General features: G+C 34.6%; 32 protein-coding genes and 2 pseudogenes. 19 read left to right on the top strand and 15 right to left on the bottom strand.

Going from position 1 to position 40,852, the window contains the following annotated elements; translation table 11 throughout:
* Both VKJ25_RS08415 and VKJ25_RS08410 read right to left on the bottom strand, forming a co-directional pair.
* Nucleotides 1–2,270 (bottom strand): DNA polymerase (locus tag VKJ25_RS08415; RefSeq protein WP_324236176.1); only part of this gene is annotated, 2,270 nt, incomplete at its 3' end.
* A 173-nt stretch (nucleotides 2,271–2,443) separates the two neighbouring features.
* A pseudogene (locus VKJ25_RS08410) lies at nucleotides 2,444–2,758 on the bottom strand (MBOAT family O-acyltransferase); the annotation flags it as partial.
* Nucleotides 2,759–3,592: 834 nt separating this feature from the next.
* Between VKJ25_RS08410 and VKJ25_RS08405 the strand changes: the two are divergent.
* The 3 genes from VKJ25_RS08405 (at nucleotide 3,593) to VKJ25_RS08395 (ending at nucleotide 6,455) form a co-directional block, all read left to right on the top strand.
* Nucleotides 3,593–4,738 carry a J domain-containing protein gene (locus VKJ25_RS08405; RefSeq protein WP_324236175.1) on the top strand — a complete coding sequence of 382 codons (1,146 nt, stop codon included), beginning with the start codon at nucleotides 3,593–3,595 and terminating at the stop codon, nucleotides 4,736–4,738.
* Nucleotides 4,739–5,220: 482 nt separating this feature from the next.
* Nucleotides 5,221–5,502, top strand: coding sequence for a DUF2470 domain-containing protein (locus VKJ25_RS08400; protein ID WP_324236174.1), 282 nt, complete (start codon nucleotides 5,221–5,223; stop codon nucleotides 5,500–5,502).
* Between the two features lie 818 nt (nucleotides 5,503–6,320).
* Entirely contained in the window at nucleotides 6,321–6,455 is a 135-nt protein-coding gene (locus tag VKJ25_RS08395) for a hypothetical protein (protein ID WP_324236173.1), read from the top strand.
* 448 nt (nucleotides 6,456–6,903) lie between these two features.
* On the opposite strand, the gene VKJ25_RS08390 is transcribed toward VKJ25_RS08395, so the two are convergent.
* Nucleotides 6,904–8,505, bottom strand: a complete 1,602-nt coding sequence (locus tag VKJ25_RS08390) for an NAD(P)H-hydrate dehydratase (RefSeq protein ID WP_324236172.1) — start codon at nucleotides 8,503–8,505, stop codon at nucleotides 6,904–6,906.
* Between the two features lie 721 nt (nucleotides 8,506–9,226).
* Entirely contained in the window at nucleotides 9,227–10,075 is an 849-nt protein-coding gene (locus VKJ25_RS08385) for a hypothetical protein (protein WP_324236171.1), read from the bottom strand.
* Nucleotides 10,076–10,578: 503 nt separating this feature from the next.
* Here VKJ25_RS08385 and mnmA point away from each other — a divergent pair.
* On the top strand, nucleotides 10,579–11,655 hold the full coding sequence (gene mnmA, locus VKJ25_RS08380) for a tRNA 2-thiouridine(34) synthase MnmA (protein WP_324236170.1): 1,077 nt from the start codon (nucleotides 10,579–10,581) through the stop codon (nucleotides 11,653–11,655).
* A gap of 412 nt (nucleotides 11,656–12,067) precedes the next feature.
* On the opposite strand, the gene VKJ25_RS08375 is transcribed toward mnmA, so the two are convergent.
* The 8 genes from VKJ25_RS08375 to VKJ25_RS08340 all read right to left on the bottom strand — a co-directional run bounded on the left by VKJ25_RS08375 (nucleotide 12,068) and on the right by VKJ25_RS08340 (nucleotide 20,516).
* On the bottom strand, nucleotides 12,068–12,346 hold the full coding sequence (locus VKJ25_RS08375; RefSeq protein ID WP_324236169.1) for a hypothetical protein: 279 nt from the start codon (nucleotides 12,344–12,346) through the stop codon (nucleotides 12,068–12,070).
* Nucleotides 12,347–12,850, bottom strand: a complete 504-nt coding sequence (locus tag VKJ25_RS08370; RefSeq protein ID WP_324236168.1) for a hypothetical protein — start codon at nucleotides 12,848–12,850, stop codon at nucleotides 12,347–12,349. It abuts the gene before it with no gap.
* Nucleotides 12,851–13,046: 196 nt separating this feature from the next.
* A complete protein-coding gene (locus tag VKJ25_RS08365) occupies nucleotides 13,047–13,250 on the bottom strand; it encodes a hypothetical protein (protein WP_324236167.1) in 204 nt (67 codons plus the stop codon).
* Between the two features lie 174 nt (nucleotides 13,251–13,424).
* Nucleotides 13,425–13,574, bottom strand: coding sequence for a hypothetical protein (locus tag VKJ25_RS08360; RefSeq protein ID WP_324236166.1), 150 nt, complete (start codon nucleotides 13,572–13,574; stop codon nucleotides 13,425–13,427).
* Nucleotides 13,575–13,833: 259 nt separating this feature from the next.
* Nucleotides 13,834–15,624, bottom strand: a complete 1,791-nt coding sequence (locus tag VKJ25_RS08355) for a metallophosphoesterase family protein (RefSeq protein WP_324236165.1) — start codon at nucleotides 15,622–15,624, stop codon at nucleotides 13,834–13,836.
* 346 nt (nucleotides 15,625–15,970) lie between these two features.
* Nucleotides 15,971–17,344, bottom strand: coding sequence for a tetratricopeptide repeat protein (locus VKJ25_RS08350; RefSeq protein WP_324236164.1), 1,374 nt, complete (start codon nucleotides 17,342–17,344; stop codon nucleotides 15,971–15,973).
* A gap of 10 nt (nucleotides 17,345–17,354) precedes the next feature.
* On the bottom strand, nucleotides 17,355–18,911 hold the full coding sequence (locus tag VKJ25_RS08345; protein ID WP_324236163.1) for a tetratricopeptide repeat protein: 1,557 nt from the start codon (nucleotides 18,909–18,911) through the stop codon (nucleotides 17,355–17,357).
* 183 nt (nucleotides 18,912–19,094) lie between these two features.
* A complete protein-coding gene (locus VKJ25_RS08340) occupies nucleotides 19,095–20,516 on the bottom strand; it encodes an NB-ARC domain-containing protein (protein ID WP_324236162.1) in 1,422 nt (473 codons plus the stop codon).
* Nucleotides 20,517–20,693: 177 nt separating this feature from the next.
* Between VKJ25_RS08340 and VKJ25_RS08335 the strand changes: the two genes are divergently transcribed.
* The 3 genes from VKJ25_RS08335 to rdgB all read left to right on the top strand — a co-directional run bounded on the left by VKJ25_RS08335 (nucleotide 20,694) and on the right by rdgB (nucleotide 23,092).
* Nucleotides 20,694–20,927, top strand: a complete 234-nt coding sequence (locus VKJ25_RS08335) for a hypothetical protein (protein WP_324236161.1) — start codon at nucleotides 20,694–20,696, stop codon at nucleotides 20,925–20,927.
* 263 nt (nucleotides 20,928–21,190) lie between these two features.
* On the top strand, nucleotides 21,191–21,985 hold the full coding sequence (locus tag VKJ25_RS08330) for a DUF4058 family protein (protein ID WP_324236160.1): 795 nt from the start codon (nucleotides 21,191–21,193) through the stop codon (nucleotides 21,983–21,985).
* A 495-nt stretch (nucleotides 21,986–22,480) separates the two neighbouring features.
* A complete protein-coding gene (gene rdgB, locus VKJ25_RS08325) occupies nucleotides 22,481–23,092 on the top strand; it encodes an RdgB/HAM1 family non-canonical purine NTP pyrophosphatase (RefSeq protein WP_324236159.1) in 612 nt (203 codons plus the stop codon).
* 187 nt (nucleotides 23,093–23,279) lie between these two features.
* Here the strand turns inward: rdgB and VKJ25_RS08320 are convergent, their stop codons facing one another.
* Entirely contained in the window at nucleotides 23,280–23,555 is a 276-nt protein-coding gene (locus VKJ25_RS08320; RefSeq protein WP_324236158.1) for a hypothetical protein, read from the bottom strand.
* 96 nt (nucleotides 23,556–23,651) lie between these two features.
* Complete coding sequence (locus VKJ25_RS08315) at nucleotides 23,652–24,386, bottom strand: hypothetical protein (protein ID WP_324236157.1); 735 nt, start codon at nucleotides 24,384–24,386, stop codon at nucleotides 23,652–23,654.
* Between the two features lie 309 nt (nucleotides 24,387–24,695).
* Between VKJ25_RS08315 and hemC the strand changes: the two genes are divergently transcribed.
* From hemC to miaB, 5 genes are all read left to right on the top strand, one after another.
* Complete coding sequence (gene hemC, locus VKJ25_RS08310) at nucleotides 24,696–25,658, top strand: hydroxymethylbilane synthase (RefSeq protein ID WP_324236156.1); 963 nt, start codon at nucleotides 24,696–24,698, stop codon at nucleotides 25,656–25,658.
* A 354-nt stretch (nucleotides 25,659–26,012) separates the two neighbouring features.
* Entirely contained in the window at nucleotides 26,013–26,399 is a 387-nt protein-coding gene (locus VKJ25_RS08305; protein ID WP_324236155.1) for a hypothetical protein, read from the top strand.
* Nucleotides 26,386–26,739, top strand: a complete 354-nt coding sequence (locus tag VKJ25_RS08300) for a type II toxin-antitoxin system PemK/MazF family toxin (protein ID WP_324236154.1) — start codon at nucleotides 26,386–26,388, stop codon at nucleotides 26,737–26,739. Before VKJ25_RS08305 ends, VKJ25_RS08300 begins: the two co-directional genes overlap by 14 nt.
* 11 nt (nucleotides 26,740–26,750) lie before the next feature.
* Nucleotides 26,751–27,329 (top strand): Uma2 family endonuclease, encoded by a 579-nt coding sequence (locus tag VKJ25_RS08295; RefSeq protein WP_324236153.1) that lies wholly within the window; start codon nucleotides 26,751–26,753, stop codon nucleotides 27,327–27,329.
* A gap of 165 nt (nucleotides 27,330–27,494) precedes the next feature.
* Nucleotides 27,495–28,835 (top strand): tRNA (N6-isopentenyl adenosine(37)-C2)-methylthiotransferase MiaB, encoded by a 1,341-nt coding sequence (miaB, locus tag VKJ25_RS08290; protein ID WP_324236152.1) that lies wholly within the window; start codon nucleotides 27,495–27,497, stop codon nucleotides 28,833–28,835.
* A gap of 312 nt (nucleotides 28,836–29,147) precedes the next feature.
* On the opposite strand, the gene VKJ25_RS08285 is transcribed toward miaB, so the two are convergent.
* Nucleotides 29,148–29,906, bottom strand: coding sequence for a DUF561 domain-containing protein (locus tag VKJ25_RS08285; RefSeq protein ID WP_324236151.1), 759 nt, complete (start codon nucleotides 29,904–29,906; stop codon nucleotides 29,148–29,150).
* A gap of 345 nt (nucleotides 29,907–30,251) precedes the next feature.
* Here VKJ25_RS08285 and VKJ25_RS08280 point away from each other — a divergent pair.
* The 7 genes and pseudogenes from VKJ25_RS08280 (at nucleotide 30,252) to VKJ25_RS08250 (ending at nucleotide 40,417) form a co-directional block, all read left to right on the top strand.
* Nucleotides 30,252–31,160 (top strand): annotated as a pseudogene (locus tag VKJ25_RS08280) (glycosyltransferase).
* Nucleotides 31,161–31,217: 57 nt separating this feature from the next.
* A complete protein-coding gene (locus VKJ25_RS08275) occupies nucleotides 31,218–31,370 on the top strand; it encodes a hypothetical protein (RefSeq protein WP_324236150.1) in 153 nt (50 codons plus the stop codon).
* Between the two features lie 162 nt (nucleotides 31,371–31,532).
* Nucleotides 31,533–31,718, top strand: a complete 186-nt coding sequence (locus VKJ25_RS08270; protein WP_324236149.1) for a PCP reductase family protein — start codon at nucleotides 31,533–31,535, stop codon at nucleotides 31,716–31,718.
* Between the two features lie 221 nt (nucleotides 31,719–31,939).
* Nucleotides 31,940–32,665 (top strand): triose-phosphate isomerase, encoded by a 726-nt coding sequence (gene tpiA / locus VKJ25_RS08265; protein ID WP_324236148.1) that lies wholly within the window; start codon nucleotides 31,940–31,942, stop codon nucleotides 32,663–32,665.
* Between the two features lie 862 nt (nucleotides 32,666–33,527).
* Nucleotides 33,528–34,370 carry a dihydropteroate synthase gene (folP, locus tag VKJ25_RS08260; protein ID WP_324236147.1) on the top strand — a complete coding sequence of 281 codons (843 nt, stop codon included), beginning with the start codon at nucleotides 33,528–33,530 and terminating at the stop codon, nucleotides 34,368–34,370.
* Nucleotides 34,371–34,719: 349 nt separating this feature from the next.
* Entirely contained in the window at nucleotides 34,720–35,745 is a 1,026-nt protein-coding gene (locus VKJ25_RS08255; RefSeq protein WP_324236146.1) for an ABC transporter permease, read from the top strand.
* Between the two features lie 655 nt (nucleotides 35,746–36,400).
* Entirely contained in the window at nucleotides 36,401–40,417 is a 4,017-nt protein-coding gene (locus VKJ25_RS08250; RefSeq protein ID WP_324236145.1) for a PLAT/LH2 domain-containing protein, read from the top strand.
* Nucleotides 40,418–40,852: the final 435 nt, after the last annotated feature.

Below are 40,852 nucleotides of genomic sequence, written 5' to 3'. Positions count from 1 at the left end.
CTTTGAGTATCTGAACGAACTAATTTTGGTATGGCTTCGACATAGGTAGAAAAGAGTTTGTATAAGGTTCGATGATTTAATATTTCATCAATAATAGGATGATGTTCTGGTTCTGTTTGTAATTTTTCTAGGACTACTACATCGGTGGAATAACCTGTTTTTATTTTGCGCGATTTTTTCTGATTTTGATTCAATATTTCAAACAGAAGTTCACTTAATTGAGATGGTGAGTTTAGGTTTAATAAGTCACTGGTTTTTGCTTGATTTATTTGGTTTTCAATAGTTACTAAATTTTCTCTTTTTTCTTTTGATAATTTACTGATATATGCTTTGAGTATAGGGCTAGATATTGCTTTTTTTAATTCTTGTTGATTGGTAAATGAATTAGAATCTATTTTATTAATTTCTGTCTTCAGATATTCTTGTAAAATTTGAATATCTACTGTTTGACAAGCTCTTTTTTCAATTTTTTCTAAATCTTTTTGCAGTTGAATTGAGAATTTTTTGAGATACTCAATATCAATTCTAATTCCCTGAAGTTCCATTTCTGCTAAAACAACTTCTAAAGGTTGTTCTACATCTACTAATAATTTGTACAAAGATTTTTCTGAAGGTTGATTTTTATCCGCTTTTTCTAATTCTGTTCTTAATCTTTCTACTAACTGAAAAGTCACAAAAACTTGAGTACCACAATAGTCAGATACCTTCCCAATATCTAGGTCAGCAATAGTTTGATTTCTAGAGACAACATCATTATAACTTTGTAAACTTATTCCCATATCTCTGAGATATCTAATATATATTTCTTCCAGACTATGTTTGGCTCCAGGATCTAATACATAACTTGCCAACATTGTGTCAAAAACAACTCCAGCTAATCTAATTCCTTGACACCGAAAAATCAATCTATCAAACTTACTATTCTGAAAAACTTTTGGATATTCCGTACTTTCCAAAATAGGTTTTAAAGCCTCCAAAACTTTCACCTTATCCAGATTTTTTCCGATTTTATGTCCGGTAGGAATATAGGCAACATCCTCTATATTTTTTCCCCAACAACAACCTATTCCAACTAACTCAGCATCTCTCGGTTCCAAAGAAGTTGTTTCCGTATCCCAAGCAACCGGAGTCTGAAAATTTCTCTGTTCTTTTAAAATATTTACTAACTCCTTTAACTTTTCTGGAGTATCAATAACTTGAGGTTGAATATCTGATTTTATCGAAATTTGCTGTTGAGCTAATTTTGTATCTTCAGCACTAAAAAACCAATCATCACTTTCTACTTCAACAAAAGTATTTGTCAATTTTTCTGGTTGCTGACTTTCTGACTCATCCGGCAAAGACTTAACTCCAGCTAACCCATCAAACTGCTGTTCTAAATTAGGAATTTGATTGAGAAAATGTTGTAATTCTAATCTTTGCAAAACAGGTTCAATTTTTGACCTAGAAAATCCTTTGATCTGACAATCTTCTATATCAATATTTAACGGCATATTTACTTCTATTTTTGCCATAAACTGAGAATGTTCTGCATTAGCTTTTCCTTCTACTAACTTGTTCTGATTTGCTCCTTTAATTTTATCCAAAGAAGCATAAATTTTTTCCAGACAACCATATTCATTCAACAACTTACTAGCAGTTTTTTCCCCTATCCCTCTAACACCAGGAATATTATCAGACTTATCTCCACAAAGAGCTTTATAGTCAACAACTTGACTCGGCAAAATTCCTAATTTCTGCTTCACTTCTTCAGCCAAAAATTCTTTAGGTGTACTACCTTTTCCTCCTGGTAAATGTAAAACACTAATACCTTTTTCTACATCTATTAATTGGAATAAATCTTGGTCTCCCGAAAGAATTTTTACCCGCAAACCAACAGCACTAGCTTTTTGTGCTAAAGTTCCTAATATATCATCAGCTTCATAACCAGGAAAAGTAATAACTTTTAAATTAAAAGCATTTAAAAGCTCCTTTAAATTTTCTAAATCAATAATTAAATCTTCTGGCGGTTCAGGTCTATCTGCCTTATAATTAATATCAGCTTTATGACGAAAAGTAGGTTCTTTTAAGTCGAAGGCGATCGCTAAATATTCTGGTTTTTCCGTATCTATTACTTCTAGTAAAGATTTCAGGAAACCAAAACAAACACTGGTGGGAATCCCTGTAGAGGTTTTCAAACCTCCACTACGACTTTTAGCAAAAGCGTAATAGGAACGAAAAGCGAGAGAATGACCATCAATTAAAAGAGCGGTAGGAGAATTAGCTGACATTTGAGATTAATATTTTGAGATGTTCTTTTATTTTAGCTATAGATTAGGACAAAATTACTCTACAAAGATTTGCTTGTTATAATTTTTAAAATCTTCAATTAATCAACCTATTCTATAATCAACCCCTTTTTTGTTCAAATGATATGGTGTATTAAAAATCATCTCATCAGGAATCATATTGGATGATTAATATTTTTGGCTCTAAAAAATATCCAAGCAAAAACAGTTAACCCAAAAGTTATTAACATAAGTAATAGCTCTTTCAAACTAGGAAAATATTTTCCCTGAGCCACAATATCTAAATTTGTACGGTTGTTTTTAGTAAGTAAAAGTGGCAAGAAGTAAATAGCATTTAAAGCACCCCAAATAATAAAAGTCCAATTTGCTCCGTGCCAAAAACCGCTAACTATAAATATGATAAAAGTATTTCTAACTTTCATCCAAGTACCACCACCACTCCCACCTAAAGGAATATATAAATAATCTCTAAACCATGTGGAAAGTCAAATATGCTAACGTCTCCAATCTGCTCCAAACCAAGAAAATGCGTTTATAAAGTTTTCTAGGAAAAAGTTATAGTATTTAAAAAAAGCCAAGCCAGCCAATATTTACTAAAATACTTATCCTAAAGTAGAACTTTTCTTTTGGTTAATTTTTTTTCTTTATAAAGTCTTATTCCCAGACTATAATCAATCATAGTGCTGATTAGTATTAGTGATAAAAATCTCCAATCCCACCAACCATAAAACAAATAACTTGCTGCAACTATTAACAAGTTTTGCAACTTCAAATTTCTGTTAGTTACAAACCAATATAGAATAAAAAATATTGGTAAAAATATTGGAAAATCTCTTGAATGAAAAAGCATTTTTATATAAAATTAGAAAGTAAAGATCAGACAATTAGACAAGACTACTCAAGTTATCATAAAAACCTATTTTTAAAGGTCTATCAAAATCATCACTCATAACCATTGAACCTAAACTTAATCCTGGTTGTGGTGTTTTTTCTGATTCTCCAATATTTTGTTTAATAGAACTAAGTAAAATTAATCTAGCAATCAGAATATTACCATTAGTAATTACTATTTATCGATCATTTTCAACCAAAGATAGTAACTCACTAACACTAATTTGTAATTCTTGAATATCCAGTTTTTCCCTTGACATAATTGTTACTTTTTTCAGAGAAGAAACAGGGAATAAGAAGAAGATGATGTATAATTAATTTATTTATGAACTTATTGTTTTTCCTGTTATATAGCAATCCTAAATAGATAGTAGTAGTAGAATAGAAAGTAATGTCTCAAGAGAAATTCAAGCGTGGATGACATCAACCAATACTATAAAATTCTAGAACTTGAACCAGGCGCTTCCCTAGAAGAAGTAAAAGAAGCTTACCGAGATTTAGCTTTTGTCTGGCATCCAGATCGCTTTGTCCATAATACTCGTCTACAAGCAAGAGCAACTATTCGTCTAAAAGAAATTAATGAAGCTTACCACAAATTGCGACATTTTTTAAATAATTCTCAAAATCAAGTTATTTCACCAAAACCAACACCACATCGTCCCCCACCTCCTCCTAACCCTTATACTCCTCCTCAGTCTCCTCAAAGACCACGAAATTCCTACACTAATCATGGTCAGCAGGTATACACTCAAACATCCACTCGTCAACCAAATTCAACTACTTTTTGTATTCCTTGGGGTAGCTTGATTAGTACATTTATTTTTTATACTATGACAGCTTGGGTATTAGTTGCTTCTCAAGCTCCTACCTGGACTTGGGCTGTGGTTGAAGGTGTAGCATGGATGGGAATGACTGTTTTGGCAATTGAGGGGTCCAGTTCCCAGAGGTGTTGGGCACTCGCCATGTTGGGTGCTGGTGGTGGAGCAGGTTGGATAGCTGGAAATTATGTGGGGGGTATCGCAACTGCTTGGGCATGGACTATAGTGGGATGTAGTCTAGGGATAATTGCTGGTACTGAACCAAAGGCTAAAACTGTTGCTGCTGTGGTGACTATTGATGGAGTAATTGCTTTAATAGGATTTTTGGCTGGTCAGGGGGCAGAAAATATTTTCGTCGTTGTGGTTGGTTCAATTATTTGGTCTGCTAGTGGATTTGTTTTTGGGACAATAGTTGATGCTGCGATTACCTCTAAGACTGGTACTGGAGTGAGTGGTATGTTGGGTTTTGTTTTGGGAGCTTGGGTTGGAGCTTGGTCTGCGGCTTGGAACTCTACTAGGTCTAAAAATGTGGCGATCGCTTTGGTTAGTGCTGGACCTAATATTATTATTGGGTGTTGGGTGGCTATTGGTATTGTGGCTGGAGTAATTTCTCAGATGTTGGCTGGAGAAAAGTTGATAGAGTATTTGAATGGCTTTTTTACTTTTGTGATTTTGGTGATTATTTCTGGATTTGGTTTGAGTTTTGGTTGGTGGCTTTCAATTAATATAATTAATAATTAATAATGAATAATTAATTATTAGGATTTGGTGAAAAAAGTAGAGTGATAGATAATTTATAATGGATAATTATTGTTTACTCAAAAAAAGGAGAAAGTGGGGAGGAAAAATCAAGTAGGAGGAATGTAATTAATAACTGGAGAGTACAAAGTTCTCCTAAAAAATTATTTGCTTTCAAGGGTTAAAGTATTACTGGCAAAGGCTTACAGCACCTACATTTTTCCAGAAAAAGTTTCTAAATTTTAGATGGCTGAAATCCTTAGCTAGCAATAGTTATTCCTATAAATTTGCACTGTCGAGTTGATAATGAATAATTAATAATTAGGATTTGGTGAAAAAGTAAAGTGATGGATAATTAATAATTAATAACAGAGAAAATAGGAGGAATATATTGTACCTCTATTTTTCTACTGATGAATCTTAGCAAATGGAAGTATTTTTCCCAATATTCCCTATTCCTTGTTCCCTTAAAAAGATTTGAAAATATGTCTGATTTATTTACTTCAGAAATTAGCGATCGCATTTGTTCCCATATAAACGAAGACCATCAAGATGCGGTACTTTTGTATGCTCAAAAATTTGGTAGTTCTCCCAATGCTACGGCAGCAAAAATGCTTTCTATTGATGCTCAAGGTATGAATTTAACTGCTGAAGTTAGTGGGGAAAATTTACCCATAAGAGTTGAATTTGATCATACGTTAAAAGATGCCGAAGATGCTCATCATACTCTTATTGATATGCTCAAACAAGCTCGTACTCAAAAATGAGACATGACCATTTTTACTAATAAACGCCGTGTGTAACTTTTCCTGACTTACTACATTTAGGGAGTTCTGAAAATAGCCTTTTCAACTTTATGTCGATAAGCTTTTGTATTTTCGTAGAAAGTTGCACACCGCGTTAATAAAGTCTAGAAACTATTGTACAACAGTTGAATTAATTTTCAATTAAATAGATATTGATCACTCCCCTAGCGGTGTGTAGAATTATCGTCACCTTTGGCATATTTGAAAAACAACTATTGTACAACAGTTGAATTAATTTTCAATTCAATAGATATTGAGCGCTCCCGTAGCGGTGTGTAGAACTATCATAACCTTTGGTAAATCTGAAAAATAACTATTGTACAACAGTTGAATTAATTTTCAATTAAATACAGATTGAGCGCTCCTTTAGCGGTGTGTATAATTATCGTCGCCTTTGGTATATATGAAAAATAACTATTGTACAACAGTTGAATTAATCACCAATAATAACCAAGCCATTTCTTTTTAATTATGGTAGGTTGGTCAGGATTTACGCAGCGACGCTAGATATAGTGCTGAAAACTATTGCACAATAGTTTTTTAACTCTATATATAGTACCTTTGCGTAAGTCCTGTTGGTATTATTTGAGTATTTGCAGAATTTTGAGACTTTACTATTGCGCAATACTAAAGAATAAGTTTTTGATTTGTATTTTAGTAGGGTGGGTTTTCCGCGCTTGAGCGGACATAAAACGTTGCGCGACATGAAAAGGTACTAGGGTTAAAAAGCCTAACGCACCACAACCTATCCATAGAATTGATTTGTAGGATAAACTCCTATGGCATTGCCAGAATTAAGATGTACTTTTAGCAGACTTTCCATAGTTCTAGATATTTCAGTTTTTCTATGGCAAAGTATTTTGAGAAAACCCAATGCTACAATCGAAAATAGATTTGAAATAGCACCAGATTAGGTAATAGAAATTCTATCGCCAGAACAAAGTTATCATCAATTAATTAATAAAATTATTTTCTGTCTTAATAATGGTACTCAGTTAGGTTAGTTAATAGATTCTGAAGATAAATATGTAGTGATTTTTCAACCTAACCAACAACCAGAAATTAGATATAATTCTGATAATTTGCCAGTTCTAAATTTATTAAAAGATTGGCAATTATCTATTGCATATTTATTTAGTTAGTTATATAAATGTCATGCAAAATATCCTATGAAGTCTGATTTTTACCTCCTAAAGGAATGCAGGTTCGTAAGCATTCCGCAGGAAATGCTGAATGCTGCGCAAAAAGCTTTTGTCAAGAATCAAGCAATTCTAAAATTAGCTGATCAACAATTTCATTTATAACTTTTAATTCTTGCTATTAAACTAATTTCCTCTTTGGTGTGATAATTAAGTTAATAACTCAAAGCTGAGAGCTGTTAGCTGACTGCTGAATACTTAAACAGTTTCTAATACTTGGTATTAAATATTGAGTCAAGGTAAAAGCATCTACTCCTAATTCTGTGCGTTCTTTTGCTGCTAATATTCCTGCTTGAGCGTGCCACCAAACTGCTGTTTTGACAGCTTCAAATGGAGGAATTTTAGTTGCAGTAATAGCTAATAAACCAGCGACTAATCCTGTAAGTACATCTCCACTTCCTCCCCTTGCTAATGCAGGAGTGCTTTCTGGATTTATCAATATTTTTTGACTATCAGCAATAATTGTTTTTGCTCCTTTGAAAACTACCACAAAATTACTATTTTCAGCAGCTTTTTCTGCCACTAATATCCGATTATTAAGTTGATTTTTTAGCTGAGGAAATAAACGTTTAAATTCTCCTGGATGGGGAGTAATAATTATTGGTACTTGACGTTGACTTACTAAAGAATTGTTTGCTAAATTTCCACAAATATTTAAAGCATCAGCATCTAAAACTAAAGGGCAATTTACAGATAATAATTGTTCTATTATCAATGTAGGCTCCATAGTTAAACCAGGTCCGCAGGCAATAGCTTCAAATTTACTCAAATCAATATCTTTTGGTAATTCTTTTATCGCTCCAGTTTCTGTTTCCGGACAACCAATAATTAGTGCTTCTGGTAACTGACTATTTAGTATCAGTTTAATGGATTCTGGTACAGCAATAGATAACATTCCCACACCTGTTGCTCTAGCAGCTAATCCTGTTAAAATTGCTGCTCCACTATAACGACGAGAACCTGCAATTAATAATAAATTACCATTTTTATATTTATAGGTTATTGGGGAAAAAGGTAGGGGTAAATTTTCCATAGCAGATGTTTTTGTAATTCTTTCAATTGTAGGAAATTCTCCTAAAATTGCTGTAATATCTGCCAGGGGAATATTAAAGTCAATTAGTTCAGACTTACCAATATATTCTAGAGCTTGGTCTTGTAAAAATGCTCGTTTCCAAATACCTAAACAAAATGTATGAGTAGCACGAATAGCTGTTCCTAAAACTGCTCCTGTATCTGTATGTATTCCAGAAGGTAAGTCAATGCTGAATATCTGTTTTTGCCAACTATTAATTTGATTGATATCTTCAGCTAAATTTCCGCAAATTTCCCGGTCTAAACCAAAGCCAAATAAACCATCTATGAGCAAGTCACAATTTTTGAGCAAGGAAATATTTTCGACAAAATTAACTCCTAGAGATTGGAGATATTTAGCATGATAATTTGTTAATTCTTTCAATTTATAAATAGGGGAGTAGACTATTATTTCATAACCTTGAAAATATAATTCTCTAGCTATGACTAAAGCATCTCCACCATTATGACCAGGACCCACTAATACACCGATTTTTTTAATATTAGGATTTAATAATTCTAATATTTTTCGGGTTAATAATCCAGCAACTTTTTCCATTAAAGCAGCTACTGGCATTCCCGCAGCAAATATTCGTTCTTCTATTTGTCGCATTTGTGCAGCAGTAACTATAAATTTAGGGAGTAGGGAATAGGAATTAGAGAATAGGGAATAGGAATTAGATAAATTAGACATAATATATTTTCATTTTTAGGGAATAGGTATGGAGGGAATAGGTATGGAGGGAATAGGTATGGAGGGAATAGGAACTAGGGAAATTTAGACATAATATATTTTCATTTTTAGGGAGTAGGTATGGAGGGAATAGGTATGGAGGGAATAGGAACTAGGGAAATTAGACATAATATATTTTCATTGCTTGACTAGAAGAATACAATCGTTAAAAAAATTACTAAACCTGAATTATTAATTAATAGCTTAAGTATTGAGGAAGTATAGCATTGTTTTCCATTTTTTTCAAGATAAAAGAGGTATTCAAAAGTAGAGATTAGTAGCTAAAACTCCTTAAATAGTGAATAGTAGGGGCGGGTTTTAGAAGAAATTTTCACGGTTACTCTAAGATTTATATAAACCCGCCCCTCCCCCTAATAATGTAATAATGTAACGCGCTGTTTTAGACCAATCCTATTTTATTCGTGGCAAAAATCTTACTGCTTTTTCGGGAACATCGAAAAGGTAAGAGTTACGGTTTTTTTTGTTTACTTTTTGATTACCCGCAACCTAATTTAGGATTGCTATAGTTGTGTCATTCCCATCGGATAAAATAGAAATAATTGATTTGATTTTTGATGATTAGAAATGTCTAATATTTACTCCCTCTTCCCTCTTCCCTCTTCCCTCTTCCCTCTTCCCTCTTCCCTCTTCCCTCTTCCCTCTTCCCTCTTCCCTCTTCCTTCTAACGACCATTATAAATAACAACATTAATAAATCCTGAGTCTAACAAATAACGTTGCCATTTTTCAGCAGTTTCTTGATTTTCAAAAGGTCCTATAGCCACATTTTCTGGTGTTTCTGTCATCTGAATACCTTGGTCAGGAACTCCCAATAATCCCAATCTATTTGTAATTAAATCTAAATCTTTTAACCGACTAGGAATTAGTAGATAATAATGTTTTTTATTGCTCAATCCATAAGCTATTGAATGAGTAACTGGAGGATATACAGTAGTTGCTAAAGTTGTAGATGTTACAGGGTCGCCAAATGCTTCTCCAGGATTCCACCTTTTATATCTACCATTAATACCTTTCTCTTCTAAAAAATCTAACAAATCTAATGCAAAAAACAATTGAGAAAAGCTTCCGACTTGAATAACTTTTTCGTCTCCCAAAGAGCGTAATACTGCCCTTGGTTCAACTTGCTGCCGAATAATTCCTAACAAAATAGGACTCGCTGACTCAACATAAACAACATATCGTAAATAGGGAAATGGATTAGTTTCGATAGGATTAAATATTGGTTCTGGTTGTATATTTGAAGGTGTTAAAATTGATGATGGTAATTTTTCCAGAGGTCTTGGATATCTGGGAATTTGTGTTATCAGTGTTTGATTTTTTGATGTGCTGTTATTGGAGATAAAAATTGTGTTTTGGTTTTGATTTGGATGGGTGGTTAAAGTTTTAGTTTTGATGACTTTTCCCAGGCATAATGTCTGGTAGCTCAAAACTAAAAATCCTCCGAACATAATTGGTAATAATGACATTTTTGTTTTTTCGTAGCACAATATTATATGAGGTTGATTTAGCATAGTTAGTTACTCAAATAAATCATTAATTTTCAGGTAAGCTCTTCCTGTGGAAAAGCTGAGTGCTAATAGCTGAATACTTAGGGTTTGTTGATTAAATATGAAAGCTTTTCAAGATTAATATTTTAGGTCAAAAAGGTTCTTTAATTTAGCATAAAAGGCTCACTAAAACCAAAAAATCAAGAGACCATTTTTACCGAATAATTAATAGTTGATAGTCAATAATTATTTATTCAACAATTAACGTTTGGAAGCCTCCCCTTTAAAGGGGATAAATCAAAAATTTTCATAATTAGTCAATCCCCTTCTTTCAAGAAAGAGTAATTATTAATTATTAATTGTTCATGGCTTTATTGCTGAATTCTGCCTCCTATATAACTACTATTCTTCCTAACTCTTAACTACTCCCTACTCCCTACTCCCTACTCCCTTAAATTTTAAATATAGAAAAAAAATCTATAATTAAGATAAATAAATATAGTTTTGACTTTATAATCTTAAATCCAATGAATAAAATTATAGTCGGTCTTTCTGGTGGAGTAGATAGTTCCACAGCAGCAGCAATATTACATCATCAAGGATATCAAGTCGAGGGCTTAACTTTGTGGTTAATGAAAGGAAAAGGTCAATGCTGTTCCGATGGTATGGTTGATGCTGCCCATATTTGTGAACAATTAGGTATTCCCCATCATATTGTTGATACTCGCGAACTATTTCAGACAAATATTGTGGATTATTTAGTCGCAGGTTATAGCGCCGGAATCACTCCACTGCCTTGTTCTCAATGCAATAAAACTGTTAAATTTGGTCCGATGCTAGCTTATGGTCGGGAAAAATTAGGTATTGACAAAATTGCCACCGGGCATTATGCAAAAATTGATTATGATTCAGCAAGCGATCGCTATCTATTAAAACGTGCCGTTGACCGAAACAAAGACCAATCTTATTTCTTGTATGATTTAACACAAGACTTACTAGCGGGTTCCGTATTTCCACTAGGGGAAATGGTGAAGAGCGAAACCCGACGCATTGCCACAGAATATGGTTTGAAAACTTCTGATAAACCAGAAAGTCAGGATTTATGTCTGGTAGAAGCGAGCGGTTCGATGCGGGAATTTTTAGATAAATATATTACTCCCCATCAAGGTGACATAGTTGACCAAGAAGGGAAAGTCTTAGGAAAACATGATGGTGTCCATCATTATACAATTGGCCAAAGAAAAGGTTTAGGAGTTTCTGCCCCTCATCCTTTATATGTGATTGATTTAGACCCAGTGATGAATCGCGTAGTAGTGGGCGATCGCCACAGTGCGGCCAAAATGGAGTGTACTGTGAAGTTGGTTAACTGGGTTTCTATTGCTGCACCCTCTACCACAATCCGGGCAAAAGTGCAAGTCAGATATCGTAGTTTACCTGTTGTTGCAGATATTATTCCTTTGGGAATTAATGAAGAGAAATCAGAAGAAGGTTTTCGAGTTAAATTAATGTTTGAAGAAGCAGTTTTTGGCATAACTCCTGGTCAAGCTGCGGTTTGGTATGAGGGAGATATTTTATTAGGAGGAGGGATAATTAATAACGAATAATTAATATTACTTATGGTTAAAACCTTACTTTATTTAATTTACAATGGATAATTATCAATGGAGAATTAGAACATTAGATAGTTATCTAGAAAATTAGACATTAGAATGATTAACTAATACACCTGGTTCATTAATAATGATATGATTCCCATTAATTTGCAATGAATACTTATTCCGATAAATTACAGTCTTAATCAACTGACTTTGAAAATTTGTCCCAGATGGAAGATATAGTTTTTGAGCAATGTATCAACTTAATGAAACAGCGATCGCTCCCAAACAGGTCTCACTTGTTTTCGTTGGTAGCCTACTGATGATTTGTCAAGTGCTTGAAGAGTAGCGATCGCTGCGGGAAATTATTTTTTCCTTTTCTATTATACACAAACGATCCTACCGGACATGATATCATTGTTTAGTACAATGAATCCAAAATTACTGCTGTAAAAATTATATCAATCTGCGTCATAATTTTACCATCTTTAGTAATAGTTTTATTCAGCAAATTTTGGGTTTCTTCATAACTATGTGGACGAATAGCATGGCTATCTTTAAATAAAGCAACATAAACTGGGTAAGCTGTATTTAAAAGATGATCTTGAAAAATATTTGGAAAAAGTTTAATTGAAATAGGAGATTCTTTTGGAGGTCTAACTCCTGAACTATTTTTGACTTCATTATAACAATGTTTCATCTATGAAGTCTTTATGACTGCATCATCTATTATATTTTCTTCAACTACTTGCCAATCATCGATCATATATGATGTGTATTCTATTTCCAGAGCATGACTTACTTCACGACAAACTTTTTCAGGTATACATCTGAGAACAGTTGAATCAACCACAAGGTAGTCTAAAGCTACAGAGATATACTGCTTATATGTAAATGCCATGTTATACCATCCTGTCCAACTCAAGGCAAAAAAATTGTTTTTATCGCCATCGTTATCGTGATTAAAACAATATTGATAATCATTAACCATATTCATCTGATATTGATTTAACTCAATAAAAGCTAAAGTTTCAATAAGCAAATCTGAAATCACTTGGTAATTCTTTGTCTCTAAAATAAAATTTCGTAAAACTTGCCAATAATTTCTATTTCCTGTCTTATCCATAAAACCCTTTTGAAGAGCATAAGTATCTAAATCATTTTGAGTTGCTTCAGGCATATCCTCAATTGAAATTACTTGCATTTTTAATAAGGAGTCAATACTCAAAAAAAGGATTGCGAATTAATAAAATAGGTTTGTCTATTAATTTAAGAAGTCGGATGACTTGTTGCCCAATACCTAGATTGCGTGCCATACACTTAATTACCAGGGTAATTACTTTTTGAGAGTGTATTTTTCTGGCTTTTAAGTATTTATCCCATATCCGTTGATAAGCAATTTATTCACGATTATGGGGAGGTATATATGGAAAAGAATAAGTTAAATGAAAAGGTTGATTAATAAAGCCATGCACTGAAGGTGATTGAGCTAAGACATTCATAAAAAATGTTGAACCTGCTCGAGCTGGAGAAATAATGCAAATGATTTTTAAATCTCCACAACTTACCTTTGATTCAATCATTTGATAGAAATTCATAGTCATATTAGATACTAAAATTAGATATTTTATTAGGAGATAATTATACCAAACATTTGAACTAATAAATTATAATATTGGTATCCATAAAGATATTGATTATTGATGCCATTTTTGTCTGATTTTTACCTGAAATTCCAGACCATCAACCCCTTTAGAGGGAAAACCTTGCCATCGCTTTCAGTTTAATGGTGATGAAGTATAACTATTGTTTTGTTTTTGAATTTTTGCCCTCTGCTCAATGAGGTGACCTAGCTCTTTTAAGAGATGCTCTTGTTCATCTAAGCTTAAATTTTGAGCTTGATGGAGTATTTGGTGGTAAACTGACATAGTTTTGAGCTTGTTTATTTTAGAGGATAATTTTATCATTATTTTAGCTGGTTAGTCACGAGAAAAGCAGCTAAATATAAGCAACAATTCAAATCTCTGAAGTACAGGTATTAATAGTTAAATCTTAACAGTGCGATTTTTCGGGAACCCTCCATCCTGCTGGCGTGAATGTACCTCACTAAATTGGAATTCGCTGTAAATTTTACCAGTGCGGGCATCTTGTCCATGTGGATGTACTTCACGCTTGTTGGAATCTGTTTTAGTCCTTTTTCTGAAGCTGAAATTCATCAAATTTTACAACTTCAGAATTAGGCTTTCTCGTATCAAAATAATAACTACTAACTGTTCCTGTTTCAGTCTCAAAAATACTAAAAACTGTAATATCATTACTAGCAATATAAGGTAAAGCTTTACCATTTTCATCTCGCAAAGGTGCAATACTTGGAATTATCGGTTCTAAACCATTAGGATTACCAACTTCAGCATATTTTTCCTGATAATTTAAAGGCACAGTTCGCTTTTTATCTCCTATATAAGCTCCATAACTATTACCCACATTTGATGTTTCTAAAAAGTGCATTCCACTCGGACTAACAAAACGATTCCAAAGATGAGAATGTCCGTAAAATACTAACTGCACGCCAGCACTTTCTAATAATGGTAAAACATCCCGAATAATATAGTCATTTTGTTGAGGATATTCATAACGAATCATGGTAATTTTACCATTTTTATCTCGGTCAATATATTGAATGGGATTAGTATAAGCAGGAATAGCATTTTCACCTAAAGAATGAGGCGGATGGTGAAACATAACTACCTTATATTTAGCTTCTTGAAATTCTTGACTTGCTAATTCTTTTTCTAGCCAATTATATTGTTCACTACCTTTAATAATAGGTTCAAAAATATGTTGACCATAACCCCATTCAGCCGGATTATCAAAATCTTTTTTTCGTTCCCGATATTTGCCTCTAGCATCATCCTCTAAACTGGGCGATCGCCAGATATTTGTAATGTATAAAACCACTAAACGAACATCACCAAATGTCACAGCATAATAATTTTTTTTCTCTGAATTATTTTCAGGGAAAGTAAAAATCTCTTGATAAGTATCTGTGTTAAAAGAATTATTTTTTAACCAAGTCTCAGAATTAATATTTTCAGTATTTTGTGAAGATAAATTTTTCACAACTTCCAGAGGATATGGCTGACTAAATTGATCATTTAAAGAACTTTCCATCGAGAATATACCCATAACTTCATGGTTGCCAATCGCTGGAAATAAAGGCATATTTTGAATTAATTCCCCACCTTGATAAATAGTTTTTTCCCCATTTTTTTCTAATTCATAATTAGCCCTACCTTGGAGATTTGGAAAAAAAGCATTTCCTCGATTATCATCAAACCATTCTGAAGAGCGATCCGGAATATTAACTAAATCTCCAGCAAAAAAAACAGCATCTAATTTATCAAAAGTTTCTGTTACCTTTTGCAGATTTGCAGAAGTCATTGGTTTTAATTGATGGTCAGAAGTTAGGAGAATTTTTAAAGGTTGATCAGCAGTTGGTTTAGGAGCTAAACTAAAAATTTTACTGCTAATGTTTTCCCCATTTTCCTGTTCGCTAATAACTTGATATGGCACAGAATTATTAGGAATTAAATCAATAACTTTAGCTTCATGTCGCCAGATATCTCGCATCATAGGTTGTTGATAAATTAAACCCTTTTCTATTTGTTTTCCCACAAAAGAATCTTGGTCTTCACGAGTGCGACTAAGTTTAGTAGTATTTGCCTCAACAACTTGAGTCAAATTTTCACCATAAAACACCAAATTTCGTTGGCCAGGAAATTCAGTAAACCAAACAACTTGCACAGAATTTTTTGTCGGAGCTTGGAGAAATGGATCGGTTAAAAACTTAGATTGAGACTCTACAGAATACATAATTATAAATATGAAAATAACAACAATAATTAAGATACCAAAAATCCAGGGATTATGATAAGAATCTCTGGGATTTTCAAATATTTCTGGAGGAGGATTAAACATAGAAAGAATTAGACAATTTTCTTGGCGCTTGGGTTTGGAAACCAAACCCCTACGGTTCAATATTACAATCTATTTAGGATTGCTATTTTTACTCTTATTAGGTTATTATAATTTAAACTACAATTATGAATTTATGGTCGAAATAATATCAAAAAAATACTTTTTCAATTGCTAGTAAATTTTGTCGATAATCAAAGTCAAATAGAAGCTAAAAGTACATAAATAAGCAGCGATCGCTTTTCTGTGGAGAGGAATCTTTTTTGGAGAATAAGATTTTACCATCAATATTGGGAAAAGTTTACTGTAGGGGTTTGCTCTCCAAACCCTAACTCTTTATCTAAATTTCCTAAGTGTTGATGAGTTTCTGCTTATTATATAAACCCCAAAATAATGTAGTTATGAAAGATACAATGATGGCAAAGGGAAATCCTATTAATACAAATAAGAGGAATAAAGTTAGCTGAAATTTACCTCTTTGACTAAATTTTAAGAATGATTTATACCATTTTGGCAATAATAAAGCATTTACTGTTACTCCACATTCTATCATTATCTTCAGAGATTTTTGAGAGACAGTAAAACCTTGTTGAAATTTACCACACCTATAATAATACTGAGCTAAACCGAATAATATAAAACTTTCACCTCGGCGATCGCCTATCATTTTGGCAATATTTAAAGCTTTTTCTAAAGACTCTTTTCCTTGAGTAAAATTTCCTAATTCAACTTCAATTAAACCTAGATTTATTAGTGCAGTTTCTTTTCCATTCAAATCGCCAACTTCTATTGCTAATTCTAAACTTTTTTGAAGATTAGTAATAGCTTCAGGATATGTGTTGAGAAAGCGGTAAATAATACCAATATTGCCTAAAGCAGTTTTAATACTTTGGCGATCGCCTATTTCTTTTGCTATTTTTAATTGTTGTTGGTAATAAGTCATTGCCACATGATAGTTTTGCAGAGCAAAATAAACATTTCCCATACCTCCAAGTGCTACACATTCTTGATAGAGGTTAACATTTTCTCTAGCAATATCTAAACCTTTTGTATGAAACTGAATTGCTTTTTCATAATCGCCAATAGCATCATAAATAGAACCCAAATTTGTGAATATTGAACCTTCTCCAAGAGGGTTATTTATTGCTTTATTAATTTTCAAAGCTTGAGATAAAATATCTATAGCTTTTTCATAATTTCCTATTTCTTGATAAGGAACACTTAGATTTATTAGTATGCCTACTTCTTTTTCAGTCAGGAGATTTTTTTGAGCAATTACTAAACTTTGATTAAAGTAATTAATAGCTAGTTGATAACTACCTGTATAAAAGTGACAATTACCAAGACCATTTAAACAAATGAGCTGCCACTCATCATTTAATTTGCCTAAAAGTCGGTCATAAATTTCTTTTTGTTGTTGATAGTAACCCCAAGTTCCTAATAGGTCTCGTAATTTTTCATTAGTGGGGGTATTGAGAGTAATATCAATAATTGTTGTAGCTCTTTCCCAATCTTCTACTTCACAAAGATGATGAAAAGCTTCTAAATAACCTTTAACTATTTGTAAATTAGAAGCATTTGCATGGGGTTTATACTCTGTTAACCAGTTAATAACTGCCCGATAGTGAGACTTTTTTCGACGTGGTTTGATTGATTTAATAGTTGTTGATTCTAGACCTATTTTTTCTAAAACTAATTCAACCCTTGGTGTAATATTATTCATTTCTAGATTCCTAATTTTCATTGACTTTTGTATGTTGTTTGATTCCAATAATATTTCTCAAGGACTTGAAAACTATAAGAACTATGGATATAGCTGGACTGAAAATATCTAAAATCAAAGCTGCTAAATATAAAAATCTTGCTAATATTAAATCTATTAATTGCACAAAAACAACGAAAATTATAATCTGAGCTAACCCTAGATAAGAACTGTTTGATAGTCTGCCATTGTTTTGTTCTGCATATACTTTAGCTAAACTCATTACTGATAAAATGAGACCTTCAATGCTTTTGTTTTTTTCAGCAGCAAAGAAAGTATTTTTAAAATAATCTATGGCTTTATCATAATCTTTTTTGGCTATATAGATTTCCCCTAAATTAAAAAGTATCGAATATTTCAAAAATAATACTCTTTCTTCCTGGGAAGATTGAATTTTATTTACAAGAGATAAACTTTGTTGATAATGTTCTATAGCTTTGTCATAATTCCCTGTTGTTTTCTCATCATATGCCTGTGAATAATGTATATTTGCTAAGTTTTCTAATGCTAGATTTTTTCTTGAAATATTATTTGTTTCTTTTGCCGTTACTAAAAGCTTTTGAGATAATTCAATTGCTTGATCATGATTTCCTAAACGACGCTCAATAAATCCTAAATTTTCTATATTTCCAGTTTCTAACTGACTATCTTGAAGTTCTCTAGCTATAGCTAAACTTGACTGAGAAAATTCAATTGCTTTGTCGTAATCTCTCAATTCACAATAAACAATTCCTAAATTACACTTAGCCGTTGCTTCAAGACTTAAATTTTGAATTTGTTTACCTATAGCTATTTGCTTTTGATAATAATCAATAGCTTGGTCATACTTTCTAATAACTGTATAGAAATTTGCTATTCCTCCTAAAGCTCTTCCTTCTTTGTAAACGTCGTTAATTTCTCGACTAATTTTTAAACTTTGCTGAAAGTATCTCCATGCTCGACGAAATTGCAATTTAGCATTAAAATTTCCCACCAAGTCTTTTCCTGCAACAAAGTTTCCTTTAGATAGATAAGCATGACCGAGATTTTGTATTGCTTTTTCCTCTTCTTCAGGAGATTGAATTTCTTGAGCAATACTCAAACTTTGTTTTAGATATTCTATGGCTTTGTCAAACTTTAATAAAGCCATATTTGCTTTTCCTAAATTTGTTAATATAGTCGCCTTTATTGACAGACTTAGTTCGCTAAAACTCAAAACTTGAGTGTAAATTTCAATTTGTATTTGATAATATCCCCAAGTATAAAGTTGCTTGTGAAATTCTTCTTTTGTCGGAGTATTAAGTCTAACAAAAATTAATTTAGTTGCCCTATCCCAATCTTCCACTTGACACAAATGATAAAAAGCTTCTAAATAACCTTTAACCTTCTCCAAGTTAGAAGCATTTTTATGTGCTTTATAGAATACTAACCAGTTAACAACTCCCCGATATTGAGACCTTTTTGAATGTGGTTTAATTGATTTAATAATTGCTGATTCGAGACTAATTTCTCTTAATACTAATTCGCCATTTGGTGTAATATTTGTCATTATTTTATTGATTCATTAATTGTTTTTTCAATTTTTGGCGCTCTTTTAATTTCTTGGTACTCCTAATTCTGTGAAAATAGCCAAAACTCTTTAGGGCGTTTGCGGAGCATTCCGGCACGGAAATGCCATTCGCCCCTACAAATAAAAACTGCTGTAAATAGCGATCGCTAATCTCAATATACTCTAATTCACCATCCGTGCATCCGTGGCCAAATCCCTGTCTTGCCCATCCTCGTCCAATTTTTTATGATGTTCCAATGCTACACTACGAATTAAATTATGTTGCCTCACGAACACATCATCATTTTCCACAACTTCCTCAAGCAAAAAGCGATCGCGCAAAACCTCCAAAGCTAAATCTGCTTCATCCTCATCACAATCCCAATCAGCTAAATGATTCAACCAAAACTTTTCCGGTACTGCACAACGATAAATCGAACCCTCGCATAATAACCGATAACTATCAATCGTATCCTGTTTCAGTCTGCCAAAAGTCTTTTCCAAACGCTCTTGCACATTTTTTCGGAGCTTGCGAGTATATCGATCCAACTTCCACTCATCATCAGCACCCTCTATTATTCCCCGATCTACTTCAGCGATCGCCTTTTCTACCTCCTCTATTTCATGGCCGTACTTTTTCCAGTAAGCTACAACATTACCATCAAAAGGTTTAGCACCTATTTCCCCAGAAATTACACGCAATGCCAGAGGATGACCTTCATAAGCAGCACCAATACGTTTTAAATATTCGTAACTTGGTGAATCTGCATCTACCTCTAACCCAGTTTTCTCGAATAACTCCAAACGCTCCGACTCAGATAACCCAGTCAACAGTATGCAGTGCCAGAAATTTTTATAACGCTCTGGTATTTGATGGGGAAAATCTTGGGAAGTTAAAATGATTCGACTTTTACAAGATTCTGTTCCTAAGAAACTCTCAAAAAATTTCCCCCACCATTCATCCCGGAAATTATTCCCACCTTCCAGCTCATTTCCCTCCATAATATTTTCCACAGAATCCATCAATATCAAATATTCATTATCCTGTAACCGCTTCACCAACCGATTTAATAATCTGCCGGTATCTTTGCGGTCTTCTTCCTGGAGGCGATCGCCCCACTTTTCCAACCATCGACTTGCCACACTAGCAAAATCTGAAGCTTGGTTATCTAACTCAAAATTTTCCTGGTGAAACTTATTCCAATCTAACTCTGATACTACCTTTTCAGCTAATGCCGTTTTACCAATACCAGAAATGCCAACAATAATAGCAACTCGACAAGTATCTTTAATTTTATTAGTTAATTCAGTAACTAAATTTTCTCGTCCCACCCAAGCATAATCATAAGCAAAAAAATCTTTTTTCTTACTTCGAGATAGTGGGTTATTATCAACTATTTTTTCCCAGTTTTCTCCAACAGTTTTACAAATATTTATAAAGGTATCTTGTGCAATTGCTTTTCCTTGCCAAAATCGTTTTAGTGTTGCTTTAGAAGTGAATGCTAAGTCATGCCAAGCACTTTCGTACTTATTCCATCCTTTCTTTTTTCTAGCCATATCAATAATTTTCAGACCTTGTTCTGATGCTGCAATAGTAGCTGCCATAGTTATTTTTTCTACTTAATTTACACACCTTTTATTTTATAACATTTCTCCAAAGTTCACTTGGCTCAGTTTTTGCTCACTTTTTGATGCAGTGGAAAAATGCAGCTTTATTTGACCCAAAAAACCTATTTATTTAACTTAAGATATAAATTGTAGACAATCAAAACAAATGAAAAAATGAACAATTTTTCTGTCAACTTTTATGTTAATGAAGAACATCAAATTATAGTTGACGAACTAATAAAAACTCAAAAATATAATGGCTACCGTCAAGGGTGGATTTATTACAATCTTTTACAAGATAAACGCTCTAAATATTTCACATTAGGAGACTGTTTAACAATTGCATTTAAACTCGGATATAAACCAGTATGGGGATGGCATTTTTGGCAAGAAATTCAGTCAGTCTAAATTAATGGAAAAATTTGAGGGTATAGCAATTATCAAATTGATTAGGTACACAAATACGATCCCCCTAAATCCCCCTTTAAAAGGGGGACTTTGAAGTTCCCCCCTTGTTAAGGGGGGTTAGGGGGGATCGAATATCAAGACCTCACAAATTAAAAAATTGCTATAGGTATTATCTCTACCCATAAAATTTTGTTAAAATACAATCAAAACCAAAATAATTATCATATTTACTATAATTAATTAAAACCAAAGGATAAAAAATTATGCCCTCCCCATTTCCAGGTATGGACCCATATTTAGAACATCCCGATTTATGGCCAGGATTACATAATCGACTCATTGTCAGAATGGCTGACTTATTATCTGGTGAACTCGGCGATAAATATTCAGTTTCTCTAGATGTCAGAATGTATGAAACTAACAATATAGAATCTTTACTTGTAGGTATTCCTGATGTTTCAGTGTTATCAAAAAAAGGTCAAATTAACACATCAAATTCTACAGAATCTCAAGTTGCAGTAATAGAACCTTCTACAAAACCTACAACAGTAACTCTGCCAATACCAATTACTATTCGTGAAGGATATTTAGAAATTCAGGAAGTAGCAACTAAAGAAGTTATCACTGCTATAGAAATATTATCTCCTGCTAATAAAAGAGGTGGAAAAGGTAGAGAAATGTATTTAGAAAAAAGAGAAAAAATATTATATAGTTTGACTAATTTTGTCGAAATAGATTTACTACGTCGTGGTGAAATGATGCCTATTTCAAATCATAAAAATGAAAGTAATTATCGGATATTAGTTAGTCGGAAAAAGCAACGACCAAGAGCTGATTTATATGCCTTTAATATCCAAAATAAAATTCCTAAATTTCCTTTGCCATTACGCCCAGAAGATACAGAACCAATTATAGATTTACAAAGTTTACTAACTACTATTTATGATGTTGGCCGTTATGATTTAAAAATAGATTATACTCAACAACCAGTACCAGGATTATCAGAAAAGGATGCAGTTTGGGCAGATACTTGGTTGCGACAAGAAGGAATAAGATAATGGATAATGGATAATGGATAATTGATAATTACCTTTTTCTAAAAGAGAGAAGATTGACTATTTATTGTCACACAAAATTCCAGGTTGTTACAGCCTAGAAGGCTTTGTTACATGGATAATTGATAATTAATAATTACCTGTCTCTAAAAGGGAGAAAATTGACTATTTATTGTCACACAACATTTCAGGTTGTTACAGCCTAGAAGGCTGTGTTACATGGATAATTATAATTAATAATTACCTAAAAGAGAGAAAATTTACTATTTATTGTCACACAACCTTCCAGGTTTTTACAGCCTAGAAAGCTGTATTACATCGATAATGGATAATTAATAATTACCTGTCTCTAAAAGAGAGAAGATTAACTAATACAGAAACAGTTTTTGTAGTAAGATTTAATTAGGATTTATGCAAAGAAACCCGGTTTCTTGAAGAAACCGGGTTTCTAGATTCCACCTAATAAGACACTGATAACCCTAAAACCTAATAACTAAAATGACAAATATTACTCCCACAAAAACAAGCCCAAAATTGCTAGTTGTCGCTACTGGTAATCCGGGAAAAGTTATAGAAATGCAAGAATATCTGGCAGATTTGAATTTAGAATTACAGTTAAAACCTAAAGATTTAGAAGTAGAAGAAACTGGGGAAACTTTTCTAGATAATGCTCGCCTCAAAGCAACTGAAGTGGCAAAAGCAACTGGAGAATGGGCGATCGCTGATGATTCCGGATTAGCTGTAGATGCTTTGGATGGTAAACCAGGAATCTATTCTGCTCGTTACGCTCCTACTGTTCCCGAACAAATAGAGCGAGTCTTGCAAGAATTAGGAAATAACCCTAATCGTCAGGCACAGTTTGTCTGCGCTCTAGTTATTGCTAAACCTGATGGTACGGTTGCTTTAGAAGCAGAAGGAATCTCCCGTGGAGAAATTTTGTATAGTCTCCGTGGTGATGGTGGATTTGGTTACGATCCTATTTTTTATGTTCCTTCTGAAGAAAAGACTTTTGCCGAAATGTCTGGAGAAATGAAGCGATCGCTCTCTCATCGTGGTCGAGCTTTTGAAATATTACTCCCTCAACTCAAGGAGATATGTAGGTTGGGGTGAGCGATCGCTTAAGCTAACCTACTGGACTAAAATGCCTAAAAAAGTAGTGGATTATTTCATCATTTTTAGGCAAGTCTCCGATTATTAACAGGACTTACACGGGAGAAACTATATACAGCGTCTTGGTGCGTTACGCTAGCGCTAACACACCCTACTTATAGCGTTTATGTCTAAGTCCTGATTAAGATTAATCTAACCAGTTACAAATACCGTCTCCATTTGGAGATTCAGGATGTGGTAAAGATTCTAGTTCTTGGATTTTTTCATCTTTATCGCGGATAACCATCTTTAGATTACTAACTTCTTGCTGAAGTTGATGAATTTCATTTTGATAATTTTGAAATAACTGTCTCACCATTTTAATTCCATTTTCTTCCATTTTGTCTAACGTTTTGTCTATTGTTATTTCAGAGATATTATCGAGTTGGAATCGTTCAGTTTTTGGAGTATTAGAAGTCAACATTTTTTCTCTCCTGTTTTGTTAGCTGAAGTTTGACTATTCCAACTTAATCCCTTTATCTGTGGGGTAGAGGAAATGTGTTTTGGGTATTAAGTTTTGTTAAGGGAATTTATATACACCATTTTCAGCATAAGCTTTTTTCCCATTTTTCCAGGCAACGGAGCGACGCTTATCCCATGTTTTTGATTTCCGTTTTCGACAGGCAGTTTTAGTTAAATCGTTGCATTCTATTGTCAATTTATTAAATTCTTTTAATTTCAAGGCAAGTTGAGGATTTCTCAGAACAGAAAATTGACTAACAGTAAGTACCATAACTTGCCATGAAGCAGAAAAACCTACCCAAGAGAAATATTTTTTTATTTGTTTAATTTCATCATCATTTGGTTGATAATAAAAACCTTCTTTTATTCCCTCAAATAATAAATTACTAATTAATTCGCTGCCTCTTTCTGCTTTTTTTAAAGATATTTCTTCGTACCTCAGACATACAGAAAAAATATCATCCTCATTTTCCCTGAGAATTTCGATAAATAGTTCATAGGGAGAATCAAAAGAATACTTTTGACTTAATATATTGCTAAAAAAGTTAAGAAAAATTTGAGGTAGAGACCAAGAAAAATAATCGGCAATAGAAACTATAGACTGAAGAAATGAATGAAAAGAATGTACATCAGTTTCAACAATTTTAACTATCTGCCATAAGGTATAGTAACATTTGATAAGTAGTAATATTCCTTCTTTTTCAATAGCGTCAATTTCTTGATTATCGACAGCAGTATCCAAAGTATAGCCTGGAGTTAATTTCAATTGTTCTCGCCAAGCTTTAGCAATCAAAAGATTCCGCTTTCTCTGTTGATACCATTTCTCTTTTTGGTCTTCAGTCTAACATTTTGCCAACAAACTTTCACTAGGCAAATTTTCCATAACCTGAGCAATTTTTTCTAATACTTCTATTTTTTCTTGATTCATTTTATGATACCTATTCACTGTAGATAAACCACAAATAATTTCATACTTAATTATATGAAATAATTACCGAAAATTTTAGTTAAAAATATCTTAACTTTTCAATTCAAAAATTTATGTGCCAATTTAAGGTATTCTAGAAAGAATGACCAAATTTAGTTATTTTAACATTAAGATATGACAGTATCTGCTTCTACCCGCACCGTTCGGATCGGTTCCCGCAAAAGTCAACTCGCCCTAGTTCAAACCCATTGGGTGCAAGGAGAACTCCAGAAAAATTTCCCAGACATTACCTTTGAAGTCGAGACCATGTCTACTCAAGGAGATAAAATTCTAGATGTAGCCTTATCTAAAATTGGAGATAAAGGACTCTTCACCAAAGAACTAGAATTAGGAATGCTGCAAAATAAAACCGACTTAGCAGTTCATTCCCTCAAAGACTTACCAACAAATTTGCCAGAAGGTCTAATGTTAGGTTGCGTTACCGAACGGGAAAACCCAGCAGATGCTCTAGTTGTCCATGAAAAATTCAAAGATAAACAACTGGAGACTTTGCCAGAAGGTGCTGTTATCGGTACTTCCTCTCTGCGACGTTTAGCACAACTCCGCTACCATTATCCCCACTTGGAATTTAAAGATGTTCGTGGTAATCTCAATACCAGACTAGCAAAATTGGATGCTGGTGAATATGATGCCCTAATTTTAGCTTATGCTGGTTTGTATAGATTAGAAATGAGCGATCGCATTCATCAAGTTATACCTCCGGAAGTATCTCTCCATGCAGTCGGACAAGGTGCTTTAGGAATAGAATGTCGTCAGGGAGATAGTGAGATTTTCGACTTATTGAAAAGTTTGGAACATACTCCCACTGCTCAGAGATGTTATGCAGAACGTGCTTTTTTGAGAGAGCTAGAAGGAGGTTGTCAAGTTCCCATTGGTGTTGATACCCAACTAGAAGGAGAACAACTAACTTTGACTGGTTTAGTTGCCAGTTTGGATGGTAAAAAATTAGTTAAAGATGTTGTTATTGGTGCTGCTGTTGATGCAGAAAACATAGGTATTGAACTAGCGAAAAAATTGAGAGAGCAAGGTGCCCAAGAAATTTTAGATGAAATTTTGGCAGAAATTGATCGTAGTTAACAGTATCTGCTACTGAATTTTCTGGCGTTGGTGAATAGAACTATGAAATCTTATAAGAAACCTAGTTTATTGGAGATAGATGTTAGTATGATAAGCGATCTAAGACAAACCCGGTTTCTCTGCTTGGAAAAACCATAGCCAAAATCACCAATGCCAATTTTCTTTGTTTGTTCCCTTGAGCAAAAAATTTCAGGAGGTGCAACGACAACTCGGACTTGATTGAGTTTATAGTGGAGAAGGTTGTTGTTGGAAAGCCGATATAGCTGTCTCTAGGCTCCATCAGCACTTCTTCCCACCAAAGGAAAATTAATATTGAGTTTTGCGTTAAAATGCTAAGAAATTACTTATAAACTTATGTCAAATCATACTATTATTCTGCCTGAACAAACTTACAAAGTTCTCTTAGAGGTTGCCAGACAACAAGGTATAACTCCTGAAAATTGGATTGCTGCTCAATTGTCTAAAGAGAGAGTTCTGCCAAATACTACACCAACGCCAGAACCACTTTTGTCCGAGTTGACAGGAGATTTAATTGGTGCTATTGATAGTCAAGCTGTAGCTATGGAGTCGCCAAGTCGTCTATCTATGACGGAAATTTCTCGGCTTCCAGTTGCAGAACGCCACAAGATTTTGGCTCCTTATATAGCTGGAACTGCTGAAGATTTTTTAAACGATCCAGAGTTAACAGAGTTTTCGGTTCTTGATGGGGAAGATTGGGATTTAGAAGATGAAGAATCCTAAACGAGGAGAAATATGGCTGGTGGAACTCGATCCAACTAGAGGACAAGAAATCAAAAAAACTCGCCCGACTGTTGTCATTAGTTCTGACCTTTTTAGTTCCATTCCTATCAGAATTGTTATTCCTATAGCTAAATGGCAACCTAAATTTCAAAACCGCCCTTTTATGGTTTCTATTCCCCGTTCTCAGAATAATGGTTTGGATAGCGACTCTGCTGGTAATGTTCTCCAAGTTCGGAGTATTTCTAGTGAAAGATTTGTTAGGTGTTTGGGGCAGGTTTCTGAGACTGTTCTTCAGGAACTGTTAGCAGTGTTAATTACCTGTATTGATTATGATGTCTAAGCTGAAAACTAATGAAGACAAAACTTACGCAAAACTACCAAGACAGCATTTACTGGACAACAGCAGATTTAGAACTCTTGCCAAATAACGGCAACCGCTATGAAATTATTGACGGAGAATTATTGATAACTAGATCGCCCCATATATACCATCAACGCACCTGTGGTAAAATTTATGGATATTTGGAGAAATGGTCTGATTCTACTAATCTGGGCGAGCCTTTTTTTGCTCCGGGTATCGTTTTTAGCGATGGCAATAATGTAGAGCCAGATTTGGTTTGGGTTAGTAGCGATCGCCTCTCAAAAATTATTGACGATAGCGGACATCTGACGGCGGCACCGGAGTTAGTAGTAGAAGTATTGTCAGCAGGTCAAACTAATGAAAGACGAGACCGGGAACTGAAATTAAAGCTATATTTAGAACGAGGAGTTCGGGAATATTGGATTGTGGATTGGCGAAATCAACAAATTGAAGTGTATAGACGAGGCGATCGGGCGATGTTAGAATTAATTGCTACTTTGCTTCCTAATGATACTCTTGCTTCTCCGATCTTGCCTGGTTTTAGCTGTCCAGTGGCACGTTTGTTTTAAAATAGAAGTAGGGGGAGATTATGAATTTAATTTACCTAGATTATAACTGTAGATGTCTATTGATTTATAAAAGTGATAGATATTAATGGGGCAATAACATCTGTGTCCGATTGTGATATAATATTAAACTCTTGTATACTATCATTTTATTCCCAAAGTCCATTTATGAATACAAATTCCCATCGCTATCACATTACCACATTCGGCTGTCAAATGAACAAGGCCGACTCGGAACGTATGGCAGGTGTTCTAGATAATATGGGTTTTATCTGTTCGGATGACCCCAACGATGCTAACATTATTCTCTACAATACCTGTTCTATTCGCGATAATGCTGAACAAAAAGTCTACTCTTACCTGGGTAGACAAGCTAAACGCAAACATAAACAACCAGACCTTACTCTTATTGTGGCTGGATGTGTTGCTCAACAAGAAGGGGAAGCACTACTGCGAAGAGTCCCGGAATTAGATTTAGTTATGGGGCCTCAACACGCTAACCGGTTGCAAGATTTATTAGAACAAGTTTTCAATGGCAACCAAGTAGTCGCCACTGAACCTATTCATATTATCGAAGATATCACCAAACCCAGACGGGATAGTAAAATCACAGCTTGGGTAAATATAATTTATGGTTGCAACGAACATTGTACTTATTGTATTGTTCCCAGTGTGCGGGGTGTCGAACAGTCTCGCTATCCTGAAGCTATCCGCGCGGAAATGGAAGATTTAGGGCGACAAGGTTATCCAGAAATTACATTGTTGGGACAAAATATTGATGCTTATGGACGGGACTTACCGGGAGTAACACCAGAAGGACGCAAAAAACACACATTCACAGATTTACTTTACTATGTGCATGATGTTCCTGGTGTGGAACGTATTCGCTTTGCTACGAGTCACCCCCGCTATTTCACAGAACGTCTAATTAGAGCTTGTGCTGAGTTGCCCAAGGTTTGCGAACATTTTCATATTCCTTTTCAGTCTGGAGATAATAAATTATTGAAAGCAATGGCAAGAGGTTACACCCATGAAAAATATCGCCGAATTATTAATAAAATTCGGGAACTGATGCCAGATGCTTCTATTAGTGCTGATGCTATAGTAGGTTTTCCTGGGGAAACTGACGCACAATTTGAGAATACCCTGAAGTTGGTAGAGGATATTGGGTTCGACCAATTGAATACTGCTGCTTATTCTCCGAGACCAGGAACTCCAGCAGCTTTATGGGAAAATCAATTGAGTGAGGAAGTGAAAGCAGATAGACTGCAACGGTTGAATCATTTAGTGGGGGTGAAAGCTGCGGAAAGATCCCAACGTTATATGGGTCGTATGGAAGAAATTTTAGTGGAAGATACTAATCCTAAAAATTCGGCTCAAGTTATGGGGCGTACCCGTGGCAACCGTCTGACATTTTTTGCAGGGGATATTAATGAGTTGAAGGGTAAATTAGTTAAAGTGAAAATTACGGAAGTACGTCCGTTTAGTTTAACTGGTGAAGTTATATAGAACTTACCCATGGACGCTAATGGTAGCGAAACGCACCCTACTGGAGCGACACTATTCAACCGGACATGATATACACTTACACAAAGAGAGTCTTGGTGCGTTGTGCGTTGTGCCCTTTTCATGTCCCGTAGCAAACGCACCCTACTGGAGCGACACTATTCAACCGGACATGATATAACTTTGTTGCAAAGCATGGAGCGAAACCAAACATCATAAGCTTGTGTTGGGTTTCTTTCCTCAACCCAACCTACATTCAAAAAGTTATCGTTTATGAATCACTTTCATTAACGATAACATTCCAGGTGAAACTAATTAAACAGACATTGCATCTGCTTTTACAGAACGAACCTTCGCCAAAGCTTCCACCAAACTACGAACTGCTGCTATCATTGCTACTTCATCATTCAGTTTGTTAATAGCGGAACCTACACCAACGCCAGCAGCACCAGCAGCGATCGCTAATGGAGCTGTAACATTAGAAATACCGGAAGCACACAAGACAGGTATACTAACAGCACGAGAAATTTCATAAGCTGCTGCTATAGTAGGAGCAGCTTTTTCAATTAAACCTAAAGTTCCAGGATGAGTTGGGTTAGCACTAACAGCACCTTCAGTTTGAATAATATCAGCACCAACTTTTACTAAGTCAGTCGCTAGTTGTACTTGGCGATCAAGTTCTAAAAGATGGGGAACAGTTACAGAAAGAGTAATATTAGGTAATAGCTCGCGAGTTTCTTGAGTTAACCGCAAAACTTCTTCTGCTTCAAAACGCATTCCTTGAGCGTAGAATGCTTCATAGTTACCAATTTCAATTAAGTCAGCTCCTGCTACTACTGCTGGTACAAATTTAGCAGGTTTAATGGCAGATACACAAATAGGTAAGTTGGTTAAGTTGCGTGCCATTTCTACTAAACTAGGATCGGCAGCAATATCCAGGAAGGTTGCTCCACCCACAGTAGCAGCTTTAACTGTGGCAGCGACTTTCTCTTTATCCAAATTAGTTAAGCCACTAATTACTTTTAAAGCTTGGCCATTTTTTAAGGCAGTCTGTAATCTAGATTGAGTTATCATGGAACTTAGTCCTTTTGGCAATAATTTTCCTATATTATTGTGCCATAAGGTAGGGAGTGTGGGAAGTGTGGGATCTGAATTGCCGTCAAGGTGAAATATTAGAATTATTACCTATTAGTATTAGGACTAAAGCCATGAACGCTATTGGTAGGTTGCGTTTCGCTACGCGACATGAAAAGCGCACAACGCACAACCCACCAAGACTCTATATATAGTGCCTCCCGTGTAAGTCCTGACTATGTAAGCCAGATTTAGTATTACTCTTAGTTTAGTTACTACATAAAATCTCAAAAATGAAATATGATTGCTATATTAATAACAGTAATTTTCAATTTAATAATATAGATATATTTATTATTATTTCGCGGTAAGTTTTGGCTAGTAGAAAAACGACTATTACCAACATCACCAACAGAAATTAAGAATCTCGAATTTTGGCCGTTAGTTTATGTAATAATTCCTGCTAGAAATAAACAAAAATTACTACGAAAAACTTTAAATTCTCTGTTAAACCAAGATTATCCAGGGTATTTTAAAATAATATTAGTAGACGATAATAGCCAAGATAATACAGTCAATTTCGCCAAAAATTTAGCTCAACAAAATTATAATTATACAAAACTATAAGTTATTTCAGCAACAGATTTACCTAATGGTTGGATAGGAAAATTCTGGGGAATTAATCAAGGAATTAATTATGCAAAACAACAAATTTCAACCCCAGGTTATTTTTTATTAACTGATGCAGATATTGAACATAGTTCCACAAATATTCGTCAACTTATTGTTAAAGCTGAACAGGAAAATTTAGCTTTATTTTCTCTAATGCCGAAATTACAATGTGAAACTTTAGCAGAGGAATTAATGATTCCAGCAGTTGTATTTTTCTGGCAAAAATTATATCCGTTTAAATGGGTAAATAATCCTCAAAATTCTACGGCTGCTGCTGGTGCTTGTATGTTAATTCGTCATCAAATTTTAGATGAAATTGGCGGAATAGAAGTTATTAAAAATACTTTAATATATGACTGTGCTTTGGCTAAAATAGTTAAAGAAAAATCAACTAATAAAAAGATTTGGTTAGGTCTAACTTCAGAGACTAAAAGTCGGCGTTCTTATCCTGATTTGATGAGTATTGGGAATATGATAGCTCGGACTGCTTTTGCTCAGTTAAATTATTCTCCATTCTTGCTATTAGTCAAAGTCATAGAAATGAAATTAATTTATTTAATTCTTTCATTAGGAATAGTTTGAGGAGCAATTTTTAACTGGTGGGAAATAGTAGCGATCGCTTGATTAGCAAGATTATTAATGTTTTTAGCTTACTTACCTATTATTAAATTTTATCGACTTTCACCAATATATGCTATGGGTTTACCAACTGTTGCTTTAATCTATATATTAATTACAATAGATTCAGCTCGACGACACTGGCGAAAGAGAAACAATTATTGGCAAAATTAGGTTGATATAATTTCAGTTATCAGTTATCAGTATCTACCCCTAAACCTTATACTAAAAATACTAAAGCTTATTATTTTTATTTCACTAAAAAGGAGAAGTTTAAGACTTTCCTTTTTGGTCAAATGAAATAATTAGAGTACCTTTTCAAATTACAGAATTATTATGAACGATTCTAATTTCATAGACGAACTACAATGGACACCAGAAGCTAAGACTAAATTGCAAAATATTCCCTATTTTGTTAGGACTCAGGCACGAAAACGAATAGAAGAATTGGCCAGAGAAACAGAAGCCCAAATAGTAACTGTCGAAATAGTTGAGCAAGCCAGATTAGAATTTGGCCAGTAAAGCCAACATTATTTCATTTTTATAGCAATCCGTGCTGATGTTGTGACAAATCAAAAAGTAGATAAAAAAACTGATTTATCGGGAACCGTAACCCTTACCTGTTCCCTCCATACCTGTTCCCTCCATACCTGTTCCCTGTTGCCTAAAACTAGAAAAACGTCTCATAAAGCTTTAAACTGGTGTTTTGCAGATACTTAAGTTTAAGGTGTATAAAATCAACAGTGAGAAAAATAATAATTGCTGGGAACTGGAAAATGTACAAAACCCAAGGAGAAGCCAAAGAGTTTCTTCAGGGTTTGATGTCTCAAATCACAACAACCCCCGAAGAACGAGAAGTAGTTCTTTGTGCTCCCTTCACCGCACTAGATTTTCTGTCAAAAGTTTTGCATGGGAGTCGCATCAAGTTGGGTGCGCAAAATGTTCACTGGGAAGACGAAGGAGCATACACGGGAGAAATTTCTGGCCTAATGCTGAAGGAAGTTGGAGCTAGTTATGTAATTGTAGGTCATAGTGAGCGCCGTCAATATTTTGGCGAAACTGATGAAACAGTTAATTTGCGCTTAAAAGCTGCTCAGAAACATGGTTTAACTCCTATTCTCTGTGTGGGAGAAACTAAGCAACAAAGAGATTCTGGTGAGACAGAATCACATATATTTTCTCAGTTGGACAAGGATTTAGTTGATGTGGATCAAAAAAATCTAGTTATTGCTTATGAGCCAATATGGGCCATTGGTACTGGTGATACTTGTGAGGCTAAAGAAGCTAATCGAGTTATTGGTTTAATTCGTGGTAAGTTGACTAATCCTAATGTGACTATTCAATATGGTGGTTCTGTTAAACCTACTAATGTTGATGAAATTATGGCACAACCTGAAATTGATGGTGCTTTGGTTGGCGGAGCAAGTTTACAACCTGAGAGTTTTGCTCGTTTAATTAATTATCAATAATTTTAGTATAGCAATTCCCATACTTGTGAGGTACAGTTTTCTATCCCCCCTTGCCCCCCAATGATGCGCTATCCCTTATAAGGAACTCCTAAAACACTAATGATGGGGGGGATGGGGAGATGGGGAGATGGGGAGATGGGGAGATGGGGGGAAAAAGCCTCTAGTTAAATACTTCACTCTCCCAAAATAGCGATTGAATAGTAAATTCATAACTTGTCAATAATGCCCAAGTTTTATGAAAAGAGAAAGATGTTTATAAAGCATAGCGCGTGAAAGTGGGGAAGTGAACAAAAAGTCCCCCTTTCAAAGGAGGATTTAGGGGGATTATCAAGGTAACTTACTAACCTGGGAAATGCTATATTGTCGATTTTTAATTAGACTTTGCAACACAAATTGGGAAGCAAAAAAAGGGGAGAAAAAAAGATTGAATTTTTACTGTGGGAAAAGGTACAGCACTTTCCAGGATAGTTAGGTACAAATATTAAAGAGAAAACTTTTGTAACACAGCCTTCCAGGCTGTCATAGGTCTGCCTAACTGATATAGAATATGCTGTATATTGCAGTAAAATACTAAAGATAAATTCAAGAATTTCCTAAAATTTTGCGATTTTATTGGAGTATTGAATTTGGTTTTTACTCAACTCACGGCAAAAAACTTTTTTTCTTCTCTTTTGTTTAGAATATCAAGGATATTATTGCTCAAATCAGTATCATTGTAATCCTCAATCATTTCTGAAAAAAACAGTAGGAGTTTGCTTTCCAAATGCCATTGCTAGGGTTTGGAGACCAAAACCCTACGATAAAATTTTATAACCTATTACGGACATAATTTTATTCTTCATCAATTATCAAAAATCATCAAATGAACAGTTTAATTAAAAGTTTTTATTGGGGAAAACGTACCTATATAATGGGTATTTTAAATGTGACGCCAGATAGTTTTAGTGATGGTGGTGATTTTCATACACTAGAAACAGCTTTAATACAGGCAAAAAAAATGGTAGAGGCGGGTGCTGATCTGATTGATATTGGCGGTCAATCAACTCGACCAGGTTCTGAATTTATTTCTATAGAGGAGGAACTTAATCGGGTTTTACCCATAATTAAATTGTTAAGAAGTCAAGAAAATATTTGTAGAGAAATTCCCATTTCTGTTGATACGACTAGGGCAATAGTTGCAGAAAAAGCTGTCGAAGTTGGTGCTAATTTAATTAATGATATTTCTGCGGGAACTTATGATAATGAGATGTTTTCTGTGGTGGCTGATTTGAAAGTGCCGATTATTTTAATGCACATTCGGGGTACACCAAAAACCATGCAAAAATTGACAGATTATCAAAATTTAATTGGGGAAATTTATCAGTTTTTAAACAGTAGAATTGAAGAAGCTATTAAAGCAGGAATTACTAGAGAAAAAATTATTATTGACCCTGGTATTGGCTTTGCTAAAAATTACGAACAAAATTTAGAAATTATTCGCAATTTATCAAGATTTAAAAGTTTAAATTGTCCGATATTAGTAGGGCTATCTCGTAAAAGTTTTATTGGTAAAATTTTAAATCAACCTGATGCTAAACAAAGAGTTTGGGGAACTGCTGCCGGTTGTGTAGCAGCGATCGCTCAATCTGTAGATATTTTACGGGTTCATGATGTCAAAGAAATGTCTGAAGTTTGTCAAGTTGCTGATGTGATTTTTAGGAGTTAGGAGTCAAGAGTTATATAGAATCTTGATAATTACTATACCCCAGTCATTGCGACTTACACTCGTGGAGGGAAGCAATTTGAGAGGTTTAGGAGATTGCTTCCTATCGTTGATAGGGACGACTTTTTAACGGGATTCTACATTAGGAGTTAAGAGTTAGAAGTTGGGAATTAGAATCAATAAATTATTTTATTCAAATTGAACCAGAGATGCTAAAATATAGCGTCTATCAAAACAACTATAGCAATCCTAAATAAAATAGGTTGTCAAATTTTATAGTAGGGGTTTGGTTTGGAGACCAAACCCACAATAGGATTACTACAATCAATAACTGAAAAAGCTAATAACTGAAATGTCTCGCTCTAAAGCCCTCTATTCCTATATATTAATCCGTTTATTATTAGCACCATTAATGCTATGGACAATAAGCACTGTAGTCTTTTTATTATTACGAGCAACTCCGGGAGACCCAGTGGATGCTATTCTTGGGCCAAAAGCTTCAACAGCTACTAAAGAAGCTCTCCGCTCCCAACTTGGTTTAGATGGCTCACTATTACAACAGTATTTTAATTATCTCGGAAAATTATTTACTTTTGACTTGGGTACATCAATGACTACCCGTGGAGAATCAGTTTGGCAAATTATTCAAAATTATTTTCCTGCTACTGTAGAATTAGCAGTATTTAGTATGGCAATTTCTCTAATTGTCGGAGTTACTATTGGTTCTATTGCTGCTTCTCATCCTAATACTAAGTTAGATGTTGGTGGGCGTTTGTTTGGAATTTTTACTTATGCAGTTCCCCCTTTTTGGGCAGGAATGATTTTACAATTAATTTTTGCTGTACAGTTAAAATGGTTTCCTTTAGGTACTCGTTTTCCTACTGGTAAAAATCCACCTCCAAACGTTACAGGTTTATACACAATTGATAGTATTTTAAATAGCAATGTCGATGATTTTTTGATATCTATATATCATTTAGCTTTGCCAAGTTTAACATTAGGAATTTTGCTTAGTGGTATTTTTGAAAGAATAGTGAGAATTAATCTCAAACAAACATTAAAAGCTGATTATGTAGAAGCTGCTAGAGCGAGGGGTATTTCGGAATTAAAAATATTATTTTCTCATGCTTTAAAAAATGCTATGATTCCAGTTATTACAGTTTTAGGATTAACTTTTGCTGCTTTATTAGGAGGAGCAATATTAACAGAAGTAACTTTTTCTTGGCCTGGTTTAGCAAATAGATTATATCAAGCAATTAGTTCGCGAGATTATCCGACAGTACAGGGAATAGTTGTATTTTTTGCTGGTATTGTGGTGATGGCTAGTATTTTTATTGATATTTTAAATGCTTATATTGATCCGAGAATTAGATATTGAATAGTTGTCAGTTATGGTAGCAATGGAATACAGCGCTTTTCAGATTGATAAACCACATCTTTAAATAACCAAAACATTGTAGGGACGTTCCATGGAACGTCCCTACTGACACAACTAATTTAGTGCAATAGATTTTAGGTGAAAGCTTTGACATATAAGGGTTATCGCTGAATCCTAATCCACCATTTTGGCTGTGTCGGTCCACTACTGGACTGTTTGACCTAAAACTGTGCATTAGGGAGTAGGGGAGTAGGGGAGTAAGGGAGTAGGGAAGAAAGACTGTTGTTGGGTTTCGTTCCTCAACCCAACCTACATCTGTGCATTAGGGAGTAGGGGAGTAGGGGAGTAAGACTGTTGTTGGGTTTCGTTCCTCAACCCAACCTACATCTATATGCAACATTTAAGATGAAACAGTCCAATACTGTGGTTTACTGAAGTGAAAATTGCTGTAAGACAATCGCAGAATATAAATTATCCCAACTTTTTATTTATTATTAACTGGTTGCTATATAACCCCTGTCGGGACGTTATAAGTTGCAAAAATGCGTTATATGTCGCGCAGCAATACGTCCCTACTAAATTTTGGTTATTGCGATGTGGTTTATCCAATAGTTTGACACCTGACATTGTTAAGAATTATTGCTAAATCAAAATAATGCTTGACAATATATATATATATGCTAAAGCTTTGAAAGCAAACATTAATCTTCAGGGTGAATTACTTATGAGCGATAAATTTTACACTATTAGCATACAAACAGCTTCCATAGAAGAGGTACCTAAAGAGAGTGGCTTATTTGCAAAATTAGGAAACTTCTTAGAAAGGAAATTGTCTAATAAGCATGGAACAGAAGACAAGGTTCAGGTAAAACTTTACGGCAGTGAAAGAACAACTGAATATATCGATCTCCCAAGGGTAGATAATCCTGAATTTTCTCAAGGAAGCAATGTAACTTTTTATCTAGGAAATTTGAATATTGGTGATTTAGACTCAATAGAGTTTAGGAAAAATGGCAACGATGATTGGGGTGTAAAATCTTTTACTGTCTTTGATGGTGAGAATTCTTACAAGTCAAATTTCAATGGAGTAACCACGGTAAAGGATCAACTGAAGTTTGGTGTTGATAAAACGAATAGTTCACAACCTGGGGTTTCAAAGAAATTTGAAAATGATACCAATCATGATGTTATTAATGGTGTTTGGTTCCATGTCACAGACAAAGACGGAAACAGGGATCAATTTGGAAAAATTAACACAGACCAAAATACATATTTTGTCACACATGGATTTCAGGATGGAATAGGAAATCAATGGATTTCCAGTAATGAATTAAATGAATGGCAAGCAAATCAAGCAAAAGCGATTAAAAAATTCGATCCGGATGCTAACGTTGTTGTTGTAGATTGGCATGAAAAAAATTTTACAAGCCTTCCGAAATATTTAGAAGCAGTAAATAGTGTTCCCAGGGTTAGCGCAGATATAGCAGAATACATCACAAAATATGACTTAAATCCTGAGAAAATAAGTTTAATAGGTCACAGTCTTGGTGCTCATGTTTCTGGAATAGCTGGGCAAAATGTAAAAGGAATTGATCAGATTATTGGTATGGATCCTGCTGGACTTGGGTATGAAGATCGACCAAAAGATTTACGACTGTCTCCCGATGATGCAGAAAATGTTTATGGTATCCATACATCATCGTTGCTAGGATTAGGATATCAAGATCCTTTGGGTGACTATGACCTGTATCTTAATTCATCGGAATATGAAAAGAGTATAGTACCACTAATACCAAGGGTATCATACAGTCATCCCACCCCTAATATTGAGAATAATTTGCCACCTACACAGCATGGCTATGCTCGTACAGTTACAACAAAATTATTTGAAGGAGAAACCATTGAGGGTGAGTCATGGATTGGAGATAGAGAAGTAAAAGATTTAGATATTACTAAGTTTTTAGACGAGAGTTCATATTCCAATGGATTAATTGATACGAAGAACCTTGAACACAGGGATCAAGAGGTCAAATCTCTATTTTTTAGGGAAACAGGATATGTTCCTTTGGACGTCCAAGTAAAACAAAAACTTCTTTCGGTAGTAGAAAGAGGACTCTCAATGCTTGGACCTTTAGATGATGCTTATATCTTTTTTGATACCAATAGAAATTTCATTTGGGATGAAGGTGAAGTATTTACTCAGACAGACGAATTTGGTAATTACGAAATAGACCTTACAGAACAAAACAATTACACTGATGGGACAAAAGGTGTGTGGAATGGGAAAGAATTTGTTCCAGACGAAGAACCAACTGTTGACTTTCGTGATGGACTTATAGTTGCTATTGCTCCTCCTGATAGCTCAGAAGATAGGCTGAAAGATACCATTACAGGGAAAGATTATGGTGTTCCATTATTTACTATTCCTACTGAGGAGGGTAAAAATGCCAATCCCTCAATTATTACTACCTTCAAATATGCACCTGTTAGTATTTGGAGTGACACAGAAGAAGCTCCAGCTTGGACAACTGAAGAGCAATTTTATGAAAAGTTAACACCAGAAGTTGCAGAAGACCTCTTTGCTAATAATTTTGCAGGCATTCCAGAAAAATTACTAGAAGATGATTACGATCCTTATACAGAATTTGGTGAAGGTGCATCGGATGCTTTAGACAGCATAGCCTATACATATCAAATGTTGGCTTTGACACTAACAACTGCAGAATTGTTCGAGAAGCTTGAAATTGATGTAGATAATTGGGGAATAGAAAGAGACCTCGAAACTTATCCAGGATTAGTTGCGATGCGTGCCATTAATTTTGTCATGCAAGCTAAAGACGATCAAGCAGGTCCTTATTACAAGGAGTTATGGGATGAACTTAATTATGATTGGGATAGTTTAGACATTAGTAACTCTCAGCAAATCGCTGAAGCATGGGAATATATTTATAACACTCATGCGACTAAACTGGGAACAGAAGATGTTTTCTTTGGTGAGGATGGTAGGCCAATCGATCGAGAGTTAGTGTTAGAAAAGGTAGAAGAACTACCATTAGAATTTATCGCTGAAGGATTGGGACAAGTTCAAGAATTTATCGACACCATTCTTGAGGGTGCAGAAGAGAAAGGTTCCCATTTAGTTATTCCTGCTATTGCTGGTCCGAAACGCTTTTTCTTGACAGAATTAGTAGAAAATATTGTAGATATTGCTTTTGAGAGTGAAGATCAGAATGAGTACCAAAATAAACTTAATTCAGTCTTAGTTCAACCAACCTACGTCAATTATGATGATGTTGATAAAGCTATTTTCATTAGTACAGATGACCAATGGTTGGATATACCAATATTGGAAAACGTAATCATAGCACCAGGTGAGACTACTACCAAATCATTCAACATTGCACTTTCTGAACCTGCTCCTACCTATGGTTTAACTGTTCGTTATCAGATAGGTGGTGATGCTATTGCAGGAGAAGATTATGAACGCATTAACAGTGACAATAATTTATACGGTTCATTTTTCATTCCACCAGGAGCAGAAAGCTATTCATTGGATTTTGAGATTAATGGTGATGCTATTGATGGTGGGTCTGATTCCCTGCAATTGAAATTATTAACTGCTGATTCAGGGTATACGACGCTTCCTGAGAATCAATCTGCAACTTTTGTCATTTCTAAAGCACCTGTGGAAGTGGAAGATAAAATTACTTTTGAACCAACATCAGAAGTAACAGGGGATTCTGGAGATAATGAGTTAAAGATTGATGATGGTGCATATAATCCTGTTGTTACTGGTGGCGAGGGTAGCGATCGCTTTTTCCTCAATCCTAATGCGGAAGGAGTAACTCATTTCAGTGACTTTAATTGGACAGAAGATAAAATAGTAGCACTACCAGGAGATTTTCCCAATGCTACTCCACAAGATTTTACAGTTGTTGCAGGCACATTATTTTATCAGAATCAACCACTAGCATTAATTAGTAACTTGATTGATGGGGAAGAGAAAGCATATTCTTATGCTTTGGAAGTGCCAATAGAAATTGATAAAAGTGGCGATGATATAATGAGAGGTGGTGAAAATGATGATTCCTTCAATAGTGGTCAGGGTAACGATAAAATGAGAGGGGGTAGTGGTAACGACACACTCAATAGCGGTAAAGGTAATGATAGAATGTGGGGACAATCTGGAAATGACTATTTAATAGGTCGTTCTGGTAACGATATTTTAATGGGGGGAGAAGGTAGCGATACTCTCGAAGGTGGTATCGGTCGCGATCGCCTCAATGGTGGACCAGGAAACGATGTACTCATAGGTGGTGCAAGTATTGACCGCTTTATTTTCAACACCAATGAAGAGTTTACTTCAGAAGATTTAGGTACAGACGAAATTACTGATTTTGTTCCAGGGAAAGATATTATTCTCTTGGATCGAGATACTTTCACTGTACTTACCAGTGTTAAAGGTGAAGGTTTTAGTGTGACAACAGAGTTTGCAGAAGTTACCACTGATGCAGAGGCAAGAAATTCTAATGGGTTTATTGTCTACAACAGTGAAAACGGCAAGTTATTCTATAACCCTAATGGTAGTGCTACTGGTTTAGGTGGGGGTGCTAATTTTGCTACCTTAACTAATAAGGCAGAAATTAGTGCTGATGATTTCTTCCTCCGTTAAGGCGGGGTGTTGCTGAATTAGTAATTAGTGGGATGGGCATCCTGATCGTCCGATGGTAACACAAAAAAGGCAAATTAACATTTTACAAAATTGTAGGGGCGGGTTTCACCAGAAACTTTGATACAAAGCCCAATTATTTATCTAAACCCGCCCCCCCCTACATACATTGGGTTGGGGGCGGGTTTATTTAATTTAATATTTATACCGATAAATTTGGGTGTGTGTGGGGGCGGGTTTATTTAATTTAATGTTTATGCCGATAAATTTGGGTGTGTGTGGGGGCGGGTTTATTTAATTTAATGTTCATACCGATAAATTTGGGTGTGTGGGGGCGGGTTTATTTAATTTAATGTTTATGCCGATAAATTTGGGTGTGTGTGGGGGCGGGTTTATTTAATTTAATGTTTATGCCGATAAATTTGGGTGTGTGTGGGG

The organism is Okeania sp., from assembly GCF_035285525.1.
In the GTDB taxonomy this organism is placed as follows: Bacteria; Cyanobacteriota; Cyanobacteriia; order Cyanobacteriales; family Microcoleaceae; genus Trichodesmium.
Note: the sequence above shows the minus strand (reverse complement) of the source record. Positions and strands in the feature narration are given on the sequence as shown.

What these genes read in the sequence shown, in the direction of transcription:
- VKJ25_RS08400 (WP_324236174.1), top strand. Translation starts at nt 5,221, where the DNA reads ATGTCTGATTTATTTACTTCAGAAATTAGCGATCGCATTTGTTCCCAT.
- VKJ25_RS08395 (WP_324236173.1), top strand. Translation starts at nt 6,321, where the DNA reads ATGGCATTGCCAGAATTAAGATGTACTTTTAGCAGACTTTCCATAGTT.
- VKJ25_RS08390 (WP_324236172.1), bottom strand. Translation starts at nt 8,505, where the DNA reads ATGTCTAATTTATCTAATTCCTATTCCCTATTCTCTAATTCCTATTCC.
- VKJ25_RS08385 (WP_324236171.1), bottom strand. Translation starts at nt 10,075, where the DNA reads ATGCTAAATCAACCTCATATAATATTGTGCTACGAAAAAACAAAAATG.
- mnmA (WP_324236170.1), top strand. Translation starts at nt 10,579, where the DNA reads ATGAATAAAATTATAGTCGGTCTTTCTGGTGGAGTAGATAGTTCCACA.
- VKJ25_RS08375 (WP_324236169.1), bottom strand. Translation starts at nt 12,346, where the DNA reads ATGAAACATTGTTATAATGAAGTCAAAAATAGTTCAGGAGTTAGACCT.
- VKJ25_RS08370 (WP_324236168.1), bottom strand. Translation starts at nt 12,850, where the DNA reads ATGCAAGTAATTTCAATTGAGGATATGCCTGAAGCAACTCAAAATGAT.
- VKJ25_RS08365 (WP_324236167.1), bottom strand. Translation starts at nt 13,250, where the DNA reads ATGACTATGAATTTCTATCAAATGATTGAATCAAAGGTAAGTTGTGGA.
- VKJ25_RS08360 (WP_324236166.1), bottom strand. Translation starts at nt 13,574, where the DNA reads ATGTCAGTTTACCACCAAATACTCCATCAAGCTCAAAATTTAAGCTTA.
- VKJ25_RS08355 (WP_324236165.1), bottom strand. Translation starts at nt 15,624, where the DNA reads ATGTTTAATCCTCCTCCAGAAATATTTGAAAATCCCAGAGATTCTTAT.
- VKJ25_RS08350 (WP_324236164.1), bottom strand. Translation starts at nt 17,344, where the DNA reads ATGAATAATATTACACCAAGGGTTGAATTAGTTTTAGAAAAAATAGGT.
- VKJ25_RS08345 (WP_324236163.1), bottom strand. Translation starts at nt 18,911, where the DNA reads ATGACAAATATTACACCAAATGGCGAATTAGTATTAAGAGAAATTAGT.
- VKJ25_RS08340 (WP_324236162.1), bottom strand. Translation starts at nt 20,516, where the DNA reads ATGGCAGCTACTATTGCAGCATCAGAACAAGGTCTGAAAATTATTGAT.
- VKJ25_RS08335 (WP_324236161.1), top strand. Translation starts at nt 20,694, where the DNA reads ATGAACAATTTTTCTGTCAACTTTTATGTTAATGAAGAACATCAAATT.
- VKJ25_RS08330 (WP_324236160.1), top strand. Translation starts at nt 21,191, where the DNA reads ATGCCCTCCCCATTTCCAGGTATGGACCCATATTTAGAACATCCCGAT.
- rdgB (WP_324236159.1), top strand. Translation starts at nt 22,481, where the DNA reads ATGACAAATATTACTCCCACAAAAACAAGCCCAAAATTGCTAGTTGTC.
- VKJ25_RS08320 (WP_324236158.1), bottom strand. Translation starts at nt 23,555, where the DNA reads ATGTTGACTTCTAATACTCCAAAAACTGAACGATTCCAACTCGATAAT.
- hemC (WP_324236156.1), top strand. Translation starts at nt 24,696, where the DNA reads ATGACAGTATCTGCTTCTACCCGCACCGTTCGGATCGGTTCCCGCAAA.
- VKJ25_RS08305 (WP_324236155.1), top strand. Translation starts at nt 26,013, where the DNA reads ATGTCAAATCATACTATTATTCTGCCTGAACAAACTTACAAAGTTCTC.
- VKJ25_RS08300 (WP_324236154.1), top strand. Translation starts at nt 26,386, where the DNA reads ATGAAGAATCCTAAACGAGGAGAAATATGGCTGGTGGAACTCGATCCA.
- VKJ25_RS08295 (WP_324236153.1), top strand. Translation starts at nt 26,751, where the DNA reads ATGAAGACAAAACTTACGCAAAACTACCAAGACAGCATTTACTGGACA.
- miaB (WP_324236152.1), top strand. Translation starts at nt 27,495, where the DNA reads ATGAATACAAATTCCCATCGCTATCACATTACCACATTCGGCTGTCAA.
- VKJ25_RS08285 (WP_324236151.1), bottom strand. Translation starts at nt 29,906, where the DNA reads ATGATAACTCAATCTAGATTACAGACTGCCTTAAAAAATGGCCAAGCT.
- VKJ25_RS08275 (WP_324236150.1), top strand. Translation starts at nt 31,218, where the DNA reads ATGTTTTTAGCTTACTTACCTATTATTAAATTTTATCGACTTTCACCA.
- VKJ25_RS08270 (WP_324236149.1), top strand. Translation starts at nt 31,533, where the DNA reads ATGAACGATTCTAATTTCATAGACGAACTACAATGGACACCAGAAGCT.
- folP (WP_324236147.1), top strand. Translation starts at nt 33,528, where the DNA reads ATGAACAGTTTAATTAAAAGTTTTTATTGGGGAAAACGTACCTATATA.
- VKJ25_RS08255 (WP_324236146.1), top strand. Translation starts at nt 34,720, where the DNA reads ATGTCTCGCTCTAAAGCCCTCTATTCCTATATATTAATCCGTTTATTA.
- VKJ25_RS08250 (WP_324236145.1), top strand. Translation starts at nt 36,401, where the DNA reads ATGCTTGACAATATATATATATATGCTAAAGCTTTGAAAGCAAACATT.